At 61.0% G+C, this 49,269-nt stretch carries 34 protein-coding genes and 1 rRNA gene; 7 read left to right on the top strand and 28 right to left on the bottom strand.

Annotated features, from left to right (window positions below; genetic code table 11):
• Positions 1-351: 351 nt before the first annotated feature.
• From BFN10_RS10415 to BFN10_RS10330, 19 genes are all read right to left on the bottom strand, one after another.
• Entirely contained in the window at positions 352-810 is a 459-nt protein-coding gene (locus tag BFN10_RS10415) for an SMI1/KNR4 family protein (RefSeq protein ID WP_071489613.1), read from the bottom strand.
• A 6-nt stretch (positions 811-816) separates the two neighbouring features.
• The gene (locus tag BFN10_RS30115) at positions 817-1,158 is read right to left on the bottom strand and encodes an HNH/ENDO VII family nuclease (RefSeq protein ID WP_083351518.1); all 342 of its coding nucleotides are present in this window, start codon (positions 1,156-1,158) and stop codon (positions 817-819) included.
• 181 nt (positions 1,159-1,339) lie between these two features.
• Entirely contained in the window at positions 1,340-2,158 is an 819-nt protein-coding gene (locus BFN10_RS10405) for a hypothetical protein (RefSeq protein ID WP_071489610.1), read from the bottom strand.
• Between the two features lie 4 nt (positions 2,159-2,162).
• Positions 2,163-4,169 carry a VENN motif pre-toxin domain-containing protein gene (locus tag BFN10_RS29935; RefSeq protein WP_331714216.1) on the bottom strand — a complete coding sequence of 669 codons (2,007 nt, stop codon included), beginning with the start codon at positions 4,167-4,169 and terminating at the stop codon, positions 2,163-2,165.
• The gene (locus tag BFN10_RS10400) at positions 4,166-10,801 is read right to left on the bottom strand and encodes a two-partner secretion domain-containing protein (protein ID WP_331714215.1); all 6,636 of its coding nucleotides are present in this window, start codon (positions 10,799-10,801) and stop codon (positions 4,166-4,168) included. The genes BFN10_RS29935 and BFN10_RS10400 overlap by 4 nt, the downstream gene beginning before the upstream one ends.
• 30 nt (positions 10,802-10,831) lie before the next feature.
• Positions 10,832-12,553, bottom strand: coding sequence for a ShlB/FhaC/HecB family hemolysin secretion/activation protein (locus BFN10_RS10395; protein WP_071489609.1), 1,722 nt, complete (start codon positions 12,551-12,553; stop codon positions 10,832-10,834).
• A gap of 368 nt (positions 12,554-12,921) precedes the next feature.
• The gene (gene pgaD, locus BFN10_RS10390) at positions 12,922-13,404 is read right to left on the bottom strand and encodes a poly-beta-1,6-N-acetyl-D-glucosamine biosynthesis protein PgaD (protein WP_071489608.1); all 483 of its coding nucleotides are present in this window, start codon (positions 13,402-13,404) and stop codon (positions 12,922-12,924) included.
• 2 nt (positions 13,405-13,406) lie between these two features.
• On the bottom strand, positions 13,407-14,747 hold the full coding sequence (pgaC, locus tag BFN10_RS10385; protein WP_071489607.1) for a poly-beta-1,6-N-acetyl-D-glucosamine synthase: 1,341 nt from the start codon (positions 14,745-14,747) through the stop codon (positions 13,407-13,409).
• A 2-nt stretch (positions 14,748-14,749) separates the two neighbouring features.
• Complete coding sequence (gene pgaB, locus BFN10_RS10380; protein ID WP_071489606.1) at positions 14,750-16,747, bottom strand: poly-beta-1,6-N-acetyl-D-glucosamine N-deacetylase PgaB; 1,998 nt, start codon at positions 16,745-16,747, stop codon at positions 14,750-14,752.
• 12 nt (positions 16,748-16,759) lie between these two features.
• The gene (gene pgaA, locus BFN10_RS10375; protein ID WP_071489605.1) at positions 16,760-19,240 is read right to left on the bottom strand and encodes a poly-beta-1,6 N-acetyl-D-glucosamine export porin PgaA; all 2,481 of its coding nucleotides are present in this window, start codon (positions 19,238-19,240) and stop codon (positions 16,760-16,762) included.
• A 300-nt stretch (positions 19,241-19,540) separates the two neighbouring features.
• Positions 19,541-21,037 (bottom strand): YdgA family protein, encoded by a 1,497-nt coding sequence (locus BFN10_RS10370; RefSeq protein ID WP_071489604.1) that lies wholly within the window; start codon positions 21,035-21,037, stop codon positions 19,541-19,543.
• Between the two features lie 146 nt (positions 21,038-21,183).
• Positions 21,184-21,816 carry a hypothetical protein gene (locus BFN10_RS10365; protein WP_058425806.1) on the bottom strand — a complete coding sequence of 211 codons (633 nt, stop codon included), beginning with the start codon at positions 21,814-21,816 and terminating at the stop codon, positions 21,184-21,186.
• Positions 21,817-21,897: 81 nt separating this feature from the next.
• Positions 21,898-23,340 carry an efflux transporter outer membrane subunit gene (locus BFN10_RS10360; protein WP_071489603.1) on the bottom strand — a complete coding sequence of 481 codons (1,443 nt, stop codon included), beginning with the start codon at positions 23,338-23,340 and terminating at the stop codon, positions 21,898-21,900.
• Entirely contained in the window at positions 23,337-24,227 is an 891-nt protein-coding gene (locus BFN10_RS10355) for an efflux RND transporter periplasmic adaptor subunit (protein WP_058425808.1), read from the bottom strand. Before BFN10_RS10355 ends, BFN10_RS10360 begins: the two co-directional genes overlap by 4 nt.
• Positions 24,224-24,433, bottom strand: coding sequence for a DUF1656 domain-containing protein (locus BFN10_RS10350; protein WP_010214247.1), 210 nt, complete (start codon positions 24,431-24,433; stop codon positions 24,224-24,226). Before BFN10_RS10350 ends, BFN10_RS10355 begins: the two co-directional genes overlap by 4 nt.
• Entirely contained in the window at positions 24,430-26,508 is a 2,079-nt protein-coding gene (locus BFN10_RS10345) for an FUSC family protein (RefSeq protein ID WP_071489602.1), read from the bottom strand. The genes BFN10_RS10350 and BFN10_RS10345 overlap by 4 nt, the downstream gene beginning before the upstream one ends.
• The gene (locus BFN10_RS10340; protein ID WP_058425810.1) at positions 26,505-26,915 is read right to left on the bottom strand and encodes a MarR family winged helix-turn-helix transcriptional regulator; all 411 of its coding nucleotides are present in this window, start codon (positions 26,913-26,915) and stop codon (positions 26,505-26,507) included. Before BFN10_RS10340 ends, BFN10_RS10345 begins: the two co-directional genes overlap by 4 nt.
• A 271-nt stretch (positions 26,916-27,186) precedes the next feature.
• On the bottom strand, positions 27,187-27,441 hold the full coding sequence (locus BFN10_RS10335) for a DUF2789 domain-containing protein (RefSeq protein ID WP_058425812.1): 255 nt from the start codon (positions 27,439-27,441) through the stop codon (positions 27,187-27,189).
• A 33-nt stretch (positions 27,442-27,474) separates the two neighbouring features.
• Positions 27,475-29,079 carry a glycosyltransferase family 39 protein gene (locus tag BFN10_RS10330; protein WP_071489601.1) on the bottom strand — a complete coding sequence of 535 codons (1,605 nt, stop codon included), beginning with the start codon at positions 29,077-29,079 and terminating at the stop codon, positions 27,475-27,477.
• Positions 29,080-29,247: 168 nt separating this feature from the next.
• Here BFN10_RS10330 and BFN10_RS10325 point away from each other — a divergent pair, with 168 nt between their 5' ends.
• Positions 29,248-31,416, top strand: coding sequence for a PA5441 family protein (locus tag BFN10_RS10325; protein WP_071489600.1), 2,169 nt, complete (start codon positions 29,248-29,250; stop codon positions 31,414-31,416).
• Positions 31,413-32,117 (top strand): DUF3142 domain-containing protein, encoded by a 705-nt coding sequence (locus tag BFN10_RS10320; RefSeq protein WP_071489599.1) that lies wholly within the window; start codon positions 31,413-31,415, stop codon positions 32,115-32,117. Before BFN10_RS10325 ends, BFN10_RS10320 begins: the two co-directional genes overlap by 4 nt.
• Here the strand turns inward: BFN10_RS10320 and BFN10_RS10315 are convergent.
• The 7 genes from BFN10_RS10315 to BFN10_RS10285 form a co-directional block, all read right to left on the bottom strand.
• A complete protein-coding gene (locus BFN10_RS10315) occupies positions 32,017-33,567 on the bottom strand; it encodes an efflux transporter outer membrane subunit (RefSeq protein WP_231999473.1) in 1,551 nt (516 codons plus the stop codon). The two genes, BFN10_RS10320 and BFN10_RS10315, sit on opposite strands and share 101 nt — an antisense overlap.
• Positions 33,564-34,622, bottom strand: a complete 1,059-nt coding sequence (locus BFN10_RS10310) for an HlyD family secretion protein (RefSeq protein WP_071489598.1) — start codon at positions 34,620-34,622, stop codon at positions 33,564-33,566. Before BFN10_RS10310 ends, BFN10_RS10315 begins: the two co-directional genes overlap by 4 nt.
• Before the next feature lie 15 nt (positions 34,623-34,637).
• The gene (locus BFN10_RS10305) at positions 34,638-36,173 is read right to left on the bottom strand and encodes an MFS transporter (RefSeq protein ID WP_071489612.1); all 1,536 of its coding nucleotides are present in this window, start codon (positions 36,171-36,173) and stop codon (positions 34,638-34,640) included.
• 102 nt (positions 36,174-36,275) lie between these two features.
• On the bottom strand, positions 36,276-37,196 hold the full coding sequence (locus BFN10_RS10300) for a LysR family transcriptional regulator (protein ID WP_071489597.1): 921 nt from the start codon (positions 37,194-37,196) through the stop codon (positions 36,276-36,278).
• Between the two features lie 51 nt (positions 37,197-37,247).
• Positions 37,248-38,096 carry an ABC transporter permease gene (locus BFN10_RS10295; protein WP_071489596.1) on the bottom strand — a complete coding sequence of 283 codons (849 nt, stop codon included), beginning with the start codon at positions 38,094-38,096 and terminating at the stop codon, positions 37,248-37,250.
• A gap of 12 nt (positions 38,097-38,108) precedes the next feature.
• Positions 38,109-38,960, bottom strand: a complete 852-nt coding sequence (locus tag BFN10_RS10290) for an ABC transporter ATP-binding protein (protein WP_071489595.1) — start codon at positions 38,958-38,960, stop codon at positions 38,109-38,111.
• Between the two features lie 25 nt (positions 38,961-38,985).
• Entirely contained in the window at positions 38,986-39,879 is an 894-nt protein-coding gene (locus BFN10_RS10285; RefSeq protein ID WP_071489594.1) for a TauD/TfdA dioxygenase family protein, read from the bottom strand.
• Between the two features lie 365 nt (positions 39,880-40,244).
• Between BFN10_RS10285 and BFN10_RS10280 the strand changes: the two genes are divergently transcribed.
• The 5 genes from BFN10_RS10280 (at position 40,245) to BFN10_RS10260 (ending at position 46,821) form a co-directional block, all read left to right on the top strand.
• Positions 40,245-40,955: a GntR family transcriptional regulator gene (locus tag BFN10_RS10280; protein WP_071489593.1), complete on the top strand. Its 711-nt coding sequence runs from the start codon at positions 40,245-40,247 to the stop codon at positions 40,953-40,955.
• A gap of 312 nt (positions 40,956-41,267) precedes the next feature.
• Positions 41,268-42,026: a DUF3050 domain-containing protein gene (locus BFN10_RS10275; RefSeq protein WP_071489592.1), complete on the top strand. Its 759-nt coding sequence runs from the start codon at positions 41,268-41,270 to the stop codon at positions 42,024-42,026.
• Positions 42,023-42,970: a diiron oxygenase gene (locus tag BFN10_RS10270; RefSeq protein ID WP_071489591.1), complete on the top strand. Its 948-nt coding sequence runs from the start codon at positions 42,023-42,025 to the stop codon at positions 42,968-42,970. Before BFN10_RS10275 ends, BFN10_RS10270 begins: the two co-directional genes overlap by 4 nt.
• A complete protein-coding gene (locus tag BFN10_RS10265) occupies positions 42,967-46,344 on the top strand; it encodes an amino acid adenylation domain-containing protein (protein WP_071489590.1) in 3,378 nt (1,125 codons plus the stop codon). The genes BFN10_RS10270 and BFN10_RS10265 overlap by 4 nt, the downstream gene beginning before the upstream one ends.
• Positions 46,345-46,362: 18 nt before the next feature.
• Positions 46,363-46,821, top strand: coding sequence for an SRPBCC family protein (locus BFN10_RS10260; protein WP_071489589.1), 459 nt, complete (start codon positions 46,363-46,365; stop codon positions 46,819-46,821).
• Positions 46,822-46,865: 44 nt separating this feature from the next.
• Here the strand turns inward: BFN10_RS10260 and BFN10_RS10255 are convergent, their stop codons facing one another.
• Both BFN10_RS10255 and rrf read right to left on the bottom strand, forming a co-directional pair.
• Positions 46,866-48,746 carry a methyl-accepting chemotaxis protein gene (locus tag BFN10_RS10255; protein ID WP_071489588.1) on the bottom strand — a complete coding sequence of 627 codons (1,881 nt, stop codon included), beginning with the start codon at positions 48,744-48,746 and terminating at the stop codon, positions 46,866-46,868.
• 283 nt (positions 48,747-49,029) lie between these two features.
• Positions 49,030-49,145: ribosomal RNA gene (gene rrf / locus BFN10_RS10250) — 5S ribosomal RNA — on the bottom strand.
• Between the last annotated feature and the right edge of the window lie 124 nt (positions 49,146-49,269).

Genomic DNA, 49,269 nt, shown 5'->3' with positions numbered 1-49,269 from the left:
TAGGACGGCGAGCCATATAAACCCCCAAATGAATAAGAGCTTACAGCTTAGCCGCCCATCACTAGGCCAACAAAATCGAATAATTACAAAAAATAAATCATATTTTAAAAGAGCAATTCTGCTGAACTCTAAAAAGCGCAAAACCGTGGTCTGACCACTATCTTTTCCCAATTCCTTATAACAATCATGAGGCGTTATAAGTGCAGAAGGTTCCAGCTGTGCATTTACTCGGGGGAAATAGGGGAAACAGGGGTCAGATCAGGGGGAAACAGGGGTCAGATCAGCAATATACATAAGTGCACTAATCGTGGTCTGACCCCTATTTCCCCTTTTTAAACGCAGAATTATTATTCAACTAAAAGACATTATTCTTTTTTCTAAGAAACCGATAAAGTTTTTCGCATACAAACTAGAAGTTTGATCAGAAAGATCAAGCCTATAAACAGGATATTCCCCATCATTAAGACCATCGTCTGTGGCAAAATAAAATGATTCCCCTGCACCCGGCGGTTCACAGATAAATAGCCTCTCCTTCCCACACAACCCATTTCGACCGTTAACGATTGACATATAAACGATATCACCCCCCCTTACACTATCAAATTCCATTTCGTAGATACTATAAATCTCCTCCCCAGATATTTCCCCGCCAGAATAAAACTTCAGCCACCATTTATAGCTATCAGGCAACTTCAACCCAAGGCGAGCTTCAGCTTTATAAATCCACTCATCAGCAATCCCGTCACCATAATCAGCAAACTCAACAAAATCCGACTCTTTAATAAGATTAATTATTCTCGAATAATCCACGCCCAATTACTCCCCGCTCCGAGCCCGCAACTTCCAATAATCCGACTGATAAGAATTAAACTCTTTAGCCTGCTTTGTCAATGTTTTTGCATTCAAATCCGTAGGAACTGAAACATAATCAGTCGTAGGATTTCTGTATTCTGCAGAGTCTTTGTAACGAGTATACCTAAAGCTTTGAGCGGCATTGGATGGGACATGAAGAACACTGCTATTCTGGCTATGGAAAACAGAACCAACTTCTGCAAGTGAACCACGAGTACCAGCGAATCCATTAACCTCAGTTTGCGAGAGATGATGTAACTCAACTGATTTCCCATCATACCCAATTGGTGCTCGACCCGAGGCCATCCTCTCAAGGTTTGAGCCTTGGGGAAATAGGGGTCAGACCAGCAATATACATAAGTGCACTAATCGTGGTCTGACCCCTATTTTCCGTGGTCTGACCCCTATTTTCCGCTATTTTCCTTATAGCTTACCGATCAAGGCCCCAGCTAAATGAATCGTCCCCTTTTTGGGTTGGCCATGGGGTTCAGTACCCCCCGGCACTGACATCCGCAACCGACAACCAATAATCCACTACTGCATCGAAGCCTCTGTCGTTGGCCCGAGCCTGCAACGCGACAAGCGCCTGCCGCGCATCGGTTATCGACCAGCCCGTGGAGTTCAGGCTAAGCCACGCATAGTCCAAGCGGCCGGCTTGCAAGAAGCTCTCAAACAACGGCTTTTTCTCTCGATCAGGATCAAACCACGCCGGCAATTGCCCACCTGTCGGCGGGGGCATATCCCGATCAATGATTTCGAAGGAACAACTGCTTTCCCACCATGGCCGGCCAGGGTCGGACGGGTTGGGAAAGTCTCCGGTGTAGGGCCCCGCGTCTTCAGCCATGCTCTCCAGCGGCGTCTCTTTGCTAAACAATTCGACGTTGGCGAAGCCTTGGGGATCATCACCGGTTTTCAATGACTGCGCTTCTAGCTCCTCCAGACAATCAAGCCCAACCGCTTGGGCAAATTGCTCAAGCTCTGGGGTGACAGCATCTTCGACACTGATGGACATCATAGCCAGAACACCCATCAACTGGGCAGGCGTGCGGGCAATCTCGATCGTCATATGCTCGGCGGCTACATACATCTTGACGAAGCAGGGTTCACGGTCGACAAACCAGTGCCTCCAATAGCCGATATAGGTCGGCCGCGATCCATCGCTCCACAGCGGGATCAACGCCGGCGGGAACCCGTACCATTGCGCTGGGGCATCCAGCGTGCAGATGGGCGGACGGATGCTTCCATCCGCGCAGGCATCCAGCACGGCGGGCAATCCTAAGGCTTCAAAGGTCTTCTTGAGATTCATATCTTCACCGTATTGGCGCCAGAGGCGTCGACCACTCAGGGATATCTATTCTATGCAACGGAGAAATTGGGCCCACCCAGGGTTTGGAAGTTGCACTAGTTTGCTGGTGTATCAGTTGATGAACTTCGCGCGAAGGTACGGGTACTAGATGCCGTGGGTCAACGATCTGGGTCGGGAAATCTGTCTTACCGAAGTTCCAGTGGTGGACTTCAGCAACGGCCTCGCCCGCCGCACGGGAAGACTTCACAAAGCGGCTGTTGACCGCCTTGAAGGCCTCTTCGAGTATTTTCTGGCTGGGATTCTGGCCGCTGGCCAGGGCGTCCAAGTAGCGCGTGTAGCCATTCGCGCTTTTAGCACTTGCCGCCGAGCGCATTGCATTGTTCCACATTTGCAATGATTGGGGGTTGTCGGCAATCACCGAGAGACCGAAGCTCTCGGGAACTAGTCGCCCTGCCAGCTCGTTGCCCGCAAACGCTTTGTTAGCGGCAATGGCCTTCTCGGCGTCGGAAAGGACCGCCAGGTAGCCGCCGTTCTTCGGCATAAGCCCATTGGGCGTTTCCATGTACAACTTATCACCCACCAGCACCTCATAATTGCCGGTACGGGTATTAATGACTCGTCGCGCGCCATCTGGAAGCCCACCGCCAGTGGCGACAAAATCAGCACCACCTGCGCCCTCGGTGCGGTACCACGAGGGCAATTGCATCTTGCCCGCAGTATTCGATTCGACGATTACGCCTTTACTCGCTGTACTCGCCGCGCCGTCATAAATCACACCCACCAGACCCAGACTATTCAATACCGCCTGGGAAGCCCACAGGGCTCGCTGGCCGGTGGTTTGCTCACCTAACGGGCTCGCCCCGCCGAAAGCCATCCAGCTTTGGCAGCCTATACCGATCGGCCCCATGCCGCCGCAACCAGCCGCATACATCTCATTCGATTTTTCTTTTAAGACTCCGCCTAAATCCTTTTGTAAGTCATCTTGATAGCCCTTGCCTATCTTGGCCTGTGTGTCGTTGGCCGGTTGCAGGGCCCATTCATCGCCTAGGCTGGTTTTGACCGAAACATTCGTGACGACACAGTACCCATTGCCCGAGATACCGCAAGGCAGGACCTGGCCGGGACTCACTTTAGAGTCCGAGGCCTGCAGGAAGTCAGTCGCCTCAAAGTGGTCGACTTTCAGGGTACTACCACCCTTTTCAAGCAGCGCGTTGATGTCGGCTGCCAGAGCATTGCAACCATTGGATTTAACGTTGATGCACGAGTCCTTGAACTCTTTTTTCTTCTGCGTCAGAGAGATCCCTTCGAGGATGCTCAGGTGGTTATTCTCGACCGCGTTCTTGCCCACTTGCGCCGCCGCCACAGCATTCAACGCATCCTTGCCAACCAACGATCCGGAGAGCCCAGCCGCCAGCGTCGAGAGGCTAGAGATTGTCGCCTTTTGCTCCTGAGTCAGTTCTGCGTTACTGGCGCCGCCGTAGAGCGTCTCGCGAATCAGCTGTTCAGTACCCTGCGCCGCCACTGCGCCCGCAGCCCCCGCCAACGCCGAGTTACCACCGGCCCGCGCCAGCACCGCACCCAACACGGCGTGGGCCATCAAGTTGGCATTAGGGTCACCCTCGGTCATTTGCTTGACCGTCTGCGCCAAATACGGCGCCGCCGCCCCCGCCAACGCACCACCAACGCTGCCACCCATCGCCGCTTGCACCACGGCCGTTACCGCCTGGCTGGCCTTCTGGAAGCTACTACCAACGCCGTAATCCTGCTGAGCACGCTGGCTGATCTGAGCCTGTGTCGGGTTGGCAATACCCTCCTCTATCAACTTCTGCCGCGACGCTTTGCTGAAATCGCTGTTGGGATCGTTTGCAGCCTTGATCCGGGCCGCGGCTATGGCATCGCCAATCCCCTTGGTCAACTCCATCGAGCTTTTGACCAGTTCCATGCGCTCTTGCATGGCCTTTTCATCAGGCTTGTCGAGGCGATGGTTGGCATTAGCCGTGTCGCGGTTCAAACCACGAGGTCGTTGGCGCCTTCGGGGTTGCGCACTACGATCGTGCCTTCGCTGACAGCGCTGTGCGTATAGCTGTGATCCGAATCATTAAGCGCCATGCCATACAGAGCGCCCGGAGTGACGGTGCTCGCGCCGCTACTGTAAGAACCAGAGACGCTCATGCCCGCCGACTTGCTCTCGATCTCGCTCTTGTTCTTGATGTCGCTGACCAGCAGACGATCCGTGCTGAGGCGATTCTTGTCAGCGCTGGCTTCACTAGCAATCACCGCGCCTTGCAGGGTAGTGGTCTTGCCGACATTGATGTCGTAGCCGTCTTTACCGGCAAAGAAGCCGCTCTGGTCGGTAACAGCCTGGTAGTCGCTGTTCATCTTCGACGCCGCCAGGTTCGCGGACGCGGTGACCGGGGAGCCATAACAGATCGGCGGAATGCAGATGCTCGCACCGAAGCCCGCGCTGTTCTGCTTGCTCTTGGACGTTTCGGTGTCTTGGCGCGACAGAATGTTGAGGTTGCCGCCGATGTCGGCATCGATACGGTCAGCGCGTACCTGCGCGCCGATCAGGCTGGTGTCCTGGCCGCTGCGCAGCACCAGCGCGCCGGTGTCCAGCGTGGTATTGACTTGGGTGACGGAGCCGCCCGAACCCAAGTTCTTGGCGGTTTGCGCGCCCAGGTCGATGGTGAAGCCGTTTTGCTCGCCTATGTTGAAGCTGGCACCGATAGCGGTCCTGTTGCGTGAACCGTCGTTTTTGCGATCGGTGGTGTTCTGTGCGCTTTGCATCAGGATGTTGTTTTTCGCGGAGAGCAACGTGCTGTCGGCTTTCAACGTACTGCCGGTAATCGTCAAGTCACCCACAGTGCCCGGCGCATCGCCCGCAGCGATGATCGACAGTTTGCCCCCGGCGTTGAGGTTGCTCTGGTGAGCGGTCTGCGCCGTGTATTCGCTGCTGCTTTTGGTGCGGGTGTTGGCCAGTTCGGTACCGATCTTGATCAGCGACCCGTTGCCGGCAGAGCCACCAGTCTTGTCCTTGAAGCCGGTACTTTGTTTAGCGAGATCGCCCGCCTGGTTATTCAGGTTGTACATCGACAGCGCCGCCTGGGCGATCTTCACAGCCTTGAGGCGTGGATCGTCGGAGCTGCGCGCCGCCTCGGCTGCGTCGCGGATGCTGTTGGCGGTGTCGACCACGGTGCCCGCAATCACTCGCCCAACCGCCAAGCTTTTTGAGCTGTCCTTACTGGTCTGACTGGCAGTCTCCACACCCGAGGTGACGGTGACATTGGCACCACTCAACTCCATGTTCATGGTGCTCACCAGATCACTGGCCACCACCTTCAACTCACGCCCTGCCGTCAACGACACATTGCCCGCACTCGAACCAATAGTGCTGCCGGTCAAGGTCATTTCATTGGCGGTGCCGTTGTGCTTGGAGCTGTTGATGTACAGCTTCTGGTTGCCGGTCATGTCATCCAGACCAAGCTTGTTGCCGGTCAACACGCCGGTGAGGTCGCGATTTTTTTCCTTGTGCATGTCGGTGCGGGCGAAGGTGTTTTGCGCCGCGTCGACGGTCAGGTCGCGGCCGGCCTGGACGGCGAGGTCGCCGGTGCTGACCAGGTTGGAACCGGTGACCGTGGCGTCGCGCTTGGCGGCGACGGTGACGGTTTCGCCGGAGACCATGCTGCCCAGGGCGGTGGTGCGTTTTTCGTCGACTTTGTCCTGGACTTTGCTCGACTTCAGGCCGCCCCAGCTGCTTTTGCTTTCCTTGCGTTCGTGGCGGGCGCTGTCGGCGTTGCTGACGGCGAGGATGTTCACGTCCTGGCCGGCCACCAGTTGGGTGGCACCTTTTTCAGCAGTGACGGCACTGCCGGCCAGCAGCAGGTCTGCACCAGCGACGACGGTGCTGTTTTTGCCAGCGCTGACCAGGCTGCCGACGTTGTTCACGGCATCGGTTTCATCCAGGCGGAATTTCTTGCCCTGGGAGGTTTTCTTGGTCTTGCTGTAGAAGCTGTAGTCCTGGTCTTGCGCGGCTTTGAGCTCAAGGTTCTTACCGGACACCAGGTACGCCTCGTTGCCGGCATTCACCTGGCTGGCGACCAGTTGCAGGTTCTGCCCGGCGCTCAGGGTGGCGTCGCCGCCGGCCTTGATCACGCTGGACACTTGCTGCACGTGGTCTTCGATGCTCTTGACCTTTTTTGTGTTGCCTGTGGAGTGCTGCTCGTTGGCCGCCGCAACGGCGTTGAAGTCGCGGGTGGCAATCAGGTTGACGTCGCGCTTGGCCTCGACCTGGCTGGCCACGGCGCTGATATCGCGCCCGCCAATCACATGCAGATCGCGGCCAGCGTCGACCACGGAGCCTTGCTGGGCGATGGTGGTGAAGCTGGAACGGTTGCCGATGGCGCCGCTGTCGAGGGTTTTCGAGGCGGTGATGTTGACGTCGCCCACGGCCTTGACCGTGGTGTCGGCACCGCTCTTGAGTACGCCGCCGACGTTGTTGACGTTGCCGCCCGCCTGCATGACCAAATCGTTGGCCGACTCGATGCGCGCGGCGCTGTCGACGAAGTCGCTGCGTTCGGTGCGGTAGCTGCTGGCGCTTGCGTGGGTGGTGACGCTGCGTTCGTTGAGCAGGTCGGCGCCGGCGGCGAGGTTGACGTTGCCCGCGCTGATCACACCGCCTGCACGGTTGGTCAGGTTGTTGCCGCTGAGCAGGTCGAGGCGGCCACCGGCTTCCATCAACCCACTGTTGGTGAGGTTGCCGCCAGCGTTCGCCAACAGGCTGCCGGTGGCACGCAAGGTGCCGGCGTTGTTGAGGTTACGGCCGGTGATCAGGTTGACGTCAGTGCCGGAAATCAATGCGCCGTTGGGCGCCAGGCGGTTGCCGGCTTGGGCCAGGTACAGCACCGGCACCAGCACTTGTTGGCCGGCGACGGTGGCGTTTTCCAGCCACACGATGTCGTGGGTCAGGGCGGCGACTTGTTCGGCGGTGAGGCTTACGCCTACGGACAAATTCAGCGCGCTTTTGCTGCTGATGGCGTTGTCCATCAGGTGCTTGAACAGGTCGGCGTCGCTGGTCTGGCCATCGATGAAACGCTGGCCGGTGCGAGCGAGCACGGCTTGCTGGATCAGCCGCTGTTCGTAGAAGCCATCGCCGAGACGTTTTTGCGCGGTGTCGGGGTCGTAGCCGAGCTTGCTCAGCATGTAGTCCGAGCTCATGAACTGGCGCATGTCGGTGAGCAGCGGGTTGGTTTCGATCAGGTACTTATGCGGGTTGGCCGCGAACTGGCTGGTGGGCAGGCCTTTGGCGCCATCGCTGTCGTTGAGGTGAAACAGGCCGTTCTCGCCAGTGGGCAGGTCGAAGCCGGGCAGGCCCAGTGGGTTGACCTGTTGCTGGGCAACGTCCGGCGGCAGTTGCGGGTTGAGGCTGACCAGGGTCGAGTAGCCCGGCGCATGGGTGTTGGCACCGCTGCCGACGTAGGTGTAGCCACCGCGCACGACGCTGTTGTCGATGCCGGCCTGGGCCTTCACATCCACGCTGCCGCCGGCCTGGATGACGGCGGCGTAGCTTTGGTCGGGCACCATCAACTGGGTGGTTTTGCGCAGGTCGGTCTTTTCGCTCTCCATTTTGCCGATGAACGACGCCAGGCCGGCTTCGACGCCTGTCATGTCCTGGCCTGCCGAATAGCGCTGGGTGAAAGCCGCTGCCTCGCGGTACCAGCCCCCCGGCTTACGCTCGCGTTCAGAGGTAAAGACACGGTCGTATTGGGTGTCGTGGGTTACCAAACCAATGTTGGTCAGTTGGTCGACGCGCACGGTCATACCGCCACCGGCGGCAATGCTACTGCTGCTGTTGAGCAGGTCGCCGCCGGTGAGCAGCATGTTGCCGCCCGAGGTGATGCTGGACGCTGCCGTGGCCTGGGTGACGATGAAGTGATCACGCTGGGTAATCAGGAACGGGCGGTTCTGCTTGGGGCCGTCGCAGTCGCCACCGGTCACGCCAAAGATGCAGGCGGTGGGCGTGATGGAGGCGCTGTAGATGCCGGACTCGGTGTTGAGCACAGTCCTGATGTTCTGGATCGTGCTGGCGGCCAGGATCAGGTTGCGCTCGCTTTCGAGGGTGCCCGAGCTGTTGATGATGCTGGTGGCCAGGCCACCCTGGCCGTCGCGGTCGACGCGCAGGTTGCCCATGGCGTAGATCGTGGCGCCGAGGTTCTTCAGGCGGTCGACCTTGAGGTTCAGGTCGCCGCCGCTGAAGATCAAACCGTGGTCGTTGAGCAGGTTGCCCACCGAAAGATCCAGGCTGCCCTGGCTGGCGACGCTGCCGCCCACGGTCCAGTCCTGGCCGCTGCCGACCAGGGCACGGGTGCCGAGCAGCTTGCCGGTGGCGGTCTGTTGCAGGTTATCCACGTTGACGGTCAGGCGCCCGGCCTGGATCGCCGTGCTGTTGGTCCAATTAGCCTTGTCGAAGGTCAAGTCACCGTTGGTGACCAGGCTGCCACCGACGTCATCGAGGCTGATGCCACTGAGGTCGAGCACGCCGGTGCCCACGTGCAACACCTTGCCGCCGGTGTTCTGGAAGCGGGTGGCGGCGAGGCTCAATTGGTCGTTGGCGGTCTCCAGGCTGCCGCTGTTGTTGAGCAGGCCGCCGATGGCGTAGCGGGTTTTGCCGCTGGTGCCCAAGGCGCGCATTTGCCCGCTGTTGTTCAGGCTGGCGGTCTCGACATCGAGGGCCGTGGCGCTTTCGATCAGGCCACGGTTGGTCAGTGCGCCATTGAGGCCAACGTCGATGCGGTTGCCGGCGATCTCGCCGCCGTTATCCACATTCATACCGGTCAGGTGCACACGATCCCGGGCGAACAGCGCACCGCTGCCGTTGTTGAAATCCGTGGCGTCGATCTGCGCATCACCGGCTTTGGCGGCAATGCGGCCACCGTTGTTGTCGAGGGTGCCGGCGGTGATGGTCACGCCAGCGTTTTCACTGTGGATCAGGCCATTGCCGCTGTTCTGCAACAGGCCGCTGGTGGTCAGGACCAGGCCATCGTTGGCGGCCAGGGTGCCGTTGTTCTGGTTGTCGACGCTGTTGGCGAACACGGTCAGCAAACCCTGGCTGGCGAGCTTGCCACCCTGGTTATCGATGTGCGCGGCGCGCTGGATCAGCAACGGCCCGGCGCTGGCCAGCTTGCCGCTGCGGTTGATCAGGTCGCCGATCAGATCCAGGGTGATCGCCCCGCCGCCGGTCAGGCTACCGGCGCTGTTATCCAGGCTATTGCCGTTGAGGGTGAACGCGCCGCTGCTGTCGATGATGCCGCCCTGGCTATTGTCCAGCAGGCCGCTGACGGTGAGGGTCTGTGCGCCGTCGCTGAGCAGGCGACCTTTGTTGCGGTTGTCGACACTGGCGGCGGTGATGTTCAGCGCCTGCTTGGCGCTCAAGGTCGCGCCCTGGTTATCCAGACTTTGCGCAGTAGCGGTGAGGCTGCGATTGGCGATCACGGTGCCGGTGTTGGTGATGCGCTGGCTGTCGAGGCTGACGTCGCCACCGGCATTACGCGTGTTGTCAGGGTTGACCCCGGCTTCGATGATGCCGCTATTGGTCAATTGGCCGTTGCTGGCCAGGGTGATACTGTCGCGCGCGGCGAGGGTCTTGCTGTTTTTCAGGGTGCCCTTGGTCTGTGCCTTGAGGGTGGTGCCGGCGTAGACCGCGCCCTTGGTCTCCAGGCTGGCGGCCTTGATGTCCACCGCACCGCTGGCGGCGGCCTGGGCCATGCTCAGGTGGCCGTTGGCATCGAGTTGAATGTCGCCGCCACTGGCGGCCAGCGTACCGTCGAGCTTCACGCCCACACCGGCTTCGGTGCCCACCAGCTTGATCGCGCCGGCGTACATGCCACCCAAGGCCGACGAGTCAATCGCCAGCTCCGGCTTGGCACTGCCGTCATCGGCACGGGCGGTGGTTTTCAGGCTTTGGGCATCGACGTCATTGCGCCCGGCGATCACCGTGAGTTGTTTTGCGTTGATCTGCGCATTGATCTTGGCCGAACGGGTGATGATCTCGAAACGGTCGACGTTGCTCGCGTTCAGGCCTTTGCCGTCGATGGTCACGGCGCCGCCGTCGACCTGATAGCTTTTCAGTTGCCCCGCCTGATCGATCACCGGTTTACCGGTGGTCAGGGTGACGTTGGGGGTGTTGATGAAGCCGCAACCGTTGCAGCTGATGCCGTAAGGGTTGGCGACGATCACCTTGGCCGACTGGCCCGCCACTTCGGTGTAGCCGCGCAATTGGCTGGGGCTGCCGCCTTTGACTTCGTTGAGGATGACATTCGCCGCGCCGCCCTTGAGGTTCGGGTTGCCGACAATGATCCCGCCCAGTTGCGTGCTTTGCACAATGCCGTTGGCGTTGTTGAGGATCACGCCGTTGGGGCCGACGTTGTAGTCCTTGAACTGGTTGTGGGACAGGCCGCTGCCATTAGGGGGGGCGATGTTCACCACCGGCACGCCGTTGCCCGCCTGGCCAACCGTGGTACCGGGGCCACTGACCACGATGCCTTCGGCACTCGCCAGCAATGGCTGCCAGAACAGCGCGTTGGCCAGGATCAAGGCCAGGCCGCGTTGGCTCAGGGTTTTCAGGGCAGTAACAGGGCGAACGTCCATATTCAAAATCTCAAAGCAGCGGGCGTTGAATTACAGGTAGAAATCCAGGCGGAAATAGATCGGCGCTTCGCGCTCGGTCATCACGCCAGGTCGCTCCAGGGAGTGGGCAAAGGTCACGCTGGTGCTGACGTTTTTGCCGCGGGCGAACAGCTCGAGGGAGTTACTCGACACCCTGCCGTGCTGGTCATCGTTGTAGCGATCGTGGCGAATCACGCCCTGGTCATAGCCGACGCTGGCGCCGTATTCGGCAAAGGCCGGGCGCATCCAGTCGAGGGTCACAGGGCGGGCCCAGCGCACTTCGTTGCGCCAGTAGCCACCGCTGTCGCCGGTCAGTTGCTGGTCCTTGAACCCACGCACCGAGTACGAGCCGCCGAGGCTCATGCGTTGCGCCGGGTACAACACGTCTTCACTGCGTTGCCCGGTGGCCAGGCTGGAAAAACTCAATGATTCGCCCCACAGCGTGAACGGTTGCAGGTAGCTCACCGTGGCGGTGTATTTGCGGTAGCGCGGGGTTGGGGTGAGGTTGCCGCGGATACGTTCCTGGTCATCCTTCTGGGCGTCAAAGGCACCGGTGCCGTTCTGCATGCCGACATCCAGGTTGACGAAGGCGCTGCCGATACGGCGTCCATGGTTGATGCCCACCTGGAACTCGCTGAGGCGGTTGCTGCTGACGTCCAGGCGCTCGTCGTTGAAGTAGTTGTTGGTGCGTAGATGGGTCAGGCCGACATTGACCGAGGTCTTGCTCACGTCATCGCGATGCACCACGCGCTCGGCACGCAACTGGTGGTTCTGGCTGTCGCCTGTCTGCTTGTACTTGTAGCCGTCAAGGTCGCCCGGCGTGCGGTAGTCGCTCTCGCTGTAGGTGTAACTGAAGTTCCACCAGCCCCACGGCACGTTGTAATACAGCATGCTGTTTTTCGAGGTTTTCTGGTGGTCGCTGATGGCGTCGTGACCACCGCGCAGGATCAGTTGATCGGCCAGGCCCAGGGGGCTGTCCCATTCCAGGCCTGCGCCCCATTGCTGTTCGCCGGTGCTTTTCTGCCCGTCGTTGTTACGCGACAGGCTGGCGCGCCAGGGCTTTTGCGGGGTGTTCTTGACCAGCACTTCACTGCCGCCGATCTGGCTGCCGGGGGTCAATTCCATCTGCGCCTGCCTGGACGGCAAGCGGCTGAGCTGGTCGACCAGTTGCTCGACCTCCCGCAGGTTCAGCGCCTCGCCGACCTTGCCAGGAAACGCCATGGCCAGTTCGCGGTCGGTGACGGTGCTACCCTGCGCGCCTTTCAAGCCTTCGAGTTTGCCTTCCACCACCAGCACCTGCAGGTGACCACTGGAAAGGTCCTGTTGCGGCAGGTAGGCACGGCTGGTGACGCGGCCCTTGGCGATGTAGTAGTCGGTGATCACCTTGAGCAGCTCATTGAGCTGCGCCACGCCCAGGCATTGGCCGATGTAGGGTTTGAGCAGACGCGTGCGGTCGGCGCCGGACAGGCTGTCGGCGCCCTTGAGTTCGATGTCTTTGATCGGGAAGCAGCGGGTGTCGACCGGCGTGGCCGGGGCCTGGGGCTTTGCTTCTTTGCCAGGCAGGTCCTGGAGTTCTTCCAGGCGCCGACGCTGCTCTTCCAGAAGACGGTTCTGGCGGTCGCGGATCAGGTCCTGGTCCCCTGGCGTAGGGGCGGCCATGGCACTGTTCAGGCTCAAATAAGCGAGCAGGAAAGTGCACAGAAAGTACCGAGTCCGTGGCAATAATAAAGACATGTTCGATCCGTCGAAAATCAAGGGCCGGCAAACTAACATCGAACTTTCACCAACTCAAAAGACCGAGCTAGTTTCACATTCATACTAGTTATTCACGCAAGCATTTGATTAATAACAACTAAAAATAATCAATCAGATGAGCGGGCTGTCATCGGAAGTATTATTCCGACCAGCGGCAGCACTATTGATCACGATTCATCGGAGAACTTAGAAATTGCCATTAATTGGCCATCAAGTTCCTGCCGAGATAGGTTAGTACCGGGAAAAGCAGAAAAGTTCGCGGGTGTTTTGTGAATTGGATCCCATATGTCGGGATTAACCGAAGTCGTTCCCACGTTGCAATGGGAACGACCTTGCAGCGCACTGGCTCAGCTGGCGTCTTTGTTCTGGTCCTTGCCGGGCACCAGGGTCAGCCCCGGCTTTTCTACATCGCGGGAGACATGGGACTTCACACCCGCCACACCGCCCTCGTCGTCATTCTGGATGACCAACACCCCGGGTCGGCGCAACTGCTCCAGGTCCCCTTCACCGAGGCTGAAGCTCTCGCTCAGGCGCTTATCGCTGAGGGCGTTGCCCTCGGCACGGCGTTGGGCAAACTTGCGCCCCTTGCGTTGCTGGTAGCGCGCCCAAGTGACCAGGATCACGGCATTGAACAATGCAATCCACAGGTACACCTGCAGGGTATTGAGCGCGGCAAAAATCGGTGCCTCGATGCGCGGCCCACCGTGGGTTTCCAGCATCGAAGTGATCCCCCGCGCCAGCAGCCAGATCAACCCGGCCCAGGCCATCAGGGTCAACAGCACATCAATGATCCACATCACCAAACGTTGGCGGGTTCTGACCAGTTTCATGATCACGCCTCCTCTTCAATGGGTTTGATGCCGCGATCGGGGCTGACCCAGCGCGCACGCTTGCGATGCTGGTTGAACAGCACCTTGGGGAAACTGACCAGGGTGGTAAACAGGCTCACCAGCCAGAACACCATCGGGTACCACACCGTCCAGAACAGGGTTTTCCACAGGTCTTTTTCGTAGCGGCGGTCGATCATGATGCTCACCGCGAACTGCACCAGGCACACCATCGCCAATACCAGCCCGGTAAACGCCGGCGGTACCAGCGAGTCCACGGTAATTGCCGGTGGCAGCACCATGAATTTGCCGAGTACGTAGAAGATCACCGACAGCAGGAAGGTAAACGCCCAACCGGTGGAGAGGCAGTACTCGAACAACAGCGGCCACAGGTAGCGATGGCGCCATTGCCAGATGCCACGGATGTTCTTGAACAGCACTTCGGCACCGCCCTGGGCCCAACGCAGGCGCTGCTTCCACAGGCCGCCGACGGTTTCCGGCATCAGGATCCAGCACAGGGCGCGAGGCTCGTAGAAGATGCTCCAGTGATCGAGCTGCAGCTTCCAACTGACATCGATGTCCTCGGTGATCATGTCGGTGCTCCAGTAGTCGATGCGGTCCAGCGCCTTTTTACGGAACGCTACCACCACACCCGACACCGTGAAGATCCGGCCGAACACCCGTTGCGTACGCTTGATCAAGCCGATGATCGAAGAGAACTCGCCCACCTGCACTCGACCGATCAGCGTCGAACGCGTGCGGATGCGTGGGTTGCCGGTGACCGCACCCAGGCGCGGGTTGTCGAGCATCGGCGCGACCATGTAGGCGGCAGCGTTTTTGTCGAGCAACGCGTCGCCATCGATGCACACCAGGTATTCACTGCGCGCCGCCACGGCGCCCATGCGCAGGGCCACGGCCTTGCCCTGGTTCTGCGCCAGGTGCAGCACCCTTAGGCGTGGATGCTCCAATGCCAGGGCGTCGAGCACTGCGGCGGTGTTGTCCTTGGAGCCGTCATTGACCGCGATCACTTCAATGTTCGGGTACAACTGGCCCAACGCCGCATGGATGGTGTCGGCCGCGTTATCGCCCTCGTTGTAGCAAGGGATGATGATCGAGATCAGCGGGTTGCCGGCCAGGGTTGGCGCCGGAGTGTCTTCTTTCCACGGCCAATGGCGCTCCCAGTGCAGCCAGAAGTACAGGCCGCCCGCGATCCACAACGCCGACATGAACAGCGGGTAGAAGAACACAAAGTCCATCAGGAACTGCCCGGTGACCAGGAAGATCAGGCCCAGGGGCACACCCAATACCAATGCCAGCACGAATAAAGCCAGGATTCTATCGAACATGGTCAAGGGTTCCATTGGTTGGAAAGGGCCGGACGCACAGTCTTCAGGTCCGGGGAGTTTTCCAGGAAGTTGTCCGGGTAGTAGCCAAAACTCGTGACACCCTGGCGCTTGAGCACACCCATCCACTCAGCCATCTGTTGACTGTCGATATCCGGTGCGGCCTTGGTGCGCCAGTCTTTGGCTTGCAGTTCGAATACGGTGCGCTCCAGCGCGCCAGGGCGTGCCTTGACCGTCGCCACCAGCTTTTCCAGCCAGGCGTTGGAGGTTTTGTATTCCTGGCCTTCCATCAGCGGCATGGCCATGGGCGCGGTCCAGTCGTAGGTCTGGAGGAAGTCATCGAGGTTCTGCGCGAACCAGGCTTCGCTGCCTGGGTTGAGCATCGGCTCGGCGAAGATATTGCGCGCCGTCAGCAACTGCGGGCCTCCGATGGCGCGGACCTTGGCGGTCAGCTCCTTGGTGAAGTCGATCAGGTAGCGGCTCTTGAAGCGCGTCCAGCGTTGCATCACCGCAGGGTCGGCACGCAAGGCCTGAATCGTGCCCGGCAGGCCGGCGGCGACATAGGCCTTGAGCGCGGCAGGGCTGGCATCTTCGAAATCGTTGAACACCGCATCGTCGTGGTACAGCACGCCGTCGATGGCATTGTTGCGTGCCAGGTCTTCGTAGATTTCACCAATGATCTTGCGCACCTGCGGATCAAACGGCGACAGACGCTTGTATTGGTCCGGGTCGAGGCCGACCTGGCCGGTTTTCGGGTCCCAGCGCGTCACCCGTGGCAGCTTGGGGTCGAGGGCAAAGCTGAGCACCGGCATCCACGCGTACACCGCCGCATGGGCCCGGGTGTGCAACTGCCAGGAGACGCGGTTGAACAGGTCGGCACGTACCGGCAGATGACGGTTGGGGAAGTACAGTTCATGCACCAGGCCGTCGCCCTTGGGATCGGCGAAGGCTTGCAGGAACACGGTGCCCGCGCCCATGTCCACCACCCGCTGTACAAGCTGGTCGAGGTTGCGTGCCTGTTGGGCCGGGTCCGGGTCGTAGACGTTATCCAGGTCCACGTGCAACACGCGCAGCGGTGCCTTGGCTTGCGCCGCGACAATGCTGTTGGCGAAGTGCTCGCCATCCGGGTCGGACGCCACCAGGAAGCGCGGGCTGTTCATCAAGTCGGCAGAGCTGTCGAGACCATCTTCCAGGGTCAGGGCCATCTGGTAGCCCTGCTCGCCAATGATCGCCAGCGAGGTGCCCTTGGCAGCACCGTAAGGCCATACCCAGACGCGCGGTTTCTTGCCGGTGACGTTCTGGATCTTGTTGGAGATGGCTACGACGTCGGCACGCATGCGCGCATCGAACTGCGCCTGGCTTTCATAGCGGCCCGTCGCCGGATCAAAGCGCAGCGAGGTTGCCGCCGGCTCCAGGTTGCCCTGGGGGTTGGCCAGGATGCCTTTATGGTTGTTGTCGGTATGCGCGGCAATTTCCACCAGGCCCGACTGCGACACTTCGCGAATCTGCTGCCAGGTCAGGAACTCCCCACGCGGCCGTGGCTGGCCGGCGAAGTCCACCGGCTGGTTCATCGGCGTATCGATCCAGTAGCCCACTGGCGCCAGCAGCGCCGGCCAGCGATAGGCGCGCAGCACCGGCATCACCCGGGTGTAGAAACTGGAGTAGCCGTCATCGAAGCTGAGCATGATGGCTTTGGGCGGCAACGCCGGCCCACCGTTGCGCGCCGCCAGGATCTGGTCGACGCTGACCGCCTGGTAGCCGTTCTCGCGCAGCCAGGCCAACTGCTCGATCAAACGTTCGGTGCGCACCGCCACCACTGCCTGATCGGGGTCGCGATCCTCGACATCGTGGTAGGCAATGCCCAGGAAATGGTTTTTCGGCCACGGCGCTTCGTTGGCCGGTGTCGGCCGCTCGGCGGGTGGGGTGAAAGGTGCGGGTTGCTGGGCGCAGGCACTGGCCAGCATTACACCCAGGATCAACAGGCAACGGCTGAAGACGGTCATGGTCAGGCTCTTCTAGAAACGGTAAGTGAGGTCGACGAGCAGACGCAGATCGCGTTCGCGATCACCGTCGTATGGTCGGCTGACCAGGCTCAGGTTGGCGCCGGCTTCCAGTACATCGTTCCAGCGAAAGCGTTGGCCGTAGCCCACCAGACCGATGCCACCGGTGGAATAGTCCCGCTGGCTGTAGGTACCCGCACCGACCTGGAACTGCTGACTCCACTGGGTCTCGTAACGGTGATAGAGCACGTGGTTGATGTTGAGGACGGGCAACACGGTGAAGTCCGACTTCGGGTTGAAGTAGATCGTGTCTTCCTTGCTGTTGCGGCTGGCGCCGACTTCCAGGCCCAGGTCCACCTGCACTTTCGGCGAGCTGTAGAGGCCTTCGCGGCCACTGAGCAAGGCTTCGAAGCGGTCGTTGCCGTCGCTGAAATGGGAAGGGCTGAGGGTCAGTTTCCATTCACGGCTTTCGTTGGCGCGCCAGCGGATGAAACCGCTGCCGCCGTTGGCCGTGATCCCGTCATTCAATGCGCGCAGTGGCGTGGTGGATAGCAGGTAACCCAGGCTGCCGCCGTATTGCCAGTTGTCGTTGATGTCGCGGGCGATCGACACGGCGGCGCCTTGTTTTGAGCCATCGCCGTAGGAATGGTTGGAGACCTCGGCCTCAATGGTCATGTCGCGTGTGCGCCGCTCTACGCCAACCACCTGCCAACGATGCTGCCCGGTGCCCTCTTCGAACGTGGCGCGCGCATAGCCGGCACCGGCGAACAGGCGCCAGTCTTCGTCGATGGGTGGCGTGTAGAGGCGGCTTTCAATGCCCCAGTCACGGCTGCCCGAGACGGCACCGGCATCGCCGTTGTTACCGCCGCCGAAGCTTTTCCCGGTGTAGGCCTCGACCCGCAGCTCGGCCATGTCATGCACTTCGCGCAGGCGTTGCAGGCGCTGCACCTGGCGGTTGTCCGGGTTGCGGGCGACCACGTCGTCGGTGAGGATGTCGAGTTGACGCCATTCCTGCAGGTCCAGCGCGGTGAAGCCCTGGGACATTTCCAGGCCGATGTCGCGCGGGCTCTGCGCTTCGGTTTCCTTGAGCGAGCTTTCAGCGCGTCTAGGCCAATCGCGGGCGCGGTACATTTCCGCTTGCGCCAGACGCAGGCCGATGCTGCCAGGGGCCTTGCCCACCAACTCCTCCAGGGCCTTTTCGCTGGACGGCAGGTCGGCGCCATAGGTGCCAGCCTGTGCGGACAATTGTTGGGCGTCCATCCACTCATCGTTCGGGTTGCCGATCGGCAGCCCCTTGAGTTCAACCCGGGGCTTCTGGGTGTCGGCCAAGTGCTTGGCGACCGCACGCGCTTCATCCACCTGGTCGTTTTCGAGCAAGGCGTAGAACAGCGCGGTGGTGTCTTCTACACGGTCGCCCACGTCCGCATCGGGAGCATCCAGCGCCTCGCGGTACAACGGCGCGGCCTTTTCCGGCAGACGCTGATCGAGGTAGGACGCGGCCACCCAACGCTTGGCATAGGTGGGCAAGCGCACACCTTCGGCCTGGAGGGTCTCGTATTCGCGGATCACCTCTGCGGTACGCGCCCGTGCCTTGAGCGCGCCCAGGCGGTCGATGCGCCAGATCACCACGTCGTCATGGGCAGTGGCGTCAGGGGTCCAGCGGGCAAGGAGCCTGTCGTAGTCCTGCAGCGCACGGTCGGCGATGACATAGCGTTCTTTCTCGGTACGCGTTGCGAACTCGGCGATGCGCACACGCTCGGCGGCCAGGTCACCTTCGAGGCGACGCTGGGTCACCGGGTCTACAAGCCCCGGACGCTGGGCCGAGAGACGCAACGCCGGCTGCGGCAGACGGGCCTTTTGCAGGGCGACCACGTATTCGCGGGCGACCTCAGGCTTGTCGCCGGCGCGGATAAAGGCCTGGTCGAATTCAAACAGCGCGTCGTACTGCAAGCCTGCACGGGTCAGCGCGTAGCCCAGCGCCATCCGGCGGTTGGGATCGTCGGGCTTGGCAGCCACCAGTGCGCGTGTGCGTTGCACCGCTGCGTTGGCTTTGCCACCGTCAGCCTCGGTGAGGGCCAGGCCCAATTGCAGGTCAATGTTATTCGGCTCACGCAGCAGCGCCTTGCGATAGACCGCTTCGGCCTGCGCCCACTGCTTCTGGTTACGATACGTGCGCGCAACCGTGGCCAGCGCCTGGGCGGTCAGGTTGCGATTCTGCCCCTGGGCCTCGTAAACCTTCAGCACCTCGGCATCCTGGCCGGCCCAACCGGCGATCACCAGGTGGTCGCTGATCTGGCCTGGCGTCTGGCGCTCGGCTGGCAATTGGCGCAATTGAGTCAGGGCGGGGGTGAAGTTGCCGTTGCGCGCCTGGATGATCAGGGCGTCATAGGCCGGGTCGGCCAAGGCGAAAGTGGGCATCAGCAACTGGCTGCACAAGGTTACCCCGATGAGCAGCCGCAACCGGCCTGAGGCACTGAGTGGGAGTGTTCGCAGCATATCGTGAGCTTCCTTACACACGGAAAGCTGTAACGATAGGTGGTCCTGAGCGGTTTGCATCAGGGTGTCGGCGTCTCGTGACCCGACCTAGCTTTCCTGTAGGAACTATCCCCGACGCGTGGATGGAAAAGGACAAGTCATAACAATTGTTCAGAATTGCACTGCAAATCTGAAATACGAATGGGGGAGCAGGGTTAGCTGCGATAGAGGGTTGCCAGTCGACATAGGTGTCGACGGTTTGACCTTTATCGCAGCTAACCCCGCTCCCCCATTTTTTATTTCAGGGCGATGACGAAATTTTTACTGCGCGCCGCCAACCGCACCGACTTTGGACATCACGAAGCTGATGAATTGCTCGACGGTCATTTTCTGGCCGTTGAAAGTCACTTCATTGTTGGCGTAGTGCAGCTTGGACACCACATCGCTGCCCACCAGGGTTGCCAGCTGCGTACCCACGGCCATGCCGCTGACCATTTCGCTGGCCATCTGGGATTGCTGCTCGATGGCTTTGGGATCGGTCACACCGCCGACCTGCGCTTGCAGGGCGGCCACGTCGGCGATCATCGGCTTGGACAGGGTCAGGTTGGCGTCCAGCAGCGAGACCATCTGCTTGCCCAGTTCAACCGGCGGCAGCTCCATGGAGGTCGGTTTGGCCAAGTCCAGCACCAGGTTGAATTTGCTCTCGCCGTGGGTGGTTTTCAGCGACAGGTTTTCCAGCGCCAGGTGCGGCTTGGCAGCCAGCAACTGGTTGACGTTGGCTTCGGCCAGGGCCTGCTCGGCTTCGGTCAGTTGCAGCTCCGGCACCGGTTGTCCGGCAGCGGCAGCGGCTTGCACCGGCTGCATCTTGTCCTGGTACAGCTTGGTCAGCACCAGGCCCGAAGGCACATCGATGTTCTTCAGGCTCAGGGCCATGGCGGCAGAGCCGACCGGTTTGCCCTGGTAGCCGATCTCGTCGATCTTGTAATCGACGCGGCCGGCCATGTTGTTGTCTTTGACTTCGCTGGAGTCTTTCTGCTCGAAGCCCTTGAGGGTCAGCACGGCTTTCTGCGGGCCGAAGGTGACTTTGGTGTCGCTCAGCTCGATGGTGTTCTGCCCGGTGTAGAAGCCGAAGGTGGATTTCTCCAGGTTGCTGGCCACGGTCAGGCCGGCGAACTCAGCGTCGAATGGCGCACCATTGGCGTCGACAACGGCCAGTTTGAGGCTGTTCACGTAGCCATCCACCTTGACCTTCTTGCCTTCGGCAGTGCTGTCGAAATCCAGGTTGAGGCCGGAGAAGTCCACAGAGGACGTTTCGTCCTTGAACGCCAGGGGCAACAGTTCGAGATTGCCGTTCACCGAACGGCTGTAGCCGATATTGGCCACGCCTTTGAGCGGCGATACATCTTTGGCGGCAGCGAACCACTTCTCGGTGGTGGCGTTCTTTTCCAGTGCATAGTGACTGGTGGCCATGACCGGCAGCCATTTCAACGACACCAGGCGCGAGAACGGCAGCGGGCCGTGTTCGATATGGTCGACAATCAGCAGCTCGGGGTTCGGGTTCTGTTCGCCGAAGACCGAGCCCTGGCCCTTGAGGCGATAGTGCGCGGTACTGCTGAACAGGCCACGGTCCAGGGACACCAGCTCCAGGGAAACGGTGCCGTCGACGCCGGCCATGGAGCGTTGCAGTTCCTTGTTGGCGTCCTGCACGGCCGTTTGCAGCACCGGCTCCAACTGCTTGCCGGTGTACCAGGCACCGCCTGCACTGACGACGCCCACGGCGACAACAAAACCCAAAAGAACGACTGCTGGCTTATTCATGAAGTGACCTGATCAAATCCTGTGAGAAGTGGGCTGTCTTCCTTGAACCCCGAGGGGATTGGCTCAAGCCCGCCGAAAACGGGGGAAGATTAGCACTGGGGGCCGCGAACGGCCCAGCTTTTCAGAGGGATCAGTTCAGCAGTAGTTCAGGAGTACTCCAACTCAATTTCATCCAATTGGTGGTCAAAACTCTTCAGCCGCGCCGTCCAGGTGTACACCAGCACCTCAAACTCGCGGTGTATCACGGCGTTGCCCGGGGTATCGGCCTTGGGGTCGCAGAAGTCCAACTGGTAGCGCTCGCGGGCCATTTGCGTGGCTACGTCGGACAATTCCCGCGCGTTATTCAGCCAGTGCCTACCGTCGGCCACTTGCCGATCGAGTGCCACGCACTGTTTTTTCAGGACTTCGAGGCTTTTTTCCAGGGGGGTGCCGGTGAGGTCGCCCATGACTTCCTGGAAGGTACGCCCCGGCTGCCAATAGCTGCCCCAGAAATAGCGGTCGAACACCGTCTCGACCCGGCGCAGCGCGACCTTGGTGTCCCAGATCGCGACACGGGTCTTGCCCTGTTCGAGGAGCTTTCGCTTCACCCGCTGATTTTGGTAGGAGGCCCAGGCCACCACACCGATGGACAGGGTGCCGATCACCAGACAGGCGCTGTCGAGAAACACCATGGCCTTGTCGAGTTGGTGAGCCAGCATGACGCCGTAGAAATAAGCAGCCGATAACAGCACCAGTGCGAAGAGCACGCACCAGAAAGCGGGAGCATAAGGGTTTTTCATTATTGGAATCCCCATGAGCAAACGCGAGCAGTGTCAGGTGGAGCGTCACGGCGCCCCACCTGACCAAGCATAGCTTTTAGCTCAGGGTTTGCCGGGCTGTGACGCTTGCGTTCGTCCGCTTTCCCAGCCGCCGCCCAGGGCCAGGAACAGATCGATCTGGCTCATGGCAACCTGGGTGTTGGCCGCCGCCAGCTGGGCGCGCACATCGGTATAGGTGCGGGTGGCTTGCAGGTCGGCCAGGAACGACGCGCGACCGGCCTGGAAGAAGCGATGGGTCTGGCCCGCCGCTTCCTTCGCCGACTCGCCGGCCTCATTCAGGGCATCACGGCGTTGCAGTTGCGCGGTGTATTGCGCCAGGCCGGTCTGGGTTTCGCGGATGGCATTGAGCACCACGCCGTCGAAGTGGGCCAGGGCGCCCTGGGTGGCGGCTTCGGCTTCGTGGATGCGTGCGCGGGCGCCGTTGGTCGGCACCGTCCAGCTGATCATCGGGCCGAAGCCCCAGCGGTTGGTGGGCGCCGTGCCCAAGTCGTCCAGTATGCCGACGGTACCCACGGTGGCGCCAATGCTGATGTCCGGGTACAGCGCAGCGGTGGCCACACCGATACGCGCGGTGGCGGCGGCCAGTTGGCGTTCGGCCTGGCGCACATCGGGGCGGCGCTTGAGCAGCGCAGCGCCATCGCCCACCGGCAGCAATTGCGCGATATGCGGCAGCTCGGCGCAAGTGCCGGTGCCGGCCGGCAATTGATCCACCGGCTTGGCCAGCAGCATCGACAGGCGGAACAGTCCGGCCTGGCGCGCTGCTTCGTAGCGCGGCATGTCGGCGCGCAGGGATTTGTATTGGGTCTGCGAACGGGTGACCTGGGTTTCATCGCCACGTCCGGCATCACGCAGGCGCTGCGTCAGCTTAGTACTCTGGGCTTGCAGGTCGAGGGACTCGTTGGCGATGGCCAGTTCTTCGTTGGCTGCGCACACCTGAGTGTAAGAGCGCACCACATCCGCCACCAGGGTGATGCGGGCAATATCGGCGGCAGCCTGAGCCGCATCCGCGTTGGCCTGGGCGCTTTCGATACCGCGCTGCAAGGCGCCGAACAAATCGAACTGGTACGAGGTGGTGATCCCCACGCTGCCGATGTTGGCCACCGGGACTTTTTCCGTCAGCAAAAACGCTTCACCGGATTCCTGCAGACGCTGGGCCTCGGCCTTGGCGCCCGCGCTCCAGCCGCCCGCGGATTCAGCTTCCTGGGTCTGGAAACGCGCGCGCTGCAGGTTGGCGGCGGCCACCCGCAAGTCGGTGTTGGAGGCCATGGCCTGGCGTACCAGCTCATCCAGGCGCGGGTCCTTGTACAGCTTCCACCAGTCGGCCGGCACCGGGGCCGAGACGACGTTGCCACCCTCGCCGGCAATCTGCCCTTGCAGGTCGCTCCGGTTGATGGCGGACTTTTCCGGCAGCGTGTAATCCGGCCCCACCACTTGGCAGGCCGACAGCAGCAACCCCAGCGTAGCGGTGGCCAGCAGCTGCTTCATGGCTTGTCTCCGTCTTTAACCTTGTCGCCGATGATCGAGACGGTGGCCGTGCGCCCGGCGATCATGCGGAAGTCCGCCGGCACATCGTCAAAGGCGATACGCACCGGAATCCGCTGGGCCAGGCGCACCCAGCTGAACGCCGGATTGACGTTGGGCAGCAGATTGGAGCCACTGCTGCGGTCGCGGTCTTCGATACCGGCGACGATGCTTTGCACGTGGCCATGCAGGCGGGCGTTGTCGCCGATCACCCGGATGTCCACGCCCATGCCGACATGGATACCGTCGAGCTTGGTTTCTTCGAAATAGCCGTCGATATGGAACGAATTGCTGTCCACCACCGACAGCACCGGGCGCCCGGCGGTGACGAACTCCTGGGTACGCGGCGCACGGTCGTTGACGTAGCCGTCCACGGGGCTGCGGATCACCGAGCGGTCGAGGTTCAGTTGCGCGGAATCCACCGTCACCTGGGCTTCGGCCAGGGCCGACTGGGCACGGGCCACGCGGGATTGGCTTTCTTCCAGTTGCTCGCTGGGCACCAGGTTGCCCAGGCCTCGGTTGCGCTTGTACTCGCGCTGGGCCTGGGCCAGGGTTTCCTGGCGGTCGGCCACGGCGGCCTGGGCTTGGCGCAAAGCCAGCTTGAAGCGGTCCTGATCGACGGCGAAGAGCACCTGGCCCTTGGTCACCAACTGGTTGTCGTGCACGTCCACGCGCTGGATCAGCCCGGACACGTCCGGAGCGATCTGCACGATGTCGGCACGGATGTGGCCGTCACGGGTCCAGGGGGCAAACATGTAGTACATGACCATGCGCCACACCACGACGACCGCGAACGTCACGATCAACAACGTGAGGACTACACGGCCGATGGTCAAAAAAGGTTTTTTCATGTCATCAGGTATCGACTGAGTGAGTCCACCGCGCCCAGCAACAGCGCGTACAGCCCCACATTGAACAATGCCCGGTGCCAGACCAGGCGATAGAAGTGGAGGCGGGTCAACAACCCGTGCACCACCAGGAACAACACATACGTAATGCCCATCAGCACCAGCAGCGTGGGCAGGAACACCCCGCTGATATCCAGATCACCGATCATAAAGGCGCTCCATCAGGCAGCGGCGCTTGCATCTCAGTGCCGCCAATGAACTCCACACCCGGCAGCAACGCCAGGCGCAAACCGGCCAGCGCGTGCAGCAAGTGCAGGCGGGTGTCGTCTTCGTCTTGCAGGCCTTGGCCGTTGAGGGCACGGCGCGTGCGGTCCAGGGTCATCAGCAGACCGCTGGGCGCGGGCAAGCGTTCACCGGCCTTGAGACACGCCTTGAAGTAGCCGCCTACGCCTTCCACCACTTGGTTGAGCAACACCCGTGGCACGCCGAGGATGCGCGGCGAGTAGGCCAGCAAATCGAGCAGGTTCAGCGCCACGCGCAAATCGCGCAGGGCGGTGCCGGTGTCCTGGTTGATCAGGGCCAGGCGCGGCAGGTGTTGCATCAGGCGGTCGAGCATCTGCACGGCCATGTGGCGGTGTTCGGCCAGGGTCGCGGGCTCGGTGAGGCTGACGATGTCGCGCCAGCTGAACCGGGTCAGGCGCTTGGCCGCCAGCTCTGCGCCGAAAGGCCGTGCGATCAGCGTCCACACAAAGGCAAACAGCAGGCCCACCGGCCCGGCCAGGTTGACGTTGGCGAAGTTGAGGAAGTCGGCGTCGTAAGCCCCCTGGATGCTGATGAACGACGAGGTGTTCACCAGCGTCAGCAACATGCCCAGGTAAAAACGCGGCTGCACGGTGAGCGTGCCGATGCAGATGAACGGCACCGCGAAGGCCAGCACCAGCATCGGGAAGTCGTGCAGGTTGGGCAGTACCAGGAACAGATAGAGGCTGGCGAACAGCACCGACATGGCGGTCCAGAAAAAGAACCGGTAGATCTGCGGCGCCGGGTCGTCCATCGAGGCAAAAAAGCTGCAGGCGACGGCGGCCAGGATCACCGCGCTGCCGCCGTCGGTCCAGCCGAGCAGGATCCACAATACCGACGCGACAATGATCGCGGTGACGGTGGAAAACGCCGAGTAGAACATCAGCCCGCGGTCGAGGAACGGCGTGAGCCGGCCCAGGCGCCAGTGGCGGTAGACGGCGCGCCAGGTGTCCTGGCTTTCGCACTGGATGGCGGCTTGCAGGCTGCGGCAGTCCTGCCACAGGTCGATCCACTCGGCCAGACGATACAGCGCATTGGAGAACAGCAGCGTGTGACGCTCGTCGAGCGCTTCGCCGCTGGGCTGCAGTGCGTCGACCTGATCACGCAGGACGCGCCAGCGTTCCATTGGCGCCGCTTCTTGGGTGTCCTCCAGCCACTGGCTGGTCGCTTCCAGCAGCGGCGTGATTTTATCGAGGAACTCGGGCGCGCGATGTTCGATGGCATAGAGCGCGTCGTCGAGGGCGTCCACCACCGGCAGCAGGTGAATCATGCGCCCGCGCAGCTCCTTGGTATTGCGCACCGTCTGCGGCCGTGCGCCTTCGTGAGGCAACTGGCCGATCATCAATTCGAGGGTATTGAAGGTGGCGACCATGCCGCCGCGCAAGGTGCTGATTTCTTCAGGCGCCACATTGCGTGTGATAAAGCGTTGGCTGTAGACCTGGGCATCGGCAAACCACTTGGCCACCGAGCCATCGAACACCGGCATCAGCCGGCGCGGCCAGAACATCGCACCCACCACCGCCGCTACGGCGATACCGAGGAAGATTTCTTCGGTACGCGCTTCAGCGACATCCCAGACAGCCAGGGGATTATCCACCACCGGCAAGGCGATCAACGGCAAGGTGTAGCCGGCGAGCATCAGCGCGTAGTTGTTGGCGGTGCGCAGGTGCATCGACAGGAACAGCAAAGTGCCCGTCCACAGGGCAATCACCACCACCAGCATGTAGGGCGACTGCACGAACATCGGCACGAACAGCACGGCCGCCGCCGCGCCCATGAAGGTGCCGATGGCACGGTACAGCGCCTTGGAACTGGTCGGGCCGACAAACGGGCTGGAAACGATATACACCGTGGCCATCGCCCAGTACGGACGTGGCATTTGCATAAGCATGGCGATGTACAAGGCAATCATCGAGGCCGCGAAGGTACGCACCCCGTAGAACCAATCACGAGCGGGCGGGAAACCGGTAAAAAATCCGTTCAAAGCGACGCCGCCTCGAAGGCACGCAGCACACGCAGCGCGGCTTCCATATCACCTTGGGTCATGTCGGCCAGCACTTCCTTGCGCAGTCGTACCAACTGCACTTCCACCGCCTGTACCAACTCGCGGCCGCGCTCGGTGAGGCTGAGGGACTTGGCGCGACGGTCGTGGATATCTTCGGTACGGCACACGTAACCGTCGGTGCACAGCCGGTCGAGCAAGCGCACCAGCGACGGGCTTTCCATCCCCGAGGCCTGGGCCACTTTGACCTGGTGCACACCGTCGCCCAGGCGACCGATCATCAACAACGGCACGGCGCAGGCTTCGGAGATGCCATAGCTCACCAGCGTGGTCTGGCAGATTTTGCGCCAATTACGGGCGCCCACCACCATGCTGCTGCTGAGGTTCATCTGGAGTTGTTCGAGGGATTGAGGCACTGGATAGTTCGCATACAGTTAGTTTGCTAACTATCAATATGATAGGTGAAGCCAGATGCGTCAAGTTTTGAAACAATTTTGCGGATGGGTGGTGGGTGGTAGCGGTAAGTAAAGCGGGTCTTGGGGGCCGGTGCTGAATTCCCGCCATCAACCCCAGGCCCGTGCGTCAGAAAAGTTCACTAACGCGGAAAAACCTCAGATTTTTTTAACCTTCACCAGATTTTTTCAACTTTTGCCCTTTCTGCTAAGTTTTTTGCACCCCTCGCCCACCCCGCAACATCAGATTCAACTCATCCACCACTTCTGCCCAATCCGCATCTTCCAGAATCTCCTCGCGCAAAAACGCCTTCTGGCTGTCCGTCCAGAAAAACGCATCCGCCAGGTTCAGCTCCGGCTTGAGCGGTGAATGCACCGCCACGAATTTCTCGATACTCACCGGGTCATCGGGCAGCCCGAGCTGTTTGAACAGTGACGGCAAGCTATGTACGGGCGATTGCATGACGGGCTCCTGATAGAAAAGCATTTACCCAGTCTAGCGGCAGCCCTCGGGTTGCGCCGACTGGACGTTGCACAACACGAACAAGCGCGCCCTGGCGCCTCCGCCATCCTGGCGACTGAGTTCGCGCCAGCCTTCGGGCAGCGGGGCGAATTCGTCCGGCGCTTCATTGCTGCTGATCAGCCACACACGGCGGGTTTCGGCGGGCAGTGCCGACAGGCGGTCGAGGTAGATGCGTCCGCCGTCCTGATCCACCAGGGTGCCGAAACCATAGGCATTCGGCCGGGTTGAGGTGCCATCCGGCTTAGGTGGGGTGTAGAGCTGCAATTGGGCATCGGTCTGGTCGTAATACACATAGCTCAGGTACCACAACATGTCGCTGAGGACGATGCGGTCGTCTTCCTGGTAATTGCGGTTGACGAACTCCACCGGCACATTGAACTGGTCGTGCTCATCCACGGTGAAATTGTTCTTCAATCCCACCAGCTCGACGCCGACGAATAGCACAAACAATGCCGCGCCCAGCAGTGCAAACCGCGACGGCAGACGATCAATGGCCATCGCCAGCAGGATCGGCAAGCCCAGGGCGTACACCGTCAGGTAACGTTCGATAAACACCGGGGAAATAAACGACACGCCGTAGACCAGCAGCAGTGGCAACAGGAAAAAAAGCAACAACAGGCTGGCCGGTCGGTGGCGTTCGCGATCGCGCCAGGCGGTAATGACAACCACCGCCACCAGCAGCAGCGGAAACAGCCAGAACAGCGGCGCCCAGAAGCCGACGCCTTCATCCTGCAGCACGAACTGCCAGATCATCGACGGCAGGGAGAACAGGCTGACGGGATCCTCCCAACCGATGTCGCCCCCCACCTTGAGCTGTTCGACATGCTGCACCAGGTCCAACAGGTTCGGCAGCCACGGCAGGTACAACAGCACAATCGCAGCGTTGGCCGCCCACCAGGCCGGACGCGTGATCAGGCGCTGGCCTCGCGGCGCCGTGCCACACAACGCACCCAGGTAAGCCCAGTGCACCAGCACACAGAGCGCGGTGAAGTAGTGGGTGTAGAAACCGGCACTCATCAACACGACATACGCCGCCAGATAACGCGTGCGCTCGGGCTGGCGCACCCAGTACACCAACGCCAGCGTGGCGCCCAGCAGCCACACGCCGAGCAGCGAATACATGCGCACTTCCTGGCTGTAGCGTACCGCCGTCGGCAACAGCGCCAGCAGGATCCCCGCCAGCACCGCCGCCCGGCGGGTGGAGAGTTGCCGGGTCAGCCAGACGCCCAGGCCCACGGCGACCACACCGGGAATGGCGCTCATGCCGCGAATCGACCAGATGCTGTCGCCGAACAGCTCGATCCAGCCGCGCAGCAGGAAAAAATACAGCGGCGGGTGCACGTCGTGTGCGGCGTGGAACCACAGGTCGCCCACGGCGTATTCGCTGAGCAGCAGGCTCGAACCCTCGTCACCCCAGATCGCCGACGCCGTCAGGTGGTAAAACCGCAGGGCCATGGCCAGCGCCAGGATCGGCAACCACCAGAGACCGCTGATCCAGCCGGCACCTTCCCACGTGAGGCGATTGAGTGCCGGTAACGTCCCGACCTTTTCGTTTTGCTCTACCACAGACCGACGCACCTCAATTCCCCTGATTGCCCAAGCGCAAACACCGCCACTCTAGGACAAAAGCCCAGGATCCGCCGCTGGAATCGGACAAATCAGCAATTTGTGCAGGGCTTCTCCGAAGCAACCGCAGGAACAGGCTATTATTGCGCCCCTCCAAGGACTCAGGATCAAGGACACGTCATGCGCATCGGTTTTCTGTCACCCCTGGCACTGGCATTGCTCGCCGGTATTTCCCTACAGGCTCAGGCCAGTTCCGACGACTCGTGCTACCCCGACTGGCGGGTTTCGCGTGACAGCCTCGATTCGTGCAGCAACCTGCCTTTCCTCAGCCCCGGCAACGACAGTCGCGTCAACCTGCGCCTGCTGCTGGCCGATAAAAACGCGGCGCCCCTGGCACCCAATGCCTTGAGCGAAGACGATCTGTCCCAGGGCTTTGGCGCGGTGCCCTTCCCGGTCTACCGCCTGGCGCCGATTCCGAGCACCAACGAAGAACCGGATAACAAGCCCGACGACTCGCGCACTGCCGAACTGGACGCGCTGCTCCAGCCCCTGGGCATCAAGCGTGACGAGTACAAAACCGCCGGGGAAGAGTTTCTGAGTGGCGAAGGCAGCCGCTGCCGCAGCAACGACGATGACAGCGCCACCGCGTTCATCAGCCAGGTGACCAAGGCCGACATGCCGGCGGCCGAACGCGAGTTGCTGGTGAAGGCGCGCTTGCAGTTGCTGACGACCTGCTCCTGGGAAGGCCAGGTAGTCGACGCCCAGCAGATCCAGTCCGCCGATGGCCAACTGTTGCGCACTTACCTGCAAGCCGCTGCCGACTTCTACAGCGGCCGTTTCGGCGATGCCGAAGGGGGGTTTGCCGCCGCCAGCTCCAGCCCTCTGCCTTGGCTGAAGGAAACCGCGCTGTACATGACGGCACGCACGTCCTTGAACCTGGCCCAGGCCGAGGCCTTCGACGAATACGGCATGCCGCAACTCGCGCGTGTGGACAAGTCGGCCTTGAACGACGCCGAACAAGGTTTTCTCGGCTATCTGAAGACTTATCCACAAGGCGTTTACGTGGCCTCCGCCCGAGGCCTGCTGCGCCGGGTTTATTGGCTGGGGGATGACAACAGCAAGCTTGCCGAGGCCTACGCCTGGGCCATGACCCAGGCCACTGACACACAGCGCAATGTGTCGGTGGATGAGCTGGTGGAGGAAGCCGACCTCAAGCTGCTGATGGTCAACAGCGAGACTGTCTCCACACCGATGATCCAGTTTGTCAGTGACTTGATGGTGATGCGCGGCGGCAACCAGCCCGCCCTCTCCCGCGCCGATCTGGAAAAACAAAAAGCCGCGTTCGCCAGTGCGCCGGACTTGTATGACTACCTGCTGGCGGTCAACGCGCTGTACAGCGAGCATCAACCGGACGCCGCCCTGAAGCTGTTGCCGCAAAGCGTGCCGTCGAACCTGAATTACTTCGCCTTCAGCCAACAGACCCTGCGCGCACTCGCCCTGGAAGAGAAAAAGGACTGGAAAGGCGCCGAAGCGCTCTGGCTGCAACTGCTGCCCCTGGCGAAATTGCCGCTGCAACGCGATCAAGTGGAACTGGCCCTGGCGATGAACTACGAACGCAGCGGCCAGTTGGCCAAGGTGTTCGCCGCCGACTCGCCGATCAGCGCCAAGCAGGTGCGTTACATCCTGCTGCGCAACGTCGCCGGCCCTGAGTTGCTGCGCCAGCAGATCGCCCAGGCCAGCGACCCGCTGGAACGCCAGACCGCACAATTCGTGCTGCTCTACAAAGACCTGTTGCGCGGCCAGTTCGCCACCTTCGCCGAGGACCTCAAGCAACTGCCGGCCAGCGCCCCGGAAGACAAGCTGGGCACCAGCCTGGGCTACGTCTACAGCGCCAGCCAGACCTTGAAACTGTTCCAGTGGAACGGTGACAAAGCCGAGTCCGGCTACGCCTGCCCGAGCATCGCGCAGATCGCCGCAACCTTGCAGGCCGATGCCAAAAACCCACAGGGCCTCAACTGCCTGGGCGAGTTCATCCTGCGCAACGGCCTGGACGGCATGCCGCTGGAACAGGCACGCGCCGCCGGCAGCCTGGGCAGCACCGCGTCGGACTTCAAGGGTGAAACCTTCTCGCGCCTGGACGGCTACAAGCAAGTGATCGGCAACGCCAAGGCGCCGAAGAACGACAAAGCCTATGCATTGTTCCGCGCCATCAACTGCTACGGGCCATCGGGCTACAACAGCTGCGGCGGCGTCGAGGTGGAGCCGGCCGTGCGCAAGGCGTGGTTCCGCCAGTTGAAAACCGGCTTCGCCGACACCCAGTGGGGCAAGTCCCTGCAGTACTACTGGTGAAGCACCTGTGGCTCGGCTTGCTGTTGCTGGCAAGCCCGGCCTTCGGCGCTGTCAACGCCCGCGACTATGACGCTTTCTGGCTGTGGAGTGGCGTCACCCCACAGCCGGTACTCAAGCAGGCCAAGACCCTGTATATCCTCCAGGGCCAGATCAACTCGACTCGCCGCGCCCCTCAGCTCGGCGTGCGGATGATCGCCCAGGGCATCAGCGTGCCGCGCCTGACCCAGGGCGACATCTGGATCGTCTACCGCGCTCACACCCTGCGCTGGCCCGAGCCGGTCTACCGCCAACTGCTCGGTCAGGTGCAACGCTGGCGCGACGCGGGCAACCCGGTGGTCGGTATCCAGATCGACTTCGATGCGCGCACCCAATACCTGCACGAATATGCCGGGTTCCTGCGCGACCTGCGCCAGCGGTTGCCAGCCGACCTGCGCCTGAGCATCACCGGCCTGATGGACTGGAGCAGCAACGCCGACCCGGCCGCCATCGCCCAACTCAAAGGTGTAGTGGATGAGGTGGTGGTGCAGACGTACCAGGGGCGCCATAGCATCCCGGATTACGCGGCGTACTTGCCACGCATGAATCGGCTGGGGCTGCCGTTCAAGATCGGGTTAATTCAGGGTGGAGAGTGGGAAGCGCCGGGGTATTTGCAGGGGAGCGAGTGGTTTCGGGGGTACGTGGTGTTTTTGCAGAATCCCTAACCTGAGCCGCACCCACCGTTCGCAACGGATACACCGATTCCCATCCTCCGCCCAACGCTTTATACAAGCCAACCATCGCCAGAGAGACGCCGGTGGAGCTTTCGACCCACTGCTCCTGCGTGGCCAACAGTGCGCTTTGCACGGTGAGGACGTTGACGAAATCCACCACGCCTTCCACGTACTGCTGCTGCGCCGTGCGCAGGGCAATCCGGTTCTGGCGCACGGCTTCGGCCAGGCTGTCGCGGCGCAATTGGCTGGCGTTGTAGCGGGTCAACTGGTCGTCGATCTCATGCCAGGCGCGCAGCACGGTTTGCTGGTAGGCGAGCGCCGCTTCCTGTTGCTGGGCTTCGCGCAGGTTCAACATGCCTTGCAGGCGCCCGCCGTTGAACAGCGGCAGGCTGAACTGCGGGCCGAAGGCAAAGGCACGGGAGCTCCAGGAACCGAAGTCCGAGAGTTGCATGGCCTGGGAGCCGAGGCTGCCGGACAAGGTAATGCGCGGGTAGAAGTCGCCCTTGGCCACGCCGATGCTGGCGGTGGCGGCGTGCAGGCGGGCCTCGGCCTGGCGGATGTCCGGGCGGCGTTCGGCCAGTTCCGAAGGCAGGCCGATCGCGACCTGGCGCTGGGTTTGCGGCACGGCAGCGTCCTTGGACAGTTGCGCGTGCAGCGCTTGCGGCGGCGCCCCCATCAACAGGCTGAGGGCGTTGATCAGTTGGTCCTGGCGCTGTTGCAGATCCGGCAGGCGCGCCTCGATGGCGGCGACCTGGGCGGCGGCTTCGGCGACATCCAGGTCGGTGGCCACGCCGTCGGCCAGGCGCAATTGCGACAGCTTGAGGCTGTGACGGGCGACGTCGAGGTTCTGTTCGGTGACGGCGCGGGTGTTCTGCACGCCGCGCAGTTGGATGTAGTCCTGGGCGGTCTCGGCGAGTACCGACAGCAGCACGGCGCGGCGGTCGTCTTCGGCGACTTGCAGGGTGGCGTCGGCGGCTTCCGTTTCGCGTTTTACCCGGCCCCAGAAATCCAGCTCCCAGGCGGCGGAGAAGCCCGCGTCCCACTGGTTGAACGCCGCACGGCCGTTCTCGCCGGACGGGTCGCTCAGGCCTTGGCCGCTGTTGCGTTTGCGCTGGTAAGCCCCCGTCGCATCAACCTCGGGGTAGCGCTCGGCGGTCGTCACCTGGCGTACCGCCCGGCTTTGTTGCAGACGGCTGCTGGCCAGTTTCAGGTCAAGGTTATCGGTGAGCGCACGGCGTGTAAGGGCCGAAAGCTGCTCGTCGTGGAACACATCCCACCAGCGTTCCTGCAAGGGATCACTGACGGCGCGGCTGGCCGCCTGGCGCCCCTGGGGCTCGCTCCATTGCGTCACTTGCGGGCCCTGCGGCGTGTGGAAATCCGGACCGACCGTGCAGGCACTCAGGCTGATGAGGCTCAAGGTGAGCCAGGCAACTCGCTTCATTGCTGGGCCACCTCACGCTGCTGCGCGACCGGGCGGGTGTCGACGCTGGCTTCCACCGACATGCCGACACGCAGGCGTTCGATGTGGGCCTGGTTGGGTTCGAGGACGATCTTCACCGGGATGCGCTGTACCACTTTGGTGAAGTTGCCGGTGGCGTTATCGGGCTTGACCGAGGCGAAGGTCACCCCGGTTGCAGGCGCGAGGCTTTCAAGATGACCGTTGAGCAACTCGCCGTCCAGGCTGTCGACACGCACCTGCACCGCTTGACCGGCGTGCATGTGGGAAAGCTGGGTTTCCTGGAAGTTGGCCACCACGTAAGCCTCCTCCAGCGGCACGACCGCAAGGATCTTGCTGCCCGGTGTGACATAGGCGCCCACCCGCACCGCCCGCTCGCCGACCATGCCATCCACCGGCGCGACGATGCGCGTATACGACAGTTGATAACTGGCCAGTTCCAGCGCGGCCTGGGCACGCTTGAGCCCCCCTTCGGCGGCATCGCGCTGGGCGGTGAGGATTTCCACTTGCTTGCGCTCGGCCGCCAGCACCGCCGTAGCGTTGGCCAGGCGTGCGGTGGCCTGGTCGATGCGGGTCTTGGCTTGCTGGGCGTTCTGCACGGTGCCGGCACCGACACCGGCGAGGTGGTTGTAGCGGTTCAGTTCGTGTTCGGCAAAGGCCATTTCGGCGCGATCCGCTGCAACGGTGGCCTGGGCCTGGGCGATCACCGAGCTTTGGCGCTCCAGGGTCGCGGTGGCGTTTTTCAGTTGGGCCTGGGCGACCAAGGCGTCGGCATCGGCAGCCTGGGCAGCGGCGCGGAAGTCGCGGTCGTCGATCAGCGCCAGCAGTTGGCCGGCCTTGACGCGCTGGTTGTCTTCCACCAGCACCTCCTTGATGAAGCCGGCCACACGCGGCGCCACCAGGGTGAAGTCAGCGGCGACGAAGGCGTCGTTGGTGGTCTGGCGCTTGCTGCCCAACACGCCCGGCGCGACCAGGTACACCAGCACACCCACGGCAACTATGGCGATGACGGCGACGGCGATTTTATCTTTGCGTTTCATGAACAGTCCTTTCAATCAAGTCGGTGCGCGCGGCGGAAAAATCCGCGTGGGCATCCAGAAAATCAGCAGGATCAACGCCACCGCGACCGCGGCCATGACGTAGTACAAATCCGAAGAAGTCAGCACCACGGCCTGCTCATGCAGGCGGTGCGCCAGGCCCGGCGCATCGCCGTCGGCCAGGGGCGAATTGCCCAGACGATCGACCAACATGGTCGAGTGGAAGTGCAGGCGCTGGGTGGTCAAGGTATCGAGCACGCCGGTGGCGATCACGGCGGCCAGGCCCTTGATGGTGTTGAACCAGGCCGAAGCAAACGGCCCGTCCATGGGCTGGATGCTGCCGGTGGAGAGCATCAGCAGCGGCAGCACGGCCATCGGTTGCCCGAAGATTTGCAGCAGGTACAAGCCGTAGAAGTCGTCGCGAATCCACGCTGACGTCAGATGCGCACTGCCCACGCAGCACAGCACCAGCATGCCCAGGCCGATCCCCAGCACCCAGCGGCAATCGACCCAGCGCAAGTTGCACAACGCCGCCACCAGCGGCAGCGCGATCAACTGCGGGATCGCCATCAGCAACATCACCGGCGCGGTTTGCAGTGGACGGTAACCCTGCACCTGGGCGAGAAAACTCGATGGGATGATGATTACCGAGGTCAGCACCATCAGCACGCCGGCCAGCACAATCAGGGCGAACGCCAGGTTGCGCAGGCCGAGCATTTGCAGCTTGAAGAAGGGAATGGGCTGCGACCATTCGTTCAGCATGAACAGCACCAGCAACACCCCCCCGCCACACAGCAGGAAGGTGATCAGGCCCGACTCGAACCAATCCAGGCGGTTGCCTTGCAGAATGCCGATCACCAGCATGCAAATCGCCGGGAAGCCCAGCAGCAGGCCGCGCCAGTTGAACTGCTTGAAGCGCTCCAGACGCAGCGGGTCTTGCGGCAGGCCATAGGCCACGGCGGCCATGGCCAGCAGGCACGGCGCGACGATTTGCCAGAACGCCCACTGCCAGCCCACGTACTCGGTCCACAGGGCCGCCAGCGGTGTGCCGAGGCTTGGGCCGAAGGTAGCGGTGAGTGCGTAGCCGGCCAGGCCGTACAGCTTGACGTTGGCCGGCAGGAAACGCAGGGCCACGGTCATCAGCATCGGCGGCAACGCGCCGCCGGCCAGGCCTTGCACGGTACGCAAAACCAGCAGGCTTTCGTAGTTCGGCGCGAACGGGCACAGGACGCCGAGCACCGTGAACAACCCGATGGCATACAAGGTGAAGCGACGCAGGGAAAACGTTACCGAACACCAAGGCGCAAAGGCCATGGCCGCCACGGAAGTGGCGGTGTAGGCCGCGACGAGCCAGGTGCCTTCGTCAAACCCGATGTACAGCGCGCCACGGATATCCGCGAGAGCCACTTTGGTGACCATCTCGTTGAGACCGGAGACCAGCACCGCCAGCAACACCCCGACCAGGCCGATGATGATGCGCGGGCCGAATACGGGCGGGGTCATGGCAGTGGGTCTGGCTGCGGCCGCAAGGGTGGGGGCAGCGAGGGAAGTCATGAACAGGTAACTCGGAATGATCAATACCCGAGCAGTTTAATCAGGCACACACATGACAAAAAGTTACTTGTTGGCAGGATATAAGTGCGCCAAACGCAATTGTCAGGCGGGCTGGGCTTCGAGCCATGTGGCGTGACAGCTCTCGCGCATGGTTTCACGCAGCCATTTGTGGGCGGGGTCCTTGTCGAAGCGCGGGTGCCAGGACTGGGCCAATACCAGGGTCGGCAACGAGATCGGCAAGGCGAAGGCGCGCAGTGGCAGTTTCAGGCGCGTGGCGCTCAGCAGCGCTTCCTTGGGCACCGGCAACAGCAAATCGGAATCGGGCAGCATGAACATTGCACCGTGAAAGCCCGGAGCGATCATCGCCACGCGACGTTCCAGGCCCTGGGCGTTCAGTGCGGTATCGATCGGCCCCCGCGCAATACCGCGCCGCGAGATGCTGATATGGGAATAGCTGGCGAAACGTGCAGCGGTGATTTCCTCATCGAACAACGGATGGTCCTCCCGCGCCAGGCCGACGAAGGTAGTGGAGAACAGGTTCTGCACCTTCACTTCAGGGCTGGCGGGCATGGTGTTGCTCACCCGCAGATCCAGGCGACCTTCGCGCAGCGCCTCGTCGTCGGTGTCGCCTTCGGGCACGAAGCACAGTTCGCACAGGGGGGCCATGCGCTCCATGGTGTCGAAAAGGCGCCCGCCATACACACCGATGAAAAAGTCATTGGCACGCACGCTGAAGCGGCGACGCAAGGTACTCAGGTCCACCTGGTCCGCCGAACGGAACAGCAGCGCCGCCTGCTCCACCACATTGCGCACCTGGCCTTGCAACTGCAGGGCCTTGGGCGTGGGCACCAGGCCACGACCGGCGCGCACCAGGATCGGGTCGCCCACGGCTTCGCGGATACGCGTGAGCGTGCGGCTCATGGCCGCCGGGCTGAGGTTCATGCGGCGCGCGGCGCCGACCACGCTGCCCTCGTCGAGCAGGGCGTCGAGGGCGACCAGCAGGTTCATGTCCGGTAGTTGCATGCCAGGCACTCGTGATCGGTGGCGCGTGAATTTGACGCAATCGTAGCGTATTCAACGTTGCATGCCCCAGCGTTTCACGGTCAAGCGCTCGAATGTGTCGAACACCAGGTTCTCCACCAACAGTCCGATCAGGATCACCACCGCCAGCCCGGCGAACACCTTGTCGGTGTACAGCTCGTTGCGGTTCTGGAAGATGTACCACCCCAGGCCACCCTTGCCGCTGGTGGCACCGAATACCAGCTCGGCGGCGATCAGGGTGCGCCAGGCAAATGCCCAACCGATCTTCAGGCCCGCGAGGATCGACGGCAGCGCCGCCGGGATCAGGATGAACAGCACAAAACGCATGCCCTTGAGGCCATAGTTGCGACCGGCCATGCGCAGGGTTTCGGACACGCCGAGGAACCCCGAGTAAGTATTGAGTGCCAGCGCCCACAACACGGAATGCACCAGCACAAAAATCAAGCTGTTCTGCCCCAGGCCGAACCACAGCAGCGCCAGCGGCAGCAACGCAATCGCCGGCAACGGGTTGAACATCGAGGTCAGGGTACTCAGCAAGTCGCGTCCCAGTTGGGTCGACACCGCCAGGGTGGTCAGGGCGAACGCCAGCACGATGCCGATCAGGTAGCCTTTGATCAGCACGGCCAGCGAGATGCTGACTTTGCTGAGCAATTCACCACTGAGCAGGCCGTCGTAAAGCGCATGAAAAGTCTGCAAGAAACTCGGCAACAGCAGGTCGTTGTCCTGGTAGCGTGCAACGGCTTCCCAAAGGATGGCGAGCACAATCAGGATCAGGCCCTTGCGCAGCCAGCCTTGTTGCCACAGGCGCTGTCGCAGGGGCAACTCGCGTTCCACAGGGACGCTGAGCAGCGGTTCCAGGGTGATTTCAAATTCCTCGCGCATTGGGTTGACCCTTCAGTAAGCGATGCGGATATCGGCGAAACCCAACTCACGTTCGGCCTCGGGTGCTTCATCGAACAGCAGGCGATGAATGCGCCGCGCCGATGCCTGGAACGCCACGCCCCCAAGGCTGTGCAGGTCGTATTGATGGCTGTGGACTTCCGCACGTACGCGCCCGGGATGAGGCGACAGCAACAGGATGCGATTGCCCACCACCAGCGCTTCTTCGATGGAGTGGGTGACGAACAGCAGGGTAAAGCGCACCTCTTCCCAGAGCAGCAGCAACTCTTCCTGCATTTTGCGTCGGGTCAGGGCGTCGAGGGCGGCGAAGGGCTCGTCCATCAGCAGGATTTTCGGCTGCATGGCCAGGGCGCGGGCGATGGCGACGCGGGCTTTCATGCCGCCGGAAAGGGTATGTGGATAGGCATCGGCAAAGGCGCTGAGGCCGACTTTGTCGAGGTAGTGCAGCGCGCGCTCTTCAGCTTCGGCGCGCTTCAAGGTCTTCGAGGCCAACAGCGGGAACATCACGTTCTGCTTGACGGTTTTCCACGGCGGCAACTGGTCGAACTCCTGGAACACCACGATGCGATCCGGGCCGGGTTGCTCGACCTTTTGCCCCAACAGGCGGATCTCGCCTTCGCAGGGTTTGATAAACCCGGCGATGGACTTGAGCAAGGTGGATTTGCCACAGCCTGACGGGCCGAGCAGCACGTAGCGGTCGGCCGGGTCGATCTCGAAACTCACTTGGTGGGTGGCCCGCACCACCCGCTCGGGCGTGCGATATTCCAGGCTGACGTTATCCACCGCCAGCAGCGGCTGCGCCGTGTTCAGAGTGCTGGCCGCGTGGCCTTGCAGGGGCATGTTCATTTCATCTCACTTGGCGCAAAGGGGATCAGAAAGGCGCATCGCCCTGGATGGTGGTGCGAAACAGCTTGCGGCGCAGGTGGCTTGGGCAGCCGGCGGCCAGGTGGATCAGCGAGCGGTTGTCCCAGAACACCAGGTCGTGGGGCTGCCATTGGTGGCGATAGATGTTGTGTGGCAACACGCTATGGGCGTAGAGCTGGGCCAGCAGGTCACGGCTTTCGTCTTCCGGCAGGCCGACGATGCGGGTAGTGAACCCTTCACTGACGAACAGCGCCTTGCGGCCGTTTTCCGGGTGGGTGCGCACGATGGGGTGCACGACTTCCGCGACCTGGGCGAGCTGCTCTGGGGTCAGCGTGGGGCGCCAGTTACCTTCGAATTTGGTTTCGCTGTAACGCGCGGTGTAGGAATGCGCGGCGCTGCGGCCCTCGACGGCTTTACGCAGGTGCTCGGGTAACTGGTCCCAGGCTTTGTGCATGTCGGCGAACAGGGTATCGCCACCTTCAGACGGCAGTTCCTGGGCGTGCAGCATCGAGCCCAGGCTCGGCAGCTCTTTGTAAGACAGGTCCGAATGCCAGAATTTGCCCGCATCTCCCAGGCCGATGGATTGGCCGTTTTCGATGATGTTGGAGACGATCAGGATTTCCGGGTGGTTGGCCAGCAGGAACTGTTTGAGCACGTGGATCTGCAGCACACCGAAGCGGCGACTGAAGGCAATCTGTTGTTCGGGGGTGATGCGTTGGTCGCGAAACACCACGACATGGTGGTCCAGGTGCGCTCGATGGATGCGGGTGAAATCCTGATCGTTGACCGGACGCGACAGGTCCAGGCCGATGATCTCGGCGCCGACACTGCCGGAAAAAGGAAGAATCTCGAAGGTTTGGGCGGTGGCGGTCGCTGTTGGAACAGTAGAGGTGGCGGACATGAGGTCACTCCCGGTCAGTCAGGAGAGCGACTTTATAGATATAAGAACTTCAATTTAAATACCGTTAATGAATATCCATATGCAGGAAAGTACCGTGAGAACTCATCCCTCTGGCACCTGGGAAATAAATTGCAACGGCAAAGTGTTGAGTACATCGCCGGCGGTCTTGCCATTGGTGGCTGCTGGAACAGGCTCAATGAACCTGGTTGCGTAAGACGCCATAAATGCCGGCTGTGGGCGCTGAGAGCATGGTGTTGAACCGCTTACAAGCCGAAACCGTGCCCGTTTGACAAGCTCATGGGCAGTCTCTAGTGTGCATTGGATCCAATTAGCCACCCAATTAGAAAAAGGAGGATAGCGTAACCGTGACGCAGAAGCCGAACCCTTTGAACAGCATCAAGATAAGCGGTCCTATTCCCGCGCATCTTGCTCGTTCCGTGATTGAAGAAACCTTGCGCAACGCCATCCTGGATGGTCGATTGCCCTGCGGTACCGCTATGCGTCAACAGGAACTGGCGAGCCTGTTCGGAGTCAGCCGCATGCCGGTGAGGGAAGCCTTGCGCCAGCTGGAAGCCCAATCACTGCTGCATGTGGTAACGCACAAAGGCGCCGTGGTTGCCCCCTTGATCGAGGACAACTCGGCCGAGACCTATGAACTGCGGATGCTCCTGGAGTCTGAGGCGCTGCGCTTGTCGATTCCTTTGCTCACCGAGGCCGATATTGCCGAGGCGGACGCCATTATTTGTGCTCTGGAGCAGGAAAAAGACTATGCCGAAATGGGCCGCCTCAATCGACTGTTTCACATGGCCCTCTATGGCAAAGCCCCGAACCAGCGGCTACTCAAATTGGTGGAGCATGGGCTGAACGAAGAGGAGCGTTTCCTGCGTTATAACCTTGAGGCCATGGGGCTGGGCGAGACGTCCCAGGAAGACCACCGCGAACTGCTGAACCTGGTGGCGCGGAAGAAAACCCAGGAAAGCATCCTGACGCTGCGCAATCACTTGATGCGAGGCATGGAAGTGATCACAGCGTACCTCAATGGTCTGGATGCCCAAGGCAAGAAAGATACGCAGTAGGCACACGGCCCTCTTGCCCCGACCTTCCCTGTGGCGGGGCATCCTGACTGACGGTGAGCGCCTCGCCCGAAGAAACTTCCCACTTACAACCAAGACGCCAACTTACATAAATATTATTTAGAAAAACTTCTAACATATTTGTATGTTCGCCAACTTGTTTAACCCGCTTATTATATTTATTAACAACCCCGGCACTCGTCATATTTAGCGACCCTGCACGCCAGCAGCCGTTTAACAACGACTGCCCCCTGCCAACCATAAAGAACTCATCGCTGTTTACACAGCAGACGCGACAACTTATAGGCATCAACCATGCATCAACCGTTACTTGAAACAGCAAAACTGCAGTTATGCAGCCATTCGTTATTTTCAGAAATAACTTCCTTACGGAAGTTACAACTTTTCATGGAGAGCCATGTATTTGCAGTCTGGGACTTCATGACCCTCGCCAAACGCCTGCAACAGGATCTGACCTGTACACGCCTGCCCTGGCTGCCACCGACAGACCCGCTGGCCGCACGTCTGATCAATGAGATCGTATTGGGCGAGGAGTCGGACGAACATCCCGCGCAAGGCTATTGCAGCCACTTCGAACTCTATCTGGAGGCCATGGCCGAAGTGGGCGCCAGCACCACGTCTATCAACCGCTTTATTACGCTGCAACGCCAAGGCCTGGAAGCACATGCTGCCTTACAGGAAGTCGAGGTTCTTCCTGGCGTGGCGCGCTTTGTCAGCGACACCTTGAACCTCGCGCTGAGCGCTCCCACCCATTGTGTGGCTGCAACATTCCTGTACGGACGCGAGCATGTCATCCCGATCATGTTCGAGCGCATCCTGCAATCCGATCAACGCCTCCACCACCAGGCGCCTACCTTGTGCGCCTACCTCAAGCGTCACATTGAGATGGACGCCCAGGAGCATGGGCCGGCCGCCAAGCAGTTGCTCGAACGGCTCGCCAGCGCAGACCCGGCGCACGCGCAACAGGCCCATGACGCAGCCCTTACCGCCATGGAAAACCGCATCGCGTTCTGGGATGAGGTTCAGGGCTCGTTGCAAGAGGTGCGCCCATGAACACCGGCGACTACCCATCCATCGCCGACGACTGGGAGCGCCGCGCAACCATCCGTACACGCCCTCGCCGTTTGCTGGAAAACGATGACAAGCTGATCTACCCACTGTGCCGCCAACCGTTGGTGCTCAGTGCGACTTTTCTTGAACACTGCCCGCAATGGCGCGATTTCGTGCTGGTGCAGAGCTTCTACAAGTTCATCAACGACGTGGTGATATTCGAGACAGAGATCGTCGACAAGACTGCGCGCAGCATTGCCAAGAACCGCTTCTCGATCCCCTTCCCCCTGGCCTGCCGCGTTGATGCAATGACGGTCGTCGTGGACGAGGACTACCACGCACTGGTCGCACTGGATTTCCTGCAGCAAACCGTGGCCCTGACCGGCATACAGCCGTTGGAGCTACCCAGGCAAATCGAATTGACCCGCGCACTGCCGACAGCACAAGCCCAGGCGCCAGCCCATCTGCACGATGCAGTAGAACTGATTGCCGTGGCCATCGCCGAAAACACGGTGACCCATGATGTAGCAGCATTCTCCAAGGACAGCAGTGTCAAAGCCTCCATCCGTGGCTTGATGGCCGACCACCTGTTTGATGAAGGCCGCCACGCGCACTTCTGGACGCGACTCGTACGCATGTATTGGCAAGCCGCGACCGCGGACGATCGCGACAGTATTGCCAAGGTACTGCCGACGTTCCTGGCTCAGTACCTGACGAACGATCTGCAAAAAGACTTTGACCTTCACTTGATCGAACACCTCGACATCGACGCCAGCCTGCGCAACGCGTTGCGCAATGAAATCGCCGCGCTCACCTTCCCCATCACCCGCCGGCACCCGCTGTTGAGCAATATCCTTGGCTTCCTGCAACACAGCGGTTTGCTGCAGACACCGAGTGTGGTGCACGCGTTGAAAGACTATTTGCCGATGCTTGGGGGCGCGATATGAGGCGCCTGACAATCGGATTTTCCGGTGCCAGCAGCGCCTTGGACGCCATCAGACGGGAGCTGGAACAGCATGGGCATGCCTCGAGCGATGAAGGCGTCGACCTGTGGATAGACGACGGACGTCAGCCGCTGCGGGACCCGGCAGACCCAACCCCGGCGTTGAGCCTGCGCCTGGGCGTTGGCCCGGTATCCGACTGCGGACTGCCCGCGCTGCAGTTGCGCGCCTATGGGGCTAGCCGGAGCTTGTCGGGAGTCCTGGACATCGCCGACGAACCAACGGGCAACGGGCAACGGTTACGCCACCAAGTGAGCCACGCATTGGTGGAATGGGTCGCGCTGCACGTCAGTCGTTTGTCACGGGACCCTGGATATTTCTCTGTGAGTGCGGTTGCCAATGACTGGCCAGAGCAGGGTTTGGATGCGCTTGACGCGCTGGCGTTTGTCCATCGATTCAACCGCACCGAAGACCTCACAGTACTGCGCGAAGCTCAGGTGCCCTTGATTGAACGCGTGCAGGCCAGCCTCCATAGGTCCGCTGATCGACCGGCGCTGAGGATCGCCGGTAGCGTAGTGACTTACCGCGAGTTGCACGTCCAGGCCCTCACGATCCAGCAGCAGTTACACCCCATGCTGGGCAATACGCAGGCGCCCCCCGTGGTTGGCGTGTGCCTGGAAAAATCCATCGAGTTGTACGCCAGTATCCTTGCGGTGCTCGGCTGTGGAGCGGTGTATCTACCGCTAGGCCCGGACCACCCGCCACCACGCCATCAAGTGATGCTCGAGACCGCAGGGGCGCATGTGTTGCTGGACGCCGGTCAACATCCTTTGCGAGCGCACTTCACTGCACTGGATGTCACCCGTCTCGACCTCAGGCATGTCGACCTCACGCTTGCGTTGATGCCAGCTCGCCCCCACCCCGATGCGCCCTGCATGACGCTCTTTACGTCTGGCACCACAGGCCAACCCAAGGGCGTGCTGCTCAGCCAGGCAAACCTGGCGCATTTCACGGCCTGGTTCAGGTCCTGTATGAACCTGGATGACCAGAGCCGTGTCTTGCAGTTCTCACCATTGAGCTTCGACTCATCGCTGATCGATATTTTCCCCGCTCTGATAGCGGGTGCCGAGTTGATCGTCCCCAGCGCCGAACAACGCCACGCCCCTGAGCAACTGTTGGATCTGCTCCACCAGCAACGCGTCACCCATGCCTTTTTGCCGCCTGCGCTGTTGAGCATTCTGCCGCTTGATCAACCATTGGGCCTGACGCACCTGCTGACCGGCGGCGATGTGTGCGAACCCCATGTCATCGAACGCCTGGCAGGGCAGTGCCGGTTTCACAACCTGTACGGGCCCACGGAGACCACGGTGCTGGCCACCCATCGGACACTGCACCCCGGTGACTGCAACCGCAACCTCGGCTACCCCATCGCCAACAGCCAGGTGCTGATCCTCGATGACACTCTGCAACCGGTGGATGAAGAGGTGATGGGTGAGGTGTACATCGTCGGCCCCGGAGTCAGCCTGGGGTATGTGGGCACGTCGCAACCGTCTGCCAGTCCTTTCGTGGAACTGGCAGTACCAGGAGGTCAGCCACTGCGGGCCTACCGCAGTGGCGACCTTGCACGATGGACCGCCGACGGGATCGTGCTGGGTGGACGGCGTGATGACCAAGTGAAAATCCGCGGGTTTCGGGTCGAGCCGCAGGAGATTGAACAATGCCTGCGCAATAGTCGGCTGTATCGCCAGGTGGCGGTAGTAATCGACCGGGACAGCAGGATCCGCAGCTACATCGCCCAGCCTGAACCAGACGCGAGCGTGGCCGCCCTGAAGCACCATGCACGGCAATGGCTGCCAGACTACATGCAGCCGGGGTTCTGGGAGGTGTTGCCCCACCTGCCGTGCTCCGTCAATGGGAAAGTCGACCGGCCGGCATTGCTGGCACTGCCGATTCGGCCTGCGTTGCAAGCGGACGGCAGTGCCGCGAAAAATCCGCTTCACGTTCGGTTGTCCTGCTTGTGGAGCGAGCTGCTGGCAGTGCCCGCAGGTAATCTGTCTATTGACCAGAGCTTCTTCGATCTCGGCGGGCATTCGATTTTGCTATCGACCTTGCTGCTGCGTGTTCGCGAGCAATTCGGCCGTAGCTTTGTGTTGAGTCACTTTATTGAAGTGCCGACGATTCGTACGCTCGCAACGCTGGTGGAGAACGGTGAACGACCTGATGCAGGATCCGGCCGGGCCGCTCGTGATGCTCAATCGGAGTGGGTGCTCGACACATTGCCCGAGGACCGTGCAGGTGATCCGCACAAAGTGATCGTGACCGGAGCCAACAGTTTTGTGGGTGTCCATATCGTCGAAGCATTACTGGCCGCTGGTGCAACCGAGGTGGCGTGCCTGGTACGTGAGGAACCGGGGCGGTCGCCAATGTCACGACTCATCCAGGCGTTACATGAATACCGCCTGGAGCATGTGGACCTGAGCCGAGTGAAGGTATATGCGGCCGATATCAGCCAACCTCGATTGGGCCTGGCTGACGCTGTGCATGAGTCTCTCGCCAGAGACTTCGGCGTGCTGGTCCATAACGCGGCGCGGGTCAATCACGTGATGGACTATGCGTCACTGACGCGGGACAACGTTGACCCCATACGCGAATGCCTGCGCTTGTGTGAAACCCACCGCAAGAAAGTCTTCAACTTTGTCTCGACACTGTCGGCCTCAAGCAGTGTCGACTCGCAGGGCTATGTCCTCGAAGCACCCGCCTCTACCACGCTGCCGCTGTACATCAAGAATGGCTACAACCTGTCCAAATGGGTTGCGGAGCGGCAGTTGGGGCATGCGGTGGCGCGCGGTGCCTGGGTGAATATCCATCGTCCCGGCAATATCAGCTTCAACAGCCGAAACGGTGCGTGCCAGCCGCAAAAAAATCGCCTGATGCTGATGCTCAAGGGGTCACTGCAACTGGGCCTGCTGCCCCGGCTGGCACTGAACTTCGACCTGATGCCGGTGGACTTTCTGGCTCGCTTCATTGCATTCCACTGCACCCGCTTTCACGCCAGCCGGAGTGTGTTCAACCTGCATAACCCACAACCGTTGAGCTGGGCGCACTACCTGGATGCGTTCAGTCGGGCGGGCCATCGCTTCAAGCGAGTGGGCATCGCGCAATGGCAGCAGGCGCTGCGAACGGTAAGCCAGGACAACGCACTGTTTGGCGTGCTCGGTTTTTACCTCGACCGTCTCGACGAAGACATCGGGGACACTTCAATGATTCGTTACGACAACGCGCGACTAGGTGTCCAGCAGATGGGTGAACACTACCCCGCAAAGGACACGGCACTGTTGAGCAAAGGCTGCAATTACCTCAAGGCCATCGGCTTTCTTTGAATACCCCAGGACAACCTCATGAAACTGCTGCAACCCGATACGTTAATCCGCAACCCGAGTGGCCTGCCGATAGTGGCGTCCGTTGTGGTCAACTGCTCCGCCTCTCGCCTGTGGGACATGGTGGGGCAATTTGCCGGCTTCGATATGTTCATTCCGGACTTGAGCCATATCGAAATGATGGGCTCAGGCGTGGGCGCCTTGCGGACAAAATTCTTCCGCGATGGCAATTGTGTAGTGGAGCAACTCAATAGCCGGGACGAGCAGGCTATGCACATGACCTGGACCACGATCTACAACACCCTGGGTGTGGCCAGACTATGGGCGGCGATCCAAGTGGAAGCAATTGAAGCGGAGCGCGCCGAGGTGATGTGGACAATTATTGCAGAGCCCACAGAGGAGGCGAACGAGGGGTTCGAACAGTTTGTGCAAGGCTTTGCCAGCAGCGCCCTGGACAATGTCCGTCGAATGCTCAGCTAAACGGCAGGAGCGACTCGATGCGCCCCCGCCGTTGAATCAGCGGGTCATATCTTGAAGCTATCGACCAATTGCTTCAAACGATTGGCCTGCTGCGAAAGGGCATCGCAATCCTTCAGGGTTTCATTGAGATTCGCCACGCCCTGCTGGTTCAGCAAGTTGATCTGATTGATGTCCACATTGAGGGTCTCCACCACGGCCGTCTGTTCTTCAGTAGCTGCGGCGACGGACTGGTTCATGCCGTCGATCTCAACGATCCGCTGCGTCACACTTACCAGGCGCTCACCAGCCTGGTTCGCGACTTCTACGCTTTCTTCGCTGGAGGCCTGGCTGGCGTTCATGGTGGTGACCGCTTCGCGCGAGCCTACTTGCAGCGAAGTGATCATTTTGTGGATCTCCTCGGCCGACTCCTGGGTGCGGTGAGCCAGGTTACGCACCTCGTCGGCGACCACTGCAAAGCCTCGCCCGGCCTCACCTGCACGGGCGGCCTCGATGGCAGCGTTAAGCGCCAGCAAATTGGTTTGCTGGGAGATGCCTTTGATCACATCAAGGATGTGACCGATGTTGTCGGTGCTGGCGTTCAGGGTCTCGATCTGGGTGCAGGACAAGCTGATCTTTTGCGACAACTCAGACATGGCAAGGATGGTCTGCTCGACCACTTTGCGGCCATCGTCGGCCTGCTCGCTGGCACCACTGGCGTGTTGTGACGCATCGGCGGCGTTGCGCGCGATTTCCTGGGTGGCGGCACCCAGTTCATTGATCGCTGCGGCGACGCTGTTAGTGCGCGCGCTTTGCTCGTCGGAACCGACGATTGAGGCATTGGACGAGGCCATCACACGCTGGGACAAGTCATGCACCTGGCGGGTAGCCGAGGACACTTCCGAAATCGAAGCATGGATGCGCTCTACGAACTGATTGAACGCACTGCCGACTTCGCCAAATTCGTCCTTGCTGGTGACCGCCAGACGACGGGTCAGGTCACCCTCGCCCTGGGCGATATCCTGCATCGCCACGCCCATAGTGGTCAGGGGTCGCAGCAAGACTTGAATCAGCAAGCTCAGGAGCACGGCAATCGCAACCACGGCGATCAACATGGCAATCAACGCAGATGTCCGGAATTTGCCCAGCGGTGCGTAGGCTTTATCTTTATCAATCGATAGGCCGATATACCAATCCGCGCCTGGCAAGCCGCTGATAGGGGTGAATGACAAGATTCGGTCCTGGCCATTGAGAACGACGTCCTGACTGACCTTCTCAATCCGCACTTGGGTGCCGGGGTAGATGTCCTTGAGGTTTTTCATCACCTGGTCCTGATCGGGACTGACGATGACTTGCCCGTCACCACTGACCAGGAACGCATGACCAATGCCGCCAAAATCCACCGAGTTGATGATCTTCACCAGGGTCTGCAGACTCAGGTCACCGCCGACCACACCGAGCAACTCGCCGTTCTTTTTTACCGGCATGGCAATGGTCACGATCTGCCCACCCACCGCTGCCATATAGGGTGGCGTAAGCATGGGTTTATCTGCAGCGACTGCTTGTTTGTACCAAGGGCGCTGACGGGGATCGTAGCCGTCGGGCATTTTTGCGTCAGGACGTTGGGTAAACACGCCGTTGGTTTGGCCAACATAGGTGAACTGGAAGTTATCAGTGAACGCCGGCTGATCAACCAGGCCAGGAAGGTCGGCACCACTGCCTTGGTGAGCAACGTTTTGCGTAAGGCTTTCGAGCACCAATATTCGGCCACTAAGCCAGTTCTGCACACTGCTGGCAGTGAGTTCACCGGATTGCTGGATGGACGACTCCAGGTTCTGCTTGATCGTGCTGCGCTGCAGGTAGTCGTTGTAGAGGGTGAATAACGCGAAGGCCAGAACCACGACGCCTGACGCGGCCAGCAGAATTTTATGACTGAACTTGAGATTCATTTCATCGACTTCTTTTGCCAAAGGGGGGTGAGCGTGCCGAGCGGAACATTCCATGTAACGGTATAGGCAGCTTCTCGGGCCGCTCTATTTCGGTGCACGCATGGCTCGTCAGGCTTTCGGCCAAGCCGCGGTAAAGCTTAGAAAATTGTGAGACGTTTCTGATTTTTAAGCAGGAAACTGACCAGCGGTAGGCATATGTGAGGAAACTACAAATTGTGCCGACTTATAGCCCCAAACGACAAAACCCCTGTCTGCGCTAGCAGACAGGGGTTTTGGAATTCAATCTTGACGATGACCTACTCTCACATGGGGAAACCCCACACTACCATCGGCGATGCATCGTTTCACTGCTGAGTTCGGGATGGGATCAGGTGGTTCCAATGCTCTATGGTCGTCAAGAAATTCTGTGTACCGGACCGTTGGGTTAGCAACGTGCCGGTGAAATTCATGGACTTCTACATAAACAAAACCCCTGACTGCGTTAGCAATCAGGGGTTCTGGAATTTAATCTTGACGATGACCT

This window comes from Pseudomonas extremorientalis (assembly GCF_001870465.1).
Taxonomy (GTDB): domain Bacteria; phylum Pseudomonadota; class Gammaproteobacteria; order Pseudomonadales; family Pseudomonadaceae; genus Aquipseudomonas; species Aquipseudomonas extremorientalis.
Note: the sequence above shows the minus strand (reverse complement) of the source record. Positions and strands in the feature narration are given on the sequence as shown.

Coding starts and splice junctions, on each gene's coding strand:
- BFN10_RS30115 (WP_083351518.1), bottom strand. CDS start 1,158: ATGGCCTCGGGTCGAGCACCAATTGGGTATGATGGGAAATCAGTTGAG.
- BFN10_RS10405 (WP_071489610.1), bottom strand. CDS start 2,158: ATGAATCTCAAGAAGACCTTTGAAGCCTTAGGATTGCCCGCCGTGCTG.
- BFN10_RS10400 (WP_331714215.1), bottom strand. CDS start 10,801: ATGGACGTTCGCCCTGTTACTGCCCTGAAAACCCTGAGCCAACGCGGC.
- BFN10_RS10395 (WP_071489609.1), bottom strand. CDS start 12,553: ATGTCTTTATTATTGCCACGGACTCGGTACTTTCTGTGCACTTTCCTG.
- pgaD (WP_071489608.1), bottom strand. CDS start 13,404: ATGAAACTGGTCAGAACCCGCCAACGTTTGGTGATGTGGATCATTGAT.
- pgaC (WP_071489607.1), bottom strand. CDS start 14,747: ATGTTCGATAGAATCCTGGCTTTATTCGTGCTGGCATTGGTATTGGGT.
- pgaB (WP_071489606.1), bottom strand. CDS start 16,747: ATGACCGTCTTCAGCCGTTGCCTGTTGATCCTGGGTGTAATGCTGGCC.
- pgaA (WP_071489605.1), bottom strand. CDS start 19,240: ATGCTGCGAACACTCCCACTCAGTGCCTCAGGCCGGTTGCGGCTGCTC.
- BFN10_RS10370 (WP_071489604.1), bottom strand. CDS start 21,037: ATGAATAAGCCAGCAGTCGTTCTTTTGGGTTTTGTTGTCGCCGTGGGC.
- BFN10_RS10365 (WP_058425806.1), bottom strand. CDS start 21,816: ATGAAAAACCCTTATGCTCCCGCTTTCTGGTGCGTGCTCTTCGCACTG.
- BFN10_RS10360 (WP_071489603.1), bottom strand. CDS start 23,340: ATGAAGCAGCTGCTGGCCACCGCTACGCTGGGGTTGCTGCTGTCGGCC.
- BFN10_RS10355 (WP_058425808.1), bottom strand. CDS start 24,227: ATGAAAAAACCTTTTTTGACCATCGGCCGTGTAGTCCTCACGTTGTTG.
- BFN10_RS10350 (WP_010214247.1), bottom strand. CDS start 24,433: ATGATCGGTGATCTGGATATCAGCGGGGTGTTCCTGCCCACGCTGCTG.
- BFN10_RS10340 (WP_058425810.1), bottom strand. CDS start 26,915: ATGAACCTCAGCAGCAGCATGGTGGTGGGCGCCCGTAATTGGCGCAAA.
- BFN10_RS10335 (WP_058425812.1), bottom strand. CDS start 27,441: ATGCAATCGCCCGTACATAGCTTGCCGTCACTGTTCAAACAGCTCGGG.
- BFN10_RS10325 (WP_071489600.1), top strand. CDS start 29,248: ATGCGCATCGGTTTTCTGTCACCCCTGGCACTGGCATTGCTCGCCGGT.
- BFN10_RS10315 (WP_231999473.1), bottom strand. CDS start 33,567: ATGAAGCGAGTTGCCTGGCTCACCTTGAGCCTCATCAGCCTGAGTGCC.
- BFN10_RS10310 (WP_071489598.1), bottom strand. CDS start 34,622: ATGAAACGCAAAGATAAAATCGCCGTCGCCGTCATCGCCATAGTTGCC.
- BFN10_RS10305 (WP_071489612.1), bottom strand. CDS start 36,173: ATGACTTCCCTCGCTGCCCCCACCCTTGCGGCCGCAGCCAGACCCACT.
- BFN10_RS10300 (WP_071489597.1), bottom strand. CDS start 37,196: ATGCAACTACCGGACATGAACCTGCTGGTCGCCCTCGACGCCCTGCTC.
- BFN10_RS10295 (WP_071489596.1), bottom strand. CDS start 38,096: ATGCGCGAGGAATTTGAAATCACCCTGGAACCGCTGCTCAGCGTCCCT.
- BFN10_RS10290 (WP_071489595.1), bottom strand. CDS start 38,960: ATGAACATGCCCCTGCAAGGCCACGCGGCCAGCACTCTGAACACGGCG.
- BFN10_RS10285 (WP_071489594.1), bottom strand. CDS start 39,879: ATGTCCGCCACCTCTACTGTTCCAACAGCGACCGCCACCGCCCAAACC.
- BFN10_RS10275 (WP_071489592.1), top strand. CDS start 41,268: ATGCATCAACCGTTACTTGAAACAGCAAAACTGCAGTTATGCAGCCAT.
- BFN10_RS10270 (WP_071489591.1), top strand. CDS start 42,023: ATGAACACCGGCGACTACCCATCCATCGCCGACGACTGGGAGCGCCGC.
- BFN10_RS10265 (WP_071489590.1), top strand. CDS start 42,967: ATGAGGCGCCTGACAATCGGATTTTCCGGTGCCAGCAGCGCCTTGGAC.
- BFN10_RS10260 (WP_071489589.1), top strand. CDS start 46,363: ATGAAACTGCTGCAACCCGATACGTTAATCCGCAACCCGAGTGGCCTG.
- BFN10_RS10255 (WP_071489588.1), bottom strand. CDS start 48,746: ATGAATCTCAAGTTCAGTCATAAAATTCTGCTGGCCGCGTCAGGCGTC.